General features: G+C 61.6%; 50 protein-coding genes and 3 pseudogenes. 22 read left to right on the forward strand and 31 right to left on the reverse strand.

The features are described from left to right. Nucleotides 1–202 precede the first annotated feature (202 nt). Nucleotides 203–1,015 carry an alpha/beta hydrolase gene (locus HU720_RS09710; protein WP_186519522.1) on the forward strand — a complete coding sequence of 271 codons (813 nt, stop codon included), beginning with the start codon at nt 203–205 and terminating at the stop codon, nt 1,013–1,015. Further along, complete coding sequence (locus HU720_RS09715; protein ID WP_186519524.1) at nt 1,002–2,165, forward strand: PAS domain-containing sensor histidine kinase; 1,164 nt, start codon at nt 1,002–1,004, stop codon at nt 2,163–2,165. Before HU720_RS09710 ends, HU720_RS09715 begins: the two co-directional genes overlap by 14 nt. Nucleotides 2,166–2,196: 31 nt before the next feature. Here HU720_RS09715 and metC read toward each other — a convergent pair whose 3' ends face one another. From metC to HU720_RS09745, 6 genes are all read right to left on the reverse strand, one after another. Next, nucleotides 2,197–4,896, reverse strand: coding sequence for a cystathionine beta-lyase (gene metC / locus HU720_RS09720; RefSeq protein ID WP_186519526.1), 2,700 nt, complete (start codon nt 4,894–4,896; stop codon nt 2,197–2,199). A 154-nt stretch (nt 4,897–5,050) separates the two neighbouring features. Further along, on the reverse strand, nt 5,051–5,641 hold the full coding sequence (locus tag HU720_RS09725; RefSeq protein WP_238337667.1) for a cysteine dioxygenase family protein: 591 nt from the start codon (nt 5,639–5,641) through the stop codon (nt 5,051–5,053). Nucleotides 5,642–5,664: 23 nt separating this feature from the next. Then, complete coding sequence (locus HU720_RS09730; protein ID WP_186519531.1) at nt 5,665–6,483, reverse strand: amino acid ABC transporter ATP-binding protein; 819 nt, start codon at nt 6,481–6,483, stop codon at nt 5,665–5,667. Beyond that, a complete protein-coding gene (locus tag HU720_RS09735; protein WP_186519533.1) occupies nt 6,473–7,153 on the reverse strand; it encodes an amino acid ABC transporter permease in 681 nt (226 codons plus the stop codon). The genes HU720_RS09730 and HU720_RS09735 overlap by 11 nt, the downstream gene beginning before the upstream one ends. Beyond that, entirely contained in the window at nt 7,143–7,877 is a 735-nt protein-coding gene (locus HU720_RS09740; protein ID WP_186519535.1) for an amino acid ABC transporter permease, read from the reverse strand. The genes HU720_RS09735 and HU720_RS09740 overlap by 11 nt, the downstream gene beginning before the upstream one ends. After that, a complete protein-coding gene (locus tag HU720_RS09745) occupies nt 7,877–8,716 on the reverse strand; it encodes a transporter substrate-binding domain-containing protein (RefSeq protein WP_186519537.1) in 840 nt (279 codons plus the stop codon). Before HU720_RS09745 ends, HU720_RS09740 begins: the two co-directional genes overlap by 1 nt. Before the next feature lie 291 nt (nt 8,717–9,007). Between HU720_RS09745 and HU720_RS09750 the strand changes: the two genes are divergently transcribed. The 5 genes from HU720_RS09750 (at nt 9,008) to HU720_RS09770 (ending at nt 13,783) form a co-directional block, all read left to right on the forward strand. Then, entirely contained in the window at nt 9,008–9,865 is an 858-nt protein-coding gene (locus HU720_RS09750) for a LysR substrate-binding domain-containing protein (protein WP_186519539.1), read from the forward strand. 68 nt (nt 9,866–9,933) lie between these two features. After that, complete coding sequence (locus HU720_RS09755; protein ID WP_186519541.1) at nt 9,934–10,857, forward strand: DNA-3-methyladenine glycosylase; 924 nt, start codon at nt 9,934–9,936, stop codon at nt 10,855–10,857. Nucleotides 10,858–10,995: 138 nt separating this feature from the next. Then, the gene (locus HU720_RS09760; protein ID WP_186519543.1) at nt 10,996–11,319 is read left to right on the forward strand and encodes a chorismate mutase; all 324 of its coding nucleotides are present in this window, start codon (nt 10,996–10,998) and stop codon (nt 11,317–11,319) included. Between the two features lie 32 nt (nt 11,320–11,351). Further along, nucleotides 11,352–12,548, forward strand: a complete 1,197-nt coding sequence (gene chrA, locus HU720_RS09765; protein ID WP_186519545.1) for a chromate efflux transporter — start codon at nt 11,352–11,354, stop codon at nt 12,546–12,548. 134 nt (nt 12,549–12,682) lie between these two features. Then, entirely contained in the window at nt 12,683–13,783 is a 1,101-nt protein-coding gene (locus HU720_RS09770) for an SMP-30/gluconolactonase/LRE family protein (RefSeq protein WP_186519547.1), read from the forward strand. Here the strand turns inward: HU720_RS09770 and HU720_RS09775 are convergent. The 3 genes from HU720_RS09775 to HU720_RS09785 all read right to left on the reverse strand — a co-directional run bounded on the left by HU720_RS09775 (nt 13,771) and on the right by HU720_RS09785 (nt 14,890). Beyond that, nucleotides 13,771–14,295, reverse strand: coding sequence for a hypothetical protein (locus HU720_RS09775; RefSeq protein WP_186519549.1), 525 nt, complete (start codon nt 14,293–14,295; stop codon nt 13,771–13,773). The genes HU720_RS09770 and HU720_RS09775 overlap by 13 nt on opposite strands. Nucleotides 14,296–14,476: 181 nt before the next feature. After that, nucleotides 14,477–14,647 carry a hypothetical protein gene (locus HU720_RS09780; RefSeq protein WP_186519551.1) on the reverse strand — a complete coding sequence of 57 codons (171 nt, stop codon included), beginning with the start codon at nt 14,645–14,647 and terminating at the stop codon, nt 14,477–14,479. 9 nt (nt 14,648–14,656) lie between these two features. Next, complete coding sequence (locus HU720_RS09785; RefSeq protein WP_186519553.1) at nt 14,657–14,890, reverse strand: PLD nuclease N-terminal domain-containing protein; 234 nt, start codon at nt 14,888–14,890, stop codon at nt 14,657–14,659. Between the two features lie 164 nt (nt 14,891–15,054). Between HU720_RS09785 and HU720_RS09790 the strand changes: the two genes are divergently transcribed. Next, on the forward strand, nt 15,055–15,558 hold the full coding sequence (locus HU720_RS09790; protein ID WP_186519555.1) for a CinA family protein: 504 nt from the start codon (nt 15,055–15,057) through the stop codon (nt 15,556–15,558). A gap of 54 nt (nt 15,559–15,612) precedes the next feature. Here the strand turns inward: HU720_RS09790 and HU720_RS09795 are convergent, their stop codons facing one another. Next, nucleotides 15,613–15,906 (reverse strand): DUF6555 family protein, encoded by a 294-nt coding sequence (locus HU720_RS09795; RefSeq protein ID WP_186519557.1) that lies wholly within the window; start codon nt 15,904–15,906, stop codon nt 15,613–15,615. A 227-nt stretch (nt 15,907–16,133) separates the two neighbouring features. Here HU720_RS09795 and HU720_RS09800 point away from each other — a divergent pair, with 227 nt between their 5' ends. Then, the gene (locus HU720_RS09800) at nt 16,134–16,598 is read left to right on the forward strand and encodes a hemerythrin domain-containing protein (RefSeq protein ID WP_186519559.1); all 465 of its coding nucleotides are present in this window, start codon (nt 16,134–16,136) and stop codon (nt 16,596–16,598) included. A gap of 35 nt (nt 16,599–16,633) precedes the next feature. Then, complete coding sequence (locus HU720_RS09805; RefSeq protein WP_186519561.1) at nt 16,634–16,777, forward strand: hypothetical protein; 144 nt, start codon at nt 16,634–16,636, stop codon at nt 16,775–16,777. A 278-nt stretch (nt 16,778–17,055) separates the two neighbouring features. Here HU720_RS09805 and HU720_RS09810 read toward each other — a convergent pair whose 3' ends face one another. The 5 genes from HU720_RS09810 to HU720_RS09830 all read right to left on the reverse strand — a co-directional run bounded on the left by HU720_RS09810 (nt 17,056) and on the right by HU720_RS09830 (nt 25,210). Beyond that, a complete protein-coding gene (locus HU720_RS09810; RefSeq protein ID WP_186519563.1) occupies nt 17,056–18,204 on the reverse strand; it encodes a GGDEF domain-containing protein in 1,149 nt (382 codons plus the stop codon). Between the two features lie 213 nt (nt 18,205–18,417). Then, on the reverse strand, nt 18,418–20,967 hold the full coding sequence (locus HU720_RS09815; RefSeq protein ID WP_186519565.1) for an EAL domain-containing protein: 2,550 nt from the start codon (nt 20,965–20,967) through the stop codon (nt 18,418–18,420). Between the two features lie 114 nt (nt 20,968–21,081). Further along, entirely contained in the window at nt 21,082–21,642 is a 561-nt protein-coding gene (locus tag HU720_RS09820) for a DUF4174 domain-containing protein (protein ID WP_186519567.1), read from the reverse strand. A 216-nt stretch (nt 21,643–21,858) separates the two neighbouring features. Then, entirely contained in the window at nt 21,859–24,219 is a 2,361-nt protein-coding gene (locus HU720_RS09825; protein ID WP_186519569.1) for a DNA polymerase II, read from the reverse strand. Between the two features lie 73 nt (nt 24,220–24,292). Continuing rightward, on the reverse strand, nt 24,293–25,210 hold the full coding sequence (locus HU720_RS09830) for a LysR substrate-binding domain-containing protein (RefSeq protein WP_186519571.1): 918 nt from the start codon (nt 25,208–25,210) through the stop codon (nt 24,293–24,295). Nucleotides 25,211–25,382: 172 nt separating this feature from the next. On the opposite strand from HU720_RS09830, the gene HU720_RS09835 reads away from it, so the two are divergent. The 8 genes from HU720_RS09835 (at nt 25,383) to HU720_RS09870 (ending at nt 30,955) form a co-directional block, all read left to right on the forward strand. Continuing rightward, nucleotides 25,383–26,159: a YqcI/YcgG family protein gene (locus tag HU720_RS09835; protein WP_186519573.1), complete on the forward strand. Its 777-nt coding sequence runs from the start codon at nt 25,383–25,385 to the stop codon at nt 26,157–26,159. Nucleotides 26,160–26,161: 2 nt separating this feature from the next. Further along, the gene (locus HU720_RS09840) at nt 26,162–26,791 is read left to right on the forward strand and encodes a LysE family transporter (RefSeq protein ID WP_186519575.1); all 630 of its coding nucleotides are present in this window, start codon (nt 26,162–26,164) and stop codon (nt 26,789–26,791) included. A 32-nt stretch (nt 26,792–26,823) separates the two neighbouring features. Further along, a complete protein-coding gene (locus tag HU720_RS09845) occupies nt 26,824–27,924 on the forward strand; it encodes a hypothetical protein (RefSeq protein ID WP_186519577.1) in 1,101 nt (366 codons plus the stop codon). A gap of 107 nt (nt 27,925–28,031) precedes the next feature. Further along, the gene (locus tag HU720_RS09850; protein ID WP_225917125.1) at nt 28,032–28,754 is read left to right on the forward strand and encodes a sel1 repeat family protein; all 723 of its coding nucleotides are present in this window, start codon (nt 28,032–28,034) and stop codon (nt 28,752–28,754) included. A gap of 72 nt (nt 28,755–28,826) precedes the next feature. Further along, a complete protein-coding gene (locus tag HU720_RS09855; RefSeq protein ID WP_186519579.1) occupies nt 28,827–29,525 on the forward strand; it encodes an AzlC family ABC transporter permease in 699 nt (232 codons plus the stop codon). Beyond that, the gene (locus tag HU720_RS09860) at nt 29,522–29,836 is read left to right on the forward strand and encodes an AzlD domain-containing protein (RefSeq protein WP_186519581.1); all 315 of its coding nucleotides are present in this window, start codon (nt 29,522–29,524) and stop codon (nt 29,834–29,836) included. Before HU720_RS09855 ends, HU720_RS09860 begins: the two co-directional genes overlap by 4 nt. After that, nucleotides 29,833–30,666 carry an AraC family transcriptional regulator gene (locus tag HU720_RS09865; RefSeq protein ID WP_186519583.1) on the forward strand — a complete coding sequence of 278 codons (834 nt, stop codon included), beginning with the start codon at nt 29,833–29,835 and terminating at the stop codon, nt 30,664–30,666. The genes HU720_RS09860 and HU720_RS09865 overlap by 4 nt, the downstream gene beginning before the upstream one ends. Before the next feature lie 64 nt (nt 30,667–30,730). Next, nucleotides 30,731–30,955, forward strand: a complete 225-nt coding sequence (locus HU720_RS09870) for a hypothetical protein (RefSeq protein WP_186519585.1) — start codon at nt 30,731–30,733, stop codon at nt 30,953–30,955. 30 nt (nt 30,956–30,985) lie between these two features. On the opposite strand, the gene HU720_RS09875 is transcribed toward HU720_RS09870, so the two are convergent. Beyond that, a complete protein-coding gene (locus HU720_RS09875; protein ID WP_225917124.1) occupies nt 30,986–31,774 on the reverse strand; it encodes an EAL domain-containing protein in 789 nt (262 codons plus the stop codon). Nucleotides 31,775–31,981: 207 nt separating this feature from the next. On the opposite strand from HU720_RS09875, the gene HU720_RS09880 reads away from it, so the two are divergent. Continuing rightward, nucleotides 31,982–32,959 carry an AraC family transcriptional regulator gene (locus HU720_RS09880; RefSeq protein ID WP_186519587.1) on the forward strand — a complete coding sequence of 326 codons (978 nt, stop codon included), beginning with the start codon at nt 31,982–31,984 and terminating at the stop codon, nt 32,957–32,959. A 285-nt stretch (nt 32,960–33,244) separates the two neighbouring features. On the opposite strand, the gene HU720_RS09885 is transcribed toward HU720_RS09880, so the two are convergent. The 5 genes from HU720_RS09885 to HU720_RS09905 form a co-directional block, all read right to left on the reverse strand. Then, nucleotides 33,245–33,718, reverse strand: a complete 474-nt coding sequence (locus tag HU720_RS09885) for a copper chaperone PCu(A)C (protein ID WP_186519589.1) — start codon at nt 33,716–33,718, stop codon at nt 33,245–33,247. Then, nucleotides 33,719–34,327, reverse strand: a complete 609-nt coding sequence (locus HU720_RS09890; RefSeq protein WP_186519591.1) for an SCO family protein — start codon at nt 34,325–34,327, stop codon at nt 33,719–33,721. It lies immediately after the preceding gene. Nucleotides 34,328–34,603: 276 nt separating this feature from the next. Then, a complete protein-coding gene (gene nfuA, locus HU720_RS09895) occupies nt 34,604–35,188 on the reverse strand; it encodes a Fe-S biogenesis protein NfuA (protein WP_186519593.1) in 585 nt (194 codons plus the stop codon). Between the two features lie 57 nt (nt 35,189–35,245). Continuing rightward, complete coding sequence (locus tag HU720_RS09900) at nt 35,246–36,280, reverse strand: acyltransferase (protein WP_186519595.1); 1,035 nt, start codon at nt 36,278–36,280, stop codon at nt 35,246–35,248. Between the two features lie 108 nt (nt 36,281–36,388). Further along, entirely contained in the window at nt 36,389–38,689 is a 2,301-nt protein-coding gene (locus HU720_RS09905) for a fatty acid cis/trans isomerase (RefSeq protein WP_186519598.1), read from the reverse strand. A 167-nt stretch (nt 38,690–38,856) separates the two neighbouring features. On the opposite strand from HU720_RS09905, the gene metH reads away from it, so the two are divergent. Next, on the forward strand, nt 38,857–42,564 hold the full coding sequence (gene metH, locus HU720_RS09910) for a methionine synthase (protein WP_186519600.1): 3,708 nt from the start codon (nt 38,857–38,859) through the stop codon (nt 42,562–42,564). 343 nt (nt 42,565–42,907) lie between these two features. Here metH and HU720_RS09915 read toward each other — a convergent pair whose 3' ends face one another. Beyond that, nucleotides 42,908–45,193, reverse strand: a complete 2,286-nt coding sequence (locus tag HU720_RS09915) for an acylase (protein WP_186519619.1) — start codon at nt 45,191–45,193, stop codon at nt 42,908–42,910. Between the two features lie 225 nt (nt 45,194–45,418). On the opposite strand from HU720_RS09915, the gene HU720_RS09920 reads away from it, so the two are divergent. Beyond that, entirely contained in the window at nt 45,419–45,781 is a 363-nt protein-coding gene (locus HU720_RS09920) for a fe2+ zn2+ uptake regulation protein (RefSeq protein ID WP_186519602.1), read from the forward strand. Nucleotides 45,782–45,817: 36 nt separating this feature from the next. On the opposite strand, the gene HU720_RS09925 is transcribed toward HU720_RS09920, so the two are convergent. The 4 genes and pseudogenes from HU720_RS09925 to HU720_RS09940 all read right to left on the reverse strand — a co-directional run bounded on the left by HU720_RS09925 (nt 45,818) and on the right by HU720_RS09940 (nt 48,698). After that, the gene (locus HU720_RS09925; RefSeq protein ID WP_186519604.1) at nt 45,818–46,006 is read right to left on the reverse strand and encodes a hypothetical protein; all 189 of its coding nucleotides are present in this window, start codon (nt 46,004–46,006) and stop codon (nt 45,818–45,820) included. Between the two features lie 189 nt (nt 46,007–46,195). Continuing rightward, nucleotides 46,196–47,048 (reverse strand): annotated as a pseudogene (locus HU720_RS09930) (IS5 family transposase). A 428-nt stretch (nt 47,049–47,476) separates the two neighbouring features. Further along, a complete protein-coding gene (locus HU720_RS09935; protein WP_186519606.1) occupies nt 47,477–47,929 on the reverse strand; it encodes a hypothetical protein in 453 nt (150 codons plus the stop codon). A gap of 298 nt (nt 47,930–48,227) precedes the next feature. Further along, nucleotides 48,228–48,698 carry a hypothetical protein gene (locus HU720_RS09940; RefSeq protein ID WP_186519608.1) on the reverse strand — a complete coding sequence of 157 codons (471 nt, stop codon included), beginning with the start codon at nt 48,696–48,698 and terminating at the stop codon, nt 48,228–48,230. 338 nt (nt 48,699–49,036) lie between these two features. On the opposite strand from HU720_RS09940, the pseudogene HU720_RS24290 reads away from it, so the two are divergent. Next, a pseudogene (locus HU720_RS24290) lies at nt 49,037–49,246 on the forward strand (transposase); the annotation flags it as partial. Here the strand turns inward: HU720_RS24290 and HU720_RS09950 are convergent. The 5 genes and pseudogenes from HU720_RS09950 to HU720_RS24295 all read right to left on the reverse strand — a co-directional run. Then, a pseudogene (locus tag HU720_RS09950) lies at nt 49,245–50,081 on the reverse strand (transposase); the annotation flags it as partial. The pseudogenes HU720_RS24290 and HU720_RS09950 overlap by 2 nt on opposite strands. A gap of 38 nt (nt 50,082–50,119) precedes the next feature. Next, a complete protein-coding gene (gene tnpB / locus HU720_RS09955) occupies nt 50,120–50,458 on the reverse strand; it encodes an IS66 family insertion sequence element accessory protein TnpB (protein WP_238337668.1) in 339 nt (112 codons plus the stop codon). A gap of 337 nt (nt 50,459–50,795) precedes the next feature. Next, the gene (locus tag HU720_RS09960; RefSeq protein WP_238337669.1) at nt 50,796–51,266 is read right to left on the reverse strand and encodes a hypothetical protein; all 471 of its coding nucleotides are present in this window, start codon (nt 51,264–51,266) and stop codon (nt 50,796–50,798) included. Between the two features lie 804 nt (nt 51,267–52,070). Next, on the reverse strand, nt 52,071–52,625 hold the full coding sequence (locus tag HU720_RS09970) for a hypothetical protein (protein ID WP_186519612.1): 555 nt from the start codon (nt 52,623–52,625) through the stop codon (nt 52,071–52,073). A gap of 2 nt (nt 52,626–52,627) precedes the next feature. Next, a partial coding sequence (locus tag HU720_RS24295) for a hypothetical protein (protein ID WP_238337670.1) occupies nt 52,628–53,455 on the reverse strand: 828 nt, incomplete at its 5' end.

The following is a 53,455-nucleotide window of genomic DNA, read 5'->3' on the forward strand; positions in this document are numbered from 1 at the left end:
GCGGCACAAGGCCGCTCCTACACTGACCGCGTAGACGGCATCGATATGGGGATGGGCGAGCTCTGTGGGAGCTGGCGCCAGCCTGCGATGAGGCCGGTGCGGGGTGGCACATAACCGATGCAAGCCCACTCCCACAAACACCGCAGCAGCGCCCCCACACGGCATTTCACATTGCTCACATTGCTCCACCCTTGGAACCGGCATGAATCTACAGCAGCGAAACAACGTGCAGGTATCGGGTACCGGCAGTGCAACCTTGATCTTTTCCCACGGTTTTGGCTGCGACCAGTCGATGTGGAGCTACCTGCTGCCGCATTTTCGCCAGCATTTTCGCGTTGTCGCCTATGACCTGGTCGGCTCCGGCCGCTCCGAACTCAGCGCCTACGACCGCATCAAGTACGCAGCGCTGGACGGCTACGCGCGGGACCTCAACGAACTCATCGACGCCTTTGCCGTGGGCCCGGTGATCGTGGTGGGGCACTCGGTCAGCGCCATGATCGGCGCCCTCGCCGACCGCCAGCAGCCTGGGCGCATCGCCGCCCATGTGATGGTCGGGCCCTCGCCGTGCTACATCGACTCCGACGGCTACGTCGGCGGTTTCACCCAGGCCGACATCCACTCGCTGCTGGAGACCTTGGACAGCAACTACCTTGGCTGGTCCAGCACCATGGCCCCGGTGATCATGGGCGCCCCTGGGCAGCCGGCGCTCAGCGACGAGCTGGCTAACAGCTTTTGCCGGACCGACCCGGAAATCGCCCGCCAGTTTGCCCGCGTGACCTTCCTATCGGACAACCGCCAGGATATCGCCGGCCTTGAAACTCCGGTGCTGATCTTGCAATCGACCGAAGACATGATCGCCCCGGTTGCCGTCGGCCACTACCTGCACGGGGTGTTGCCAAACAGCCAACTGTGCATGATCGACAATATTGGCCATTGCCCGCACATGAGCGCACCGACCGCGTGTTCAGAGGCCATGGACGGGTTCCTGGCGCAATGGGCGCATGCCCATGGATAGCCACCTGCCAAGTGCCGACGCCCTGTTCGAACGGGCCCCCTGCGGCCTGGTGGTGACCACAGAAGATGGCACCATGCTGCGCAGCAACGACACCTTCAACAATTGGCTCGGCGTTGAGCGCGCAACGCTGCTGGGGCGCAGGTTCCAGGAATTGCTGACCATGGGCGGGCGCATTTTCCATCAGACCCACTGGGCGCCGCTGATGAAGATGCAGGGCTCGGTGGCTGAGGTGAAGCTCGACCTGATGCACCGTGACGGCCAGATCATCACCATGCTGCTCAACGGCGTGCGCCGCGACGATGAGCACGGGGTGTATTACGAACTGGCGCTGTTCGGCACCCAGGAACGCGACCGCTACGAGCGCGAACTGCTCAACGCGCGCCGCCGCGCCGAAGAGCTGCTTTCGCAGAAGACCCTGGCCGAAGGCGCGCTGCAGCAGGCCCAGCAAGAGCTGGCCGCCGCCTACCAGAGCGCCGAGCGCCGCGCCGTGTTTGCCGAGCAGATGGTGGCCATTGCCAGCCATGACCTGAAGAACCCACTGACCGCCATCCGCATGGCCACACAGCTTTTGGAGCGTTCGGAACACCGCGAGCGGGACCGACGCCTGCTGGAGAGCATTGCCAGTTCCTCGCAACGTGCCCAGAGGATGATCGCCGACCTGCTCGACTTCGCTTCGGCCCGAATCGGCCAAGGCATCAGCATTCGCCGCGAACGGGTCGACTTGCAAGCAACCGTCGAGCAGGGCCTGGGCGAGCTGCGCGTGGCCTTTGCCCATGCCTCGATCCGCCATCTGGCTCGCGGGCAAGGCCAGGTCAATCTGGACCCGGACCGCTTGCAGCAGATGGTCGGCAACCTGGTGGCCAACGGCGTGAGCTACGGCGACCTGAACTACCCGATCACCCTGACCACCGACCTGCGTGCTGACGCGGCGCTGATCACCGTGCACAACCACGGCCTAAGCATCCCCCAGGACCTGCTGCCAAGCCTGTTCGAACCCATGACCCGCGCCAGCGACCGCGCTGACACTGTGCGTTCGGTTGGGCTGGGGCTGTTTATCGTCAGGGAGCTCAGCGAGGCCCACGGCGGTGAGGTCAGCGTGCGTTCCTGTGCGGTGTATGGCACGACCTTCAGCATCCGGCTGCCGTTGTAGAGCGGCTCAAACAGCGCGATGCCAAGGCGCCTCAGCGCGCCCGCGCCAACGCCTGCTGCAGGTCCCTTCGCAACGACCCCACCTCCTCCAACCCCACATGCAGGCGCAGCAACGGGCCGTGCAGCGGCGCAGCGAACTGCAGATCACCTGGCTCTGCGAGCATTACCAGGCTTTCGAAGCCGCCCCACGAGGCGCCAATGCCGAACAAGCGCAAACCATCAGCGAAGGCTTCAGCGCAGCCGGGGCGGTTGCTTGCCAGCTCGAAACTCAGCAGCCCGTTGCTGCCCTTGAAGTCGCGTTGCCACAGCACGTGCCCCGGGTGACCAGGCAAGGCCGGGTGATAAACCCGCGCGACCTGCTCATGGCCCTGCAACCAACTGGCGATTTCCAGTGCCTGGCGCTCATGCACCGCCATGCGGCTGGCCAGGCTGCGCGCACCGCGCAGCACCAGCCAGGCATCATCCGGGCTGACCGTGCAACCACACGTGTCGCTGCTGCGCGATAAGGCAGCAAATGCGTCTGCGGTAGTACACACACTCCCCATCATCACATCGCTATGACCCGCCAGATACTTGGTCAGCGCCATCACCGAAATATCTGCGCCCAAGGCCAGCGGCTGGTACAGGTAGCCCGAACCCCAGGTGTTGTCTACGGCAAGCAGAATGCCGCGGGGTTTGCACAAGGCCGCCATGGCTGGCAAGTCATTGAGCTCGTACAGCAACGAACTGGGGCTCTCGCTGTAAACCATGCGGGTGTTGGCGCGCAATGCGGCCTCCAGGCCTTGGCCGTCTGCTGCGAAATACTCCACCTGCACGCCGAACGGCTGCAGCAGCTCGCGGGCCAGGCGTCGCACCGGGCCATACACGCCATCGCTGATCAGCAAGTGGTCGCCGGGGCGCAGGTAGGCGAGGAACGTCTGGGTGATTGCCTGAAGCCCGGTTGCAAACAGCTTGGTGCGGTGGCCGCCCTCAAGCTCACTGACCAGGTCCTCCAATGCAAAGGCGGTGGGGTTGCCTCGGGCGCCGTAACTGAGCACCCGCTCCTGGTCACGCCGGCCACGTGCCGCACGCAGGTCGGCGACGCTGTCGAACAACACCGTGCTCATGCGGCTGACTGGAACGTTTACCGGGTGCGCCCCCTGCCCCGGTTCGCCACGCCCGCCATGCACCAGGCGGGTAGCGACAGGGTCGCCTTCGGTCAAAGGGCTGAAGCTGGCCGTCTCGGCGGCGTTCATCTGCGCGATCAACCCGGTTTCCCACGCCAGATAGCGGCGAGCGGCGTCCTTGTTACCGGCATGGCGGTCGTGCACGAAAAACAGGAAGTCGATGCGGGCGGCGTCCGGGAGTGAGTCATCGCCTTCGACGGACGGCCAGTCGGCCAGCAGCGACCGAGGGAACAGCCGCGCTGACTGGCGCTGGGCGTCAGGCAGCTCGCTAATGGCCAGCTCAGCCACGCGCGGGTCATCGGCGATCAGTACCAGGCGTCGTGTTTCTGCAATGACCTGCGCCGCCAAATGGGGGCGGATGGCCCACTGCGCGCCCTGCAAGTGGCTTTTGCGGAACGCCGTGCTCGGGCGCAGATCCAGCAGCAACGCACCGTCCAATTCGCCGGCGCTGGCCTCGGCCAACGTTACCGCAAGCGCCGGTGCCACCGGTAACGCCAGCCCGCTGGCCAGCCCCTCTTGCAGCACATACGCCTCGTGGCCCATCTGCCGCAACCAACTGGCCACTACCGGTGCTCGCACGCCATCGTCATCAAAAAGCACCACCTGCGCCTTGCGCACACCCAGGTACAGGTCAGTGCCCTGGATCAACTGCCCGCCAGGGCAATGCTGGGCGCCCGGCAGGCTGCCGGCTGCGAATTCCTCAGGGGTACGCACATCGCACAGAAACAGCGTACGCTGCGCGTGCTGCTGCCACTGGCGCACTTGCGCAGCCGTCACCCATTGCACACCGGCTTTGCGCGCCAAAGCATCGGCCCGCGCCTGCTGTCGCGCCAGCGCCGCACCGCTGTGCGCGGGGTAAGCGCGAGCGCTGCCGTGTTCCAGCGGCAGGTCCACCAAATACCAGCCCTGGGTGCCGTTTTCCAGGGCATACACGGGGTTGTCGATACCCAGGTTGAGCAACGTCTGCGCACCAATGATGCTGCGTGTTCGCCCGGCGCAGTTGATCACCACTGGCGTGTGCGGGTCGCTGACCAGGTCCTCCAGCCGATAAGCGAGTTCACCGTTTGGGCAGCACGTGGCACCTGGGATGTTCATCTTGGCGAACTCCTCCAGCGGCCGGCCGTCAAGCAGCACCAGCGGCTTGCCTTGGCGCTGCCATTCGGCCAGTTCCTGCGCACTGATGCGCGGCGTATGGCAGGCATGCTCGATCAGCTCGCCAAAGGCCTTCGATGGCAGGTGCACCCCTGCAAACAGTTCGAACCCCGCCGCCTGCCAGCCCTCGCTGCCCCCCTCGAGCCTGTGCACGGCGCTGTAGCCCAGCGCCTGCAGACGCTCGGCGCCGCGCCGGGCAAGCTCGCCGCCGTCAGCGTCGTAGATCACCACCCGCACCGCAGGGTTCGGCGCCAGGCGCGGTGCTTCGATTTCCAGCCGGCTGTACGGCAGGTTGACGGCATAGAACAGGTGAGCTTCGCCGTACTGGCCATGCTCGCGCAGGTCGAACAGGGCGATTTCCTGGCCGTCGAATAGCCAGGTGTGCAGCAGCGCGGGGGTGATGCTGGGGGTCATGGGACGCAGTCCGTGGTCGTTGGGGGGTGGGGTTCAAGTTGGGAGACTGTTGTGGCTGGGCCGGCCTCTTCGCGGGGCAAGCCCGCTCCTACAGGGACAGCGCAAGGCGCAGACTTCACGCCATCCTGTGGGAACGGGCTAGCCCCGCGATGCTTCACAGCCCGTATGCAGCAATCGAAGGCGCCATCTGCGACTTGTTGTAGTTCACCACGCTGCCGTCGTCCTTGACCCCGTAGCGGTTTTCCAGCGACTCCAGCGGCCGCCCGTACAGGTGAAAGTGCAAGGTCGGGCTGTCGCCTTCCACGCGGATGCCATGCAGGTCTTCACCGAGAAACGCCACCGGCGTACCCGGCTGCACCACCACCTCGCGCTCCAGCACAAGGTTTGCCCGGGCCGGGTCCCGGCCATCGTCTTCGCGGCGGTACACGCGGTTCAGTTCCTGGCCCTCCACGGCCACGATAATCGCCCAGGTTTCATGGTTATGCGGCAGGGTCGCCTTGCCGGGCAGCAGCGAGTTGACATACAGCGTTGGCGACTCGCCGTCGTCGTTCAACCGGTAGCGGAACTGCGTTTCGCCGGTCGCGGCATCCGGCGCCGGGAAGCGTTCGAAGTTGAACAGCTCGCGGTGCTCGGCAAGCCCCTCGAGCAGGCTGACAATCTGCTGCAAGGCCGCGCGGTCGACGCCACGCTCATGGATGGCGCGCACCTGCGCCAGAAACGGCTGAATCACGGATTCACGGGACATAGCTGGGGTTCTCTGGTTATGGGTCATACGCTGAGGCTGTAGCGCCCCAGGTTGCGGTACACATCGGGCGCCGGGCGGCTTGGGCGTTGGCCGCCCTGCCCCAGCGCATGCTGCAGGAAGGTGCGGGTGCGCTCGTGGACCGGGTCGCCAAATATCTGTGCAGCGCTGCCGTGCTCGACGATGCGGCCATGCTCGGTGAAATACACCTGGTCGCTGATCTCCTCGGCAAAGCGCATCTCATGGGTGACCAGCACGCAGGTCATGCCCTCTTCGGTGAGCTCGCGGATCACCGCCAGCACCTCGCCAACCATCTCCGGGTCCAGCGCCGAGGTGACCTCGTCGAACAGGATCAGCTCTGGCCGCATCGCCAACGCCCGGGCAATTGCCACGCGCTGCTGCTGCCCGCCCGACAGCTCACCGGGAAAGGCCGCCGCCTTGTGGCCCAGCCGCACTTTGTCGAGCAACGCCAAGGCCTGCTCACGGGCCTCGTTGCGGTTGCGGCCAAGCACCTTGGTCGGGGCGATCAGCAGGTTTTCGAGCACGCTCAGGTGCGGGAACAGGTTGTACTGCTGGAACACAAAGCCAACCTGCTTGCGCAATGCGATCAGCTCGGCCTCACCGCGCAATTGATCGACCTGGGTCTGGCCAATGCGGATGCTGCCAAGCTGGGGCCGCAACAAGCCGGTCAGGCAACGCAGAATGGTCGACTTGCCCGAGCCCGACGGGCCGATGATCGATACCGCCTGGCCTTTATGCACGTCAAGGTCGATGCCGCGCAGCACTGGGTTGTCAGCAAATGCCAGGTGCACGTCACGCAGCTGGATCAAAGGTTCAGAAGGCATAGCGGCGCTCCAGGCGTTGGGTCAGGCGGGCGATCGGGTAGCAATAGGCAAAGAACAACGCCAGCACGCTGAAGTACACCAGCACCGTGAAACCGCTGCGGTTGACGGTGTTGGCGGCAATCTGTGCGCTGTCGATCAGGTCGTGTACACCCACCAGCGAGGCCAGCGCCGTGCCCATGGTCACCACCGCGTACAGGTTCATCCAAGGCGGCAGCATGCGCCGCAGGCATTGCGGCAAAATGATCGAGCGCAAGATCTGCCCACGGCTGAAGGCCAGCGAACGCGCAGCCTCCCACTGTGTGGCCGGGATCGAGGCCACCGCACCGCGAAAAATCTCTGCCACGTTGGCGCTGGCTGGCAATGCCAGGCCCACGGTGACCTTGAGCCAATCAGGGAAGGCCACCCAGGTGCTGCCGACCTGGATATCGAACGGGAATACGTAAGACGTGAAATAGATCAGCACCAGCCAAGGCGCATTGCGAAACACTTGCACCCACAGCCGTGCCAGCGCCCGCACTGGCGCCAATGGCGAGAGCAACAGCAGGCCCACCAGCAGCCCCAGCAGCGTGCCCAGGCCGATGGCGCCGACGCTCATCTGGATATTCTGCAGCAGGCCCATGCCCAGCGTCGGTGCCCAGTGCCACAAGGTGGCAAGGTGTTCAGTTGCCATAGCCAGGCATCCTCAGGCGCGCTTCCACAGCGCGGCCGGCACAGTTGACGGCAAAACTCAGCAGCCCGTAGAAGGCCAGAATGAGGATCATCAGCTCGATGACGTTATCGCCCTGGGTCCAGATCATGATCGAGGCGTAGGTGATGTCGTTGACGGCGATGGCCGAGGCCACGGCGGTCATTTTCACCAGGTCGATCAGGTTGTTGACCAGCGCCGGCAAGGCAAAACGCACCGCCAGCGGCAACTGCACCTGGAACAACTGCTGGCGGCGGCTGAAGGCCAGTGAGCTGGCGGCTTCCAGGGTTACCGCAGGCACTGCCTCGATACCTGCACGCAGCGCTTCGGCATGGAACGCGCCCTTGTGCAGCGAAATCACCAGCACCACCCAGGCGAAAGGTGTCATCGGGTTGGCGTTGCCCAGGCTCTGGTTGATCAGCATGTTAAGCATCAGAAACGCGCAGTACAGCTGCACCAAAGTTGGCGTATTGCGCGTGACTTCGATAAACGCCCGCGCCGGCCACTGCAACCAGCGCCGCGCCGAGGTCACGGCCGCCGCCAGCAGCACGCCCACCAGCAGGCTGCCGACAATGCTCCACAGGCACAGCCACAGCGTGGTCAGCGCGCCGTCCTGCAGCTTGCCGCTGGCATGGCTTTCGAGCAGAAAGCTGTAGTTCAGTCCGAGCCGGGCCAACTGCCCGACCAGAACGTGCAAAAGCTCGCTCATCAGGCGCCTTCGCCCTGCAGTTTGGCGCGCAGTTCAACCAGCGCAGGCGATGCTGGGGTGATGTGGTTGGCCTGCTCACGCTCGATCAGCCAGCCGCTGCGGTGCCATTGCTTGACGAACGGGTCCAGGCGTTGCTGGGTGTCGGTTTCGCCCAGACGGGTCCAGATAACTGATGGCGCCGGGTTCAGCTCAGGGGCCAGGGCGCGGTAACCGCTCCACTCGCCGCCCTTTGCCAGCAGCGGGTTGATCAGTGTGGCATCGTGCACGGCAGCTACGCAGTTGTTGCCGCGCAGGGCCAACAGCGATTCGGCCGAGGTCTTGAAGGCTTTCAGGTCAGCGCCCAGGTCGAGCAACGCCTGGGTGTAGCTGCTGCCCTGGGAGGTGCACACCGGCTGGCCTTTGAGGTCGGCCCAGGTTTTTACCGGGCTGCCCTTGGCCAGCGCGGCGGTGCCGCCGACGCGGTAGAACGGCGTCGGCACGTGGCCTAGCAGCTTGTCGCGCTCTGGCGTCCATTCCATGTTGGCGATCAGCAGGTCGACCTTGCCCTGCTGCAAAAACTGCACGCGGTTGGCAGGCTGCACGGCAACCAGGTCTACTGGCACGCCGAGCTGGCGGGCCAGATCGCGCGCCAAGTCAACACTGAAGCCCACCGGCTCACGGGTGGCCGGGTCGATAGCGCCGAACGGCCCGCCCGACAGCACCACGCCCACCGACAATTTGTGACGCTGCTGGATCTTGTCCAGGGTGGCATCGGCCTGGGCCAGGCCGCTGGCGGCCAAGGTGGAGCTGGCGAGCAGCGTGGCGAACAACCCGCGACGGGCGACGGTGGACAGCGACATGGTGGGGTTCCTCATCCCGGCAGCCGGAACATCCGGCCAATGAGGGCGCATGCTAGGAAGTTGCCGGGGCAAGGGGAAATTCAAATAACGACTATCGTTATAACTGTCAGGTTATAGCCATTAAAAAATCCGGTTATAAGCCGGTAAATAAAGGCTTCCACTATTGATCCATTCCACAAGCGCCGACAAACACATAACAAATCTTTATGCTTTAGCGCTACCCCGTGATGTAAAACGTGGGAGCGGGCTTGCCCCGCGATAGCGAGCCAAAATAACCACAGGCCCCACCCAATGACCGAACCCGCCCTGGACCTTGAACTGCTACGCACCTTTGTCGCCATCGCCGACCACCCAAGCTTTGCCGAAGCCGGCCGCCACCTGGCGCGCACCCAGGCCTCGGTGAGCCAGCACATGCAGCGCCTGGAACAACAGGTGGGCGTAACGCTGTTGCGCAAGCAAGGCCGCCACAAGTCGCTGACCGATGCTGGCCGGCAACTGCTGCGCCATGCCCGGCAAATGCTCGCGCTCAACGACGAAGCCCTGGCTGGCCTGCGCCAGGACGGGCCAAGCGGCGTATTGCGGATCGGCTCACCGCACGATATCGCCGACACCATCCTGCCGCCTTTGCTCAGCCATATCGCCCGCTCGGCGCCCAGGTTGCGCCTGGAAATCGACGTCGGTCGCAGCCCCTTTCTGATGGACGACCTGCAACGCGGCAAGATCGACATGGTGATATCGACCCGCACCGCGCCTGGGCTTGAGGGTTTTGCCTTGCGCACCTCGCCGGTGTGGTGGGTTTGCGCAGCGCAGTACCAGCACCTCCCCGGCGAGCCTCTGCCACTGGTGCTGGTGGACGAGCCCAGCCTGTATCGCAAGCTTGCGCTGGAGGCGCTGGAACAGGCCGGCATCGCCTGGCGCCAGGCCTATCGGGCATCCAACCTGATTGGCGTCAAGGCGGCGGTTCGCGCAGGCTTGGGCGTCACGGCACGCAGCCAGGAAATGGTCGGGCCGGACATGCGCGTGCTGGGGCAAAGCGATGGGCTGCCGCCGCTGCCGGACGTTACCTATTACCTTTGGGTACGGGCCAACACGGTCAACCCGCTGGTCCGCCAGGCCTACGCGATGCTGCGCAGCAATGCCAGCGCTTAGCTGCGGTTGCAATCGCCGTTGAACCGCTGCATGGTCAACGCCACGCTCGCCACTGACCCGAGGCACTGATGAAGATCATCGCCGGCCAGCCCACCGACGAACTGGAGCTACCCTTCACCCCGCCACTGGACTGGGCGCGCATGCTGCGCTTTTTCACCGGCCGCGCCACCGGCGGCGTGGAGACCGTGCAGGGCGAGGTCTACTACCGCACCCTCAGGCTTGCCAGCGGCGATGGCCTGCTCAGCGTGCACCGAGACCCTGCCCGCGACTGCCTGATCGTACGCGTCGACGGCGAAGCCAGCCGCGCCTTGGCCGAGCTGCAGCCACGCCTGGCGCGGCTGTTCGACCTGCACACCCAGCCGCAGGCGGTGCGCCAGGGCCTGGCCCAGGACCCTTGGCTGGCCGGGCTGGTGGACGCAGCGCCCGGCTTGCGCGTGCCAGGTGCCTGGTCAGGCTTTGAGCTGGTGGTGCGCACCATCATCGGCCAACAGGTCAGCGTCAAGGCCGCGACCACCATCACCGGCCGCCTGGTCGAACGCACCGGCATACCGGCCAACGCCCCCGCCCACCTGGGCATCCCCTGGCACTTCCCCACCCCGCAGGCGGTCGCTGAAGCCAATCTGGACCGTATCGGCATGCCGACGCGGCGTGTCGCTGCACTGCAGAATTTTGCCAGTGTGGTTGCCCAGGGCGAATTACTGATCGACAGCGAGCAACCCGACACGCAAACCCTGCGCCGCCAACTGCTCGGCCTGCCCGGCATCGGCCCGTGGACCGTGGAATATGTGGCGATGCGCGCCTGGCGCGACACAGACGCATGGCCAGGCACCGACCTGGTGCTGATGCAGGCCATCAGCAGACGCCTGCCCGCGCTTGCAAGCAAGGCCAGCCAGGCCCGGCATGCCGAAAGCTGGCGGCCTTGGCGGGCTTATGTGGCGATGCACCTGTGGAACGAAATTGCAGATCAGCTGGGTGCTGCGCGTGGGGGATGAAGCGCGCAATTGCGCGCTACAGTGGCAGCAAAACAGACATGGCTCGATCCCTCGGACCTGAGATGTGGAACGTGCGCAGAATACGTCACACTGTGGCACTCTCCCAAGCGCACAGACACTCGAAACGGAGCCCTGCACATGGAAGTACGTTGCACCTCGCTGGACGAAGTCCGGCAACACATCGATGAAATCGACCGTTCGATCGTCGCCCTACTCGCAAGACGCGGCAATCTGGTCAACCAGGCTGCGGCCTTCAAGCAGACCACCGATGACGTGCGGGCGCCGGCTCGGGTTGAGCAGGTGATCGGCAAAGTTCGCGCAATGGCCGTGGAATCCGGGGCCAGTTCAGACGTGGTTGAAAAAGTGTATCGGGCGATGATCGCTGCGTTCATCGCGCAGGAATTGCAGATCCACGCAGGCAAAGACGCACCCGCTCGTCTCCCCGGATCCGCGCAGCTTTAAGACTACTAACGGCATGACTTCTGAGATGCCCCATGACCGATGCGCAACGCAGCCCTTGGGCGGTATTTGTGATTTTCCTGCGCCTGGGGCTGACCTGCTTCGGCGGTCCCGTTGCACACCTGGGCTATTTTCGCGACGAGTTCGTGGTCAGGCGCAAGTGGCTGAGTGAGCGCAGCTACGCCGACCTGGTTGCCCTTTGCCAGTTCTTGCCGGGCCCGGCCAGCAGTCAGGTGGGCATGGCGATCGGTCAGTCCAGGGCCGGCTACGCCGGTGCGCTGGCTGCCTGGCTGGGCTTTACCCTGCCCTCGGCGTTGGCGCTGATCCTGTTCGCGCTGGGGCTGACAAACTTTCGCAACGCCATGCCCACGGGCGTGCTGCACGGCCTCAAGGTGGTAACCGTCGCGGTCGTCGCCCAGGCGGTCTGGGGCATGGCGCGAACGCTGTGCCCCGACGGGCCGCGGATCACCTTGATGGTGCTGGCGGCCTGCCTGGTATTACTGGTTCCTTGCGCTATGGGTCAACTGGGAGCCATGGCCAGCGCTGCGCTTATCGGTCTGTGGCTGTTCAAACCGCAGCCAGGCGATGCCCCTGAGCCACTGTCTTTCACCATCAGCCGACGTGCAGGCATCGTCTGGCTGGCACTGTTCGCAGGCCTGCTGGTCGGCCTACCGCTGCTGGCGCAAGCATTCCCCAGCCAGCTCGTAGCGCTGGTCGACGCGTTCTACCGCGCCGGCTCCCTGGTATTTGGTGGCGGGCATGTCGTGCTGGCGCTGTTGCAAACTGAAATAGTGGCTTCAGGCTGGGTCGACAGCGATCCATTCCTGGCAGGTTATGGCGCAGCGCAGGCGGTCCCTGGGCCGCTGTTCACTTTTTCAGCTTTTCTCGGAGCCTCGATGAACCAGGCACCGAGCGGCTGGTTGGGTGGCGTCATTAGCCTGCTGGCTATTTTTGCGCCCTCGTTTTTGCTGGTGATGGGGGCTTTGCCGTTCTGGGAGCTGCTGCGCCGCAGCGCGCGCGCGCAAGCGGCGCTAGTCGGGGTCAACGCGGCGGTGGTTGGGCTGTTGCTGGCGGCTCTTTACCGGCCGGTGTGGACCACTGCGATTCACACACCGCAAGACATTGCCTTGGCGCTACTGGCCTTGGTTGCCTTGATGTTCTGGAGGCTGCCACCCTGGCTGGTGGTGCTGTGCGGCGGCCTGCTGGGCGGGCTGTTGATGAGCGGTAGCTAAAGCCCGATCCAGCACCTAGTTGTACGACGTCATTTGACGCGACTTGCAAAAATCCTGATGATTGCTCGCGCACCCGGCTGGCTAGCCGCGCGCCTCAGCCGGAGCGTCCCTATAAGAACAATCAGGATTTCCCAATGCCCTCTCGCCCGTCACCGTCCCCAGACCGCCGTCACTTCCTGAAGCAATCGTTGACCCTGGCAGCCGTTGCTGCTGGCGCTGCCAGCCTGCCGCGTATCGCCCTTGCAGGCGAGCCCATCAGCCAGCGCTACCCCGATCCGATGATCGAGGTGATAGACGACAGCTTCACCCAGTACCGCATCTTCAACGCCGGCGTCGAGCGCCTGGCCACCGGCATGTACTGGGCCGAGGGCCCATTGTGGGTGGGCGACGGACGTTACCTGCTGTTCAGTGACGTACCCAACAACCGCATCATGCGTTGGGACGAAATCAGCGAAAGCCTGGGCGTCTACCGGCACAACTCCAACTATTCCAATGGCCTGGCCCGCGACCTGCAGGGCCGCCTGATCGTCTGCGAAGGCTCCACCACCAGCAGCGAAGGGCGCCGCGTCACCCGCACCGAGCACGATGGTAGCATTACGGTGCTGGCCGACCATTTCGAAGGCAAACGCTTCAACTCGCCCAACGACGTGGTAGTCAAGAGCGATGGTTCGGTGTGGTTTACCGACCCGCCGTTCCAGATGGGCAACAACTATGAGGGCCACAAGCTCAAGCCAGAGCTGCCGGACGCTGTGTACCGGATTGACGGCCAGAGCCTCAAGGTAACGCAGGTCATCAAGGACTTCTCCGGGCCGAACGGCCTGTGTTTCTCGCCTGACGAAAAAACCTTGTATGTGATCGAGGCACGCGCCAAGCCCAATCGGCTGGTGTGGGCTTATACGGTCAATGCCGACGGCACGCTGGGCGAGCGCCGCAAGCACATCGAGGGCACAGGTTTCGGCGCGCTGGACGGCATGAAGTGCGATGAAGACGGCAACCTGTGGTGCGGCTGGGGCAGCCCGGGCGTTAAAGAAGCCAACCCGGAGCTGCTCGATGGGGTACGGGTATTCAACCCGCAAGGGGTCGCTATCGGCCATATCCACTTGCCGGAGCGCTGCGCGAACCTGTGCTTCGGCGGTGCTGCTGGCAACCGCCTGTTCATGGCCAGTTCCCGCTCGATCTATGCGCTGTACGTCAATACGCGCGGCGCAAGGCTGCCGAGCACTCAGGCCAGCTGAATGAACACTGCATAGCCGCCCAACAGCACCCAGAAACCAAGGAAGATCCACGGCGTGCGCAGCGAGAACATCAGCGACTTGCGGTGCCCGTCGCGGGAGGTTTCGGCTTCGCTGAACAACGGCGATTCATCATACGCAAGCCCCATCAGCGGCTCGCTGAGCAGCAGGTTGCTTTGCTTGACCTGCCAGTGATCGATGATGCGGTAGGCCGCGCGGATGCCTGGCCAGGCGTTGAGCGAGCTGAGCACGCCGAGCGCTGCCAGGAACGCTGGAACCATCAGGGTGAACATCTCGCCCCAGCTTTCGTTGAGGTTGCCCATGGCCGACACAAAGGCGATGACCAGGAAGGACTGCGCGGCAAGGTAGGCGTCAGTGCGGTTGGCCAGGATGCTGGTTTCGTATTGGATCTCGCGCCGATAGAAGTCCAGCCGCTCCTTGGGCGAGCCAAACATCCGGGCATTGTGTTCGTTGACCTCCTCTTCGGGGGTGGTCGGGGTGATGATCCGCGGCACGCGCAGCCTCCAATAACAGGGTGACCTGAAGTAGAAGCATGGGCAGGGGCAAAGATTCAGTGCAATCGGCTGACTGGTTAACCGCCCCACCCTCTCGTTATCGTGCGGAACACGGCTTACGTGGCGAGCGGGCTCGCCACGAACAGCACGTTTGCCACAACGGGCACAGAGCAGGCCAACCCTACTTCTGCCAAGCCCGGTCCGGATCCTTCGGCTTGCGCTCGCCGTGCCCCCGCGCAGCTTTCTGCGCGGTGGAATCATGGCCCGTACCGGTAGAGCCGTCCGGGCGCCGGGCGTCGTTGTCTCGCTCCTGCTCACCTTGTGTGTCTGTTTTTTGGCCAAGCTTGCTCATGGTGCCCTCCTAACCTTTGCTGTGTTCTGGCGACGTGGGCCCGGTGCCGCGCTTGATGCCGCGTGGCCCTGCGATGCCCCAGATACCCAGGCCGACCACAGGCAACGCAACCAGCACCAACGCCCACATGATCTTGGTAGCGTCGGACTTGTCACTGCGAAACACGCTGACAATTGCCCACAAGTCGACCAACAAAATGATCACCACCAGGGCGATCCAGAAATACGTCACGGGTTCATTCATGATCGGTGCTCCTGTTTGGGGTTTTGCCTCGGTCATTAGAGGAAGCCACCGGCCTGCACAAAGTTCAGGGCAACTGCCCATAGGTCGCCTACCGCCGCTCCATCTGCACTGAACCATTGCCCCGAATCCCACGTCCATCGCAAAACAACTCGCGAGAACGCACCATGGCGCCGGCCCCCGTACTGCAAACGCTCGACTACCTGAAGGCCAACAATCTGATGCTGACCACCGCCGAATCCTGCACCGCCGGCAGCATGGTCGCGCTGCTGGCGCAAGTACCTGGCACCGGTGAGGTGCTTGAGAGTGGCTATGTGGTCTACGCCCCCAGCGCCAAACAGCGTTTGCTCGGGGTCAGCCCGGTCACCATCGAGCGATACGGCCTGACCAGCGAGGCGGTGGCGTGTGAAATGGCGCTCGGCGCGCTCAAGGACAGCCAGGCAACGGTTGCCATTGCGACGACAGGCGTCGCCGGGCCTGCGCCCGAAGGTGGCGTGGCGCCGGGCACCCTGTGTTTTGCCTGGGCATTCGCCGGGGAGCCACTGGCGGTGTTTACTCGCACTCAGCGTTTTTTTGGCACACGCGAAGAAGTCATGCACCAAGGTGCACTGTACGGGCTAGGCAAGCTTGCCCATTACCACCAGCGGTGGCTGCGCGGTGAACGGGCGTGATGCAGCGGTAGTCACAAGGCCAGGGGATTGCGCATCCCCCGGCAAGGGTTTGACTCAGGCGTCATCCATGGTGGTCGAGAATTTCTTCACATCCACCGGTGGCGCCACGAACTCCGGGCCCTGCCCTGATGGGCGCCAACGCACATTGGCTAAACCATAGCGCTCGGCCATGGGCCGGCTGACCTTTTTGATCTTGTGCTGACCGAACCTGGGAATGATCCCCACCCCGGCGTCACAACTTGCCCAATGCCAGGCTTCGGCATTGTCCATGCGCTCCAGCCGGATGATGAAAGTCCGGAATTCCCCATGTAGCTCGTACTCGATCACATACAGTTGCTGTCCCGCCATCGGACTCTCCTCCATCGATTCACGGTCAATGGAGCAAGCGTGTGCAGAAAAAATTCACTTAATTTGACCAATTGGTCATACGGCCTTTTGCCACCGCCGGTTTTCCCTGTGCCACCGCGTGGTGGGTACCAGACGCCTGCCGGTGATCATCCTCTTTGAACCTTGCGGTTTGCGCCCAACTCCACCCTAGGCAACCGTGATTTCAACCCAGCCCGCAGAGGTGCTTCATGAATGCTATCGAATTGCTGATCAACGACCACAAGTTGGTGAAGAAACTGCTCGAAGAACTGTCGGCCACTACCGAGCGCGCGGTAAAGAAACGCGCCGAGTTGCTGCAGCGTATCGAGCAGGAAGTACGCATTCACACGCAACTTGAAGAAGACATCCTGTACCCAGCGATCAAACAGGCCGGTGGCAAGGAAGAAGCCAAGATGTACTACGAAGCCAAGGAAGAACACCGCACCGTCGATTCGCTGGTGATGCCGGACCTGCTGGAAACCGACACGGGCACCGTGGAATTTGCCGGCCGCGTCAAGGTAATGAAGGAGCTGCTCGAACACCATATCGAGGAAGAGGAAAGCGAGTTGTTTCCAACGGCCCGCAAGCTGTTGGGCAAAGACGCGCTGGAGGAAATGGGCCAAGCCATGGAGGCGCAGAAAAAACTGCTCAAGGGCGAGCAACGCGCCGCCTGAGCCAACCCTGAATGCCGCCCACCGAGGAGCCGATCATGGCCGACCCCAAGCACCCCGACCCGTATGTTGATGACGTCCCGCAAGACCCTGGTGAGCCTGTGCCCAAACCTGCGCCTGAAACAGAAGCACCGGAGTGGCCCGAGGGCCAGGTGCCGCCTGAAGAGCAGTCGGATGGTTGATCGCTAGGGTCTCAAGGCTGGTGCACGCCTGTTCGGGCCACATCGCAGGCTGTCGCCAGCTCCCGCAAGTCCAAAAGCGACGCGGTCTTGCTGGAGATTCTATGGTGTTGTACACGCCTATTCTCGCCAGAAATATCTCCTTGTGGCGAGCGGGCTTGTCCCGCGTTGGGCTGCGCAGCAGCCCCTTGGGTTTTCAGGGCTGCTACACAGCCCAACGCGGGACAAGCCCGCTCGCCACAACTCCTGTCATTTCCCACAGGATTCAACGCAGCAGCGCGCTACAGGCTGTCCACCAACTGCAGGCTGTCACGCCCGCTGCGCTTGGAGGCATACAGCAGCACGTCGCCCTGTTCGATCAACGCAGCCAGGCTTGCCGGCGGGCGGTCGAACAGGTTGGCGCCAATACTCAAGGTCACAGGTTCCGGCGTAATACAGGTTTGCGCCGCCAACTGCTGGAATTGGCGGCGCAAGGTGGTTGCCAGCGCCTCGATCTGCACCCGCGAAGCACCGCCAAGCAAGATCACGAACTCATCACCCCCCAGCCGCGCAGCAATCGCCCGCTCCGGCAACAGGCTGCGAATCATCTCGCTCAAGGCAATCAGCAAGCGGTCCCCCGCAGGGTGGCCGTGATAGTCGTTGACCAGTTTGAAATGGTCGATATCGATCAGCAACAATGCCCCCGGGCTTACCGGGGTCACCGTGGCAAGCAGGCTGGGCGCCCGGACTTCAAGGGCGCGGCGGTTGTACAGCGCGGTCAGCGGGTCACGCGCTGCCAAACGCTCGATACGCTCCTCGCGGCGGTAACGCACAGTGCCGGTCATCGACAGCGCGATCAGCATGATCGCCATGGCCCCTTCGACCAGCGATATCTGGATGATCAGCCCGCGGAACGCCATCAAATCAATGAAGGTGCCAGGCACCAACGGTGGCAAGGTCTTGGCCAGGTAGAACGAACCGTGCAGCAGCAACACATAGCGCAACTGCACCGCCCCCACGCTCAGCGACTTGCCGTGCGGGCGCAACAGCACACTGGCATGCAGCGTCAACAGCGCCACCAGCAGCGAGTTCACCACCAGAAAGGTCTTCGACCACTGCGGCCAGTCCGGCAGCAGCAGCAACCCGCCCCATGCGGGTATCGCCAGGTACCAGGCCCTGGACAAGCGCGTCTCGGTAAACCTTGAAACGCCCAGCAGAAACAGCCAATGGGCGCACACCAACATGCCGTTGGCAAACCAGATACCGATGAACAAATAGCCGCTGCCACGCATCAGCGCCAGGCTTGAGCCGATGCTGATAGTGGCAAAACCTGCGCTCCAGCACAGCAGCGAAGGCTCGCGCACACTGCCCCACTCAACGGCCAGGTACAAAGCGGCAGCGGCCGCCAGGGCGATAGTGAGCGTGAGCATGGTGAAAGCGTCGAACGCCATGGAAAGAGCTGCCTGTAACGTTTGGTGCGGTGGGTGATTGTAAGCGCTGGGAGGGATTTTAGCTGCGCCGATGATATCTAAATGATGGCATCCCGTCGGGAGACTCATTCACTCGAGTGCGCGGGCGCGACAGCATACCGGGGAATGTGCGCAAAGCCAGTGCTGGCGCGCTGTGGGTGACAAATAAACCGCGACATGGCGCGCATCACGCGGTCAGGGCAGCATAGCCATCTGCTCTCGCATCAGCAGTACCAGTGCACCCTCCTCCAGTGGGTGGCTCAGCAGGAACCCCTGCACTTCATGGCACTGGTCGTCGCTTAGCAGCGCCAACTGCTCTGCTGTCTCCACACCTTCAGCGGTGACCGTCATGCCCATGGCGTTACCCAGGTTGATGATGGCCTGCACCACACTGCGGTCGCTGGCGCTGCGGCCCAGCGACTGGATGAAGCGCTTGTCGATCTTGATACTGTCGAACGGGTAAGTGCGCAGATAGCCAAGCGAGGAATAACCCGTGCCGAAGTCGTCCATGTTCAGCCGCACACCCAGTTCCTTGAGCGCATTCATGGTATGCAAGGCGCCCTCGACGTCGTTGAGCATGACCCCTTCGGTGATTTCCAGCTCCAGGCGGTGCGCCGGCAGCCCGCTGGCACGCAGGGCATCAGCCACATCACGGACCACATCGCTGCGGCTGAACTGCGCAGGCGACATGTTCACCGACACGGTCACCGCCAGCGGCCAGTGACGGGCGCTGGTGCAGGCATCAAGCAGCACCTGGTTGCCCAGCAGCACGATCAGGTCGGACTCCTCAGCCAAACCGATGAACTGGTCAGGCCGCATCAGGCCATACTGGGGGTGCTGCCAGCGCACCAGAGCCTCGACCGACGCCACCTGCACCCCATCGACGCTATAGCGGGGCTGAAAGTGCAGCACCAGTTCGCCACGGTCGATGCCCTCGCGCAGTTCGCGCTCAAGGGTACGTTTTTCCAGCACTGCCGCGTTGAGCTGCGCCGAGAAATAGCGCCAGGTGTGCTTGCCGGCCTGTTTGGCGCTGAGCAAGGCGACGTCTGCATAGCGAATCAGGTCACTGGCGGGGCCTGGGTAGTCGGACGCAAGGACCACGCCAACGCTGACGCCAATGCGCACTGTATGGCCCTCGACCAGCATGGGTTGCTCCAGCGCCTGTACCAGGCGGGCGCAAAAGCGGTCGACTTCAGGCTGCTTTCCTGGGCGGGCCAGTACCACGATGAACTCATCACCGCCAAGACGCGCGACCAGGTCGCAGTCGCGGGTGATGCGCCCCAGGCGGCCGGCCACTTCGATCAGCACCGCGTCGCCCGCTGGGTGACCGAGGCTGTCGTTGATCGGCTTGAAGTTGTCCAGGTCGAGCATCAGCAAAGCTTTGGCGTTTTCACTGCTTTCAAGGTAACGAAACAGTTTGTTGCGATTGGGCAGGCCGGTCAGGGCGTCGTGCAGCGACAAATGCTGGATCTGCGCATGGGCGGCCACTTCGTCGGTGATGTCACTGCTGGTGCCGCGATAGCCGTGGCAACGCCCGTCGCGCAGGATAGCCCGCGCCGAAAGGCGACAGATACGCTGCTGGCCTAGGTGGTCGTGGTATTGGCAACGCAGGCTACCGGTGGCAGCGGTGGCGGCAAGGCCCTGCAGCCAGTGCTCGATCTTGCCGGTGTCGCAATCGAGCAGCTCGGTAACCGGCTGGCCTAGCCAGGCCGTTACCTGCAGCCCGGTAAGCTCGCTGAACCGGTCGGACAAGTAGCTCAAGCGCAAATCGGCATCGGTTTCCCAGATCCAGTCCGAGGCAGCCTCGGCTACCGCCTTGAAACGCTCCTCGCTGATTTGCAGGGCGCTGCGCGACAATGCCAACTGCTGGTGGCTGCGGTCGATCTCGCCGCTGGTGCGCATGGCCTGGCGGGCGATGAGCGCGACGAACACCAGCATCAGCAGCACGCCGAGCACCAGCGGTGGCAGCACCGTGCGCAGCAACTGCGTCCCCGGCGCCTCGATATGCCAGGTGAGCACATGGCCGCTGCCTTCGAGCGCCAGCATGCCCTGCCCATCCCCAGTCGGCGGGCTGGCACTGGTGGCAAAGCCTGACAACCCCGCACTGCGCCCTAGCGATTCGAGCAAGCTGTCATCGAGCACCCGCACGAACACCAGCACCGCCCGCGAGCCGGGCAGATGATGCGGCTGCGAGGGCGCGCGGATTACCGCTGCGGTGAACAGCGACGGCTGGCCAGCAAACAGCATGTACCCAGAGCTGGCCTGGTCCTGCTGGCCAGCCTTGTGCGCCAGTTCGACAATGCGGCCGCTGTTGGCACTGTAGTGGGCAAGGGGTTGGTCGGTCAGTTGGCCATCGACCATCGCGTAATGGGTGCCCTCGTCCTCGAGCACGAACACGCCTTGATAGCCGTCATCGCTATAAAGGCTGGCGCCGATATTGTCCTCATCGTAGGCCCAGCGGGTATCGACGGTGCCGCTGAGGTGATCGTAGGCCGCTTGCCAGAAGGCATGGGTAAGGAGGAAGGTGCGCTCGTTCTTCTGCAACTGCGCCAAGGCGGATTCTGCATGGAAGCGGCTTTGCGCTGCTTCGCGCTCATCCAGCCCTTGGGCAATGCGTAGAAAGGCCAGCAAGCCGATCAACAAAGCCAGCCCCAGCAGGCCGACAAAGGCCAGGGTCAGCCTGCGTACGACCTGGTTACGACTTTTGCGGGGCGGTTCGTGGCCGCTGTAGGTCGCTGCGTCCATTCAGTCACCATGGAGTCCGAGGGTTCCATTCTGGTGGACAGGTGTGCGGGGGCAGGGTTCAAGCAGATACGGGCAGCACCCGCTCTGGCAAGAACCCAGCCCAATCGGAGTTGCTCAGTCTTCCAGCGGTTTGGGCGGCGCCGCAGGTTTGGTCGGTTTCGCAGGCTTGCTGTCCTTGGCCTTGGTCTTAGGTTCGGCCGGTGCTGCAGCCGCCGGCTCTGGCGTGGTGACTGCCTGCTCGCTGGCGGGCAGTGCGTCAACGGCCTTGAAGATCACCTGCGGGTCGAGCTTCTCGCCACTGTCGTCATCCTTAAGCACATGACGCTCGCCGTCCTTGCCCACCAGAATCACCTTGGTGCCCTTGCTTGCCCCAAGCTTCAGCTCGCGGATCAACGCCATGGTGGTTTGCTGCTCAAGGTTCTTGTCTTCGCGCTTGCCCATCATTTGCGCAACGCTATAAAGCACCAGCCCGCGCTCTTTGAAACCAGCCTCGGTGGCCGGGTCTTTGATCGCTGCCTCCAGGCCGCGCAGGGTCGGGTCGGCGCTGCTGGGCGCAATCACCACCAGCGGCCGTGCCTTGCCCTGCTCTTTGGCCAGGGGCGCATCGCTGTCGGCGGCAAGCAACGGGCCGGCGCAAGCGAACAGAGTGGCGAGTGTCAGTGACCTGACGAGCATGGGCATCTCCTTTTCATTTCTTAATACTACGGGCCTTGGCGAAAGGTCCGACACGCAAGCCCTACATTACCGAAAGCATAGTCCAACGCCATGTTTTAACAGGCCCGGCGATTTCTGTCGGAGGTCGCGCGGAGCACATGACGACGTTCAGGCCCGTTGCTCTGATTCGCCAATGCCCATCTGGTTCCTTGGCCCAGGGCAATTTGCCCACTGTCCTCAGAACAACGGCAACTGCTGATCGACCAAGGCGCTGAAGTCATCGCCCACAAACGGCAGGATGCCATCGGCCACCGGCTGCAACTGCCGGCTCAGGTAATGCTGGTGATCGATCGGCGACTGCAGGTTTTCCAGCGGTTCCGGGCCGCTGGTGGTGATCAGGTAGCTGATCCAGCCGCCGTTCTGGTACTGCCGCGGGCGGCCGAGGCGGGCGTTGTACTCGTCGGCTAGCCGCGCTGCACGTACATGCGGCGGAACGTTGCGCTGGTAGTCGGCGAGCGGGCGGCGCAGGCGCTTGCGGTACACCAGTAGCGCATCGTGTTCGCCGGCCAGCAGGCCGCGTACGGTATCGCACACATAATCGCGGTACGGCTGGTTGCGGAACACCCGGCCGTACAGTTCCTGCTGGAACTGCCGGGCCAGCGGCGACCAGTCGGTGCGCACTGACTCCAGGCCCTTGTAGACCATGTCCTCAGTGCCGTCTTCGCGCTGCACCAGCCCTGCGTAGCGCTTCTTGCTGCCCTCGTCGGTGCCACGAATGGTCGGCATCAGAAAACGCCGGTAATGGGTCTCGAACTGCAGCTCAAGCGCGCACGCAAGGCCCATGGTTTGTTGCAGATGGTGCGCCCACCACTGGTTGACCTCAGCCACCAGTTCCCGGCCAATGCGTGCAGCATCGGCTTCGGCGTGGGCGCCCTTGAGCCAGACGAAGGTGGAGTCGGTATCGCCGTAGATCACGTCGTAGCCACGCGCTTCGATCAGCAGACGGGTCTGGTGCATGATCTGGTGGCCGCGCATGGTGATCGAGGACGCCAGGCGCGGGTCGAAAAACCGGCAGCCGCTTGAACCGAGCACGCCATAGAAGGCATTCATGATGATTTTCAGCGCCTGCGACAGCGGCGCGTTGCCCGCCCGCTTGGCCGCCTCGCGCCCTTGCCATACGCGCTCGACAATGGCCGGCAGGCAATGATCGCTGCGCGAGAAACGGCCACCGCGAAAACCTTCAACCGAATGGGCATCGTCCGGCTGGCGCAGGCCCTGCACCAGGCCCACCGGGTCGATCAGAAAGGTGCGGATGATCGAGGGGTACAGGCTTTTGTAGTCCAGCACCAGCACCGAGTCGTACAGCCCTGGCCGTGAATCCATCACAAAGCCACCAGGGCTGGCTTCGTCCGGGCGGCTGCCCAGGTTGGGGGCGACAAAGCCCAGGCGGTGCATAGGCGGTATATAAAGATGGCAGAACGCCGCCACCGAACCGCCGCTGCGGTCTACCGGCAGGCCCGTGACGCTTGCGCGCTCCAGCAGGAACTCCAGCAGCCGGGTATGGGCGAAGATCCGCGTGACCAGCTCGCAGTCCTTGATGTTGTATCGCGCCAGTGCCGGTTTATCCTCAGCGAACTGGCGGTTGATTTCATCCATGCGCTGGTACGGGGTCGAGATAGCCTTGCCCTCCCCCAGCAACTGCCGCGCCACGCTCTCCAGGCTGAACGAGGGGAAGCTCCAGGTGGCCGAGCGCAGCGCCTCGATACCATCGATCAGCAGCCGCCCTGGCGCCTCAGCAAAAAAGTGCTTGCCGCTGCCGTGCTCGCGCAGGTGCAGCGGCGCGCCGCCACGGCCCAGGTAAAGCGGCACATTGAGGCGCTTGGCATGCTCGTGCAGCAGGCGCAGGTCAAACTGCACCAGGTTCCAGCCGATGATCGCGTCCGGGTCGTGCAGTGCCAGCCAGTGGTTCAGGCCCTCGATCAACCCTGTGCGGCTGGCACAGTAGTGCAGGTCGAAGTCCACTTCGGCGTCATCGCCGTTGGCCGGGCCAAGCATGTACACCGTGCGCTGGCCGCAGCCTTGCAGGCCGATGCTGTACAGCTCGCCGCGCTCGCTGGTTTCGATATCCAGGGACACCAGCCGCAGCGGCGGGCGGTAGTGTGGATCGGGCTTGAGCTGCGCGTCGCACAGCGTGCCCTGCTCGTCGCTGCGGCCACTGAACTGCACGGGCGCGGTGATGAAACGCTCCATCAGGTAGCGTTCCGGCGGGCGTATATCGGCCTCGAAAACCTCGACCCCGGCCGCCCGCAGGCGTTTTTCAATAGCGATCATCTGCCGGTGCTGCTGGCAGTAAAGGCCGAGCACCGGGCGCTGATCGAAATCGCGCAACTGCAGCGGGCGCAGTTCGACGCCCTGCTCGCCCGCCAGCAGTAAGCGGGCGTGCTCGGCCTGCACAGCCGGGATGAAGGCGACCGAGGTCTGCGCAGGCAAGCGCAGACGGCGCGGCCCCTGGTCGGTAGCCAGCCAGAATTCCACGCAGGTGCCTTCGGGGGTGTCGTGCCAATGGCGGGTCAGGACGAAGCCCTGTTGAAGCTGCACTGCGTGAACCTCTGAGAGGGAAAAGTGACCGGTTGCAGTGTACCTAAACCTCAGCAAGGCCCAAAGCGGCGGGTCAATACAGGTAGCTGATGGTTTTTTCCGGCAGCACCGGCACCTGCGCCAGCAGGTAGTCGCGCAGCTTGTGCATCTGCCGTGCCTTGGGGCTGGTCTTGAGCCAGCTCATGTAATAGCCGTCGCCAGTGGCCACCGCCTGGGGGAACGGCGTGACCAGGTTGCCCGCCGCAAGGTCGGCGCTGGCCAGAACCAGGTCCACCACCGAGATGCCCAGGCCCTGCTGAGCGGCGGATATGCCTTGGTCGAGGGTGTCGAAGACCTGGCCTTGGTCGATGCTGATGTGCGGCGCGCCGAGCCGGGCCAGCCACCGCCGCCAGTCGCGGCGGTCGGGCGAGGGGTGGAGAAACTCGCAGCCGTCCAACGCCGACATATCCGCCGCTGGCTGGGCAAGGTAGTTGGGGTGGCACACCGGGATCAGCCATTCATCGAACAGCTTCAAGCTTTCGACGTCCGCCTCGCAGCGGCCATCGCCCAACAGGATTGCGCAGTCGTAGGGCTCGGAATAGAAGTCCACGGCGTCGATGTCCATCCACACACTCGACAACTGCACCGGGTAGTTGTTTTCGACCTTCTTGAAGCCGTCCAGCGCGCGCAGCAGCCAGCGGACGGTGAGCGTCGACGGCGCCTTGATACGCAGGCCGTAGCGGTCCTGGCGCAGCAATGCGCAGGCGTTTTCGATGATCTTGAAGCCCACCTTGAGCTCTTGGGCCAGCAGGCTGCCGTGCTCGGTGAGGCGCAGTTTCGGGCCACGACGCTCGAACAGGTCGCAGCCAAACAGCGCCTCGAGGGTCTTGATGTGATGGCTGACCGCCCCCTGGGTCAGGGCCAGTTCCTGCGCCGCACGGGTAAATGAACCGTAGCGCGATGCGACTTCGAAGGCGCGCAGGGCATGCAGGGCCTGAATCCGTTCCGACATCAAAGTGCCTTCAAAGCATGAGCGAGACTAATAGTAGGTCATAGTTCCAGGCGTTTTACAACGCCGGGGGCACCGCTGAAAATGCCGTTAAACAATAACCACAGAGAGCCTAACCGTATGGATATGCCGGGAAATTCTCTTTTACAGCTGGTTTGAAACCCCAGGGGAAATCATGTTTACGGGTTATGGAAACTGCTATCGCCTGGATGCGCTAGAGCTTGCCGATGAACATGTCCAGAACCGTCACCACTGGACACACAAGACCATAGAACAATTCAAGGAAACCCTCGCCAACCCCGACTTCCCATGCCTGTTCGGGCGCAAGGCGGTAAAGGCGCGTACCTGCCATATCATTTTCGCCCGGGCCGAATGCCTGGCGGACGACATCGCCCGTGGCATGGCCGAGTACATCCGCACCATCGAACCTATCCCGCTCAAGCAACGGGTCGGCAACCCCCTGCTGGTGTTTCTCGAAACCGCCCCCAATACCTCGCTACAGGCGCAGCAAGCCTTGGCCTGGGAGGTGCTGGGCGAGGTGCATGCCCGCGACCCGCAACCCTGGCCTGCCGACATCCCGCAGGACCCCCACCACCACCAGTGGGCCTTCTGCTTTGCCGGCATGCCGCTGTTCATCAACATGAACTTCCCCGGCCACCAGCAGATGAAAAGCCGCAACCTGGGCAAGCACATTGCCTGGGTGGTCAACCCACGGGAAAGCTTCGACGAGGTGGCCAGCGCCGAAACCGCAAGTGGCCAGCGCATCCGCGAGCGCATTCGCGACCGCGTACGGCACTACAACGACGGCGTCATGCCCGACTCGCTAGGCTTCTTCGGCCAGCACGACAACTATGAATGGAAGCAGTACCAACTGCAGGAACCCGGCTCTTTGAACCCGGCCCGGTGCCCCTTCCACGCCCCTGCGGCACCCGACTCACTGATAGAGAACTGAACGTGAATACCGCCCTCACCGCCACCTACGCCCTCACCGTCCTGCTGCTGATCGCAACGCCGGGGCCGGTTGTCGCATTGATCGTCAACACCGCCGCGGCTTCTGGCTCGCGCAAGGCGGTGTTCACCGCCATCGGCACCAACTGGGCCTCACTGGTACTGATTGGCGCTGCGGCCTGGATCATCATGACCAGCGCGGCCATCGACAAGTCCTGGCTCAACGGCATGAGCCTGCTGGGCTGCCTGTTCATCGGCTACATCGCCGTCAGTACCCTGCGTGAAGCACTGCAGGCGCCGGCCCCGACGCAGGTCGAGCAGCCAGCCCAGCAAGCACCGCGCGGGGGCTTGCTGCAGGGGTTCATGGTGGGTATTTCCAACCCCAAGGACATCATCTTCTTTATCTCGTTCTTCCCGCAGTTCATCCAGATCACCGAGTCGTTCGGCAAGAGCATGGTGGTGCTGTCGTTGCTGTGGGTCGCCATCGATTTCGCCGTGCTGAGCCTGTACATCTTCGCCATCGGGCGCATCGCCTCGCAGCGCAGTAGCCGCATCATCAGCCTGGCTTCAGGGGTTGCACTGCTGCTGATCGCACTAGTCGGGCTGGCCTACAACCTGCGCGAACTGGCTGCCTGAAGCCTGAGCAACGACAATAACAAGGAGCGCCGATGAGCCCCCGTAACACCTCCCAGCCCGGCATCAAGGGTGAGGCGCTCCCCTTGCCGCTCGACTACCAGCGGTTTCTGCAACTGGGCAGCCGTCGCGCGCCGCAGACGCTGTACGTGCACGAGCGCGGCTACCGCTCCGCTACCATCAATACCGATGCGCTGGGCATGCGCTATAGCTACCTGGCCGGCAAGCGTTATTCGCTGGCCGAACGAGGCGGCGCGGCGCGGGTCAACCTGCTGGTGGGCGGGTCCAGTGCGATGGGCATCGGCGCGAGTTCCGACGAGCACACCGTGGCCTCGTACCTGTCGGCACTGACCGGCGAAGTGTGGTTGACCCTGGCCGGTTGTGGGCTCAGCGCTACCCAGGAATTGCTGCTGTACCTGACCCACCAGCACCGCCTGGGCCAGGTGGGCCATGTGGTAGTGCTGAGCGGCCTCAACACTGTCGCCCAGGAGACCCTTGGCGAGCTGCTGGCCGCAAGCCCAGACCCGCACAAGGCGCACGCCTATCAGGCGCTGCTCAACCGCTTCAACGAAGGCGTACAGCACAGCGAACAACCGCGCCGCGAATCGCTATGGCAACGCCTGACCCACGCGTTTTCGGCGCCCCAGCCCGAGCCGTGGTCAGCGCTGGATGCCTTGGCGCCTGCCGACAAACGTCTGGCCCGGGCTGCCGACTGCATTGGCCGCACGCTATGCCAGTGGGAGCGGCTGCTAGCCAACAGCCATACCACCTTCACCTTCATTCTGCAGCCATTGCTGCCTTGGTGCCGGGAACAGGTGCCTGCCGGGGAACAGCGCATGCTGCAAGGGCTTGAACAGCAGCCGAGCAATTTCGACCGGCTACTGGGCAGCACCTTTGACCGCCAGTTGCACCCGGCTTTTTTCCGGCGCATCAAAGGCCATGCCGAGCCCGTCCCCTGCTACGACATGAACGGCATGCTCAGCAGCTCACTGGTATTTGGCGAGCATCTGTTCGTCGACCGCCTGCACTTCAACGACCGGGGCAACAATGCGCTGGCCAAGGTGATCACCGCAAAACTTGGCCTGGCCCAGGACAAGCAGGCGCTGCGCAATGTCGCGCCCATCAAGCAGCTTTAACAGGCGGTCGTCAGATAGGTCAGGCATGGGGTTTCGGCAAACCGTGCAGGCTGGCTAGAATAGGCCGTCGTCGCCCCTGACTCGCCAGAGACATACGCGTACCCACCATGACTTGCCTAGCTGTCCACATTCGCTCGCGCATTCTTCCTGCCGCAGCCCTGCCGCTGCTGCTGACAGCCTTCGCCGCGCAGGCACTGGAAGTGAGCATCGACCCTCACGCCGACCTGCTGTACCGCCAGGCCCTGCCGCTGCTGGAGCAGGCCGACGAAGTGGTAGGCATAGACACCCCAAGCCCCATCCGTGCAGTGGCTACCGACCCCGAGCTGAGCCGCCAGGGCCAGGCTATGGCGCGCACCTTGCCCACGGCGGTGGCGTTGCTGGAAAAGTCGGTGGCGCTGGGCCACCCGGTTGCGCAGTACCGCCTGGCGCTGTACTACACCACCTACCTGCCCGCCACGCAGATCGCCGATGCGGCCTGCCCGCTGCTGCAAGCCAGCCTCAAGCAGGGCTTCGCACCGCCCGCCCTGGCGATTGCCCGCTGGTGCCAGCCGTACAACGCCAGCCCCGCTTACCGCGAGGCGCTGGAGGCAGTGCCGGGCATGGCCACGCTGTATGCGCCCTACTACCCGCAACCTGCCGCACGCCTGGCGTGCAACCGTGCAAGCCCGCAAGGGCTGCAAATGCAGTGGGGGCGCCAGCGCGATTATCAGGCCGAGGTGTACCGCCTGCTGGGCGATCTTGACCCACAACACCGCCAGGCACTGTTGCAGAAGGCCGTGGACATCAACGGCTGTGTGGCCGCAGCGCAGCGCCTGACCAGCAGCCGCTGAGCAAGATCGTTCAAGCCAACAACCCCTGCCCTCTGCCATGCTGGCCTGCCTGGTCGATACGTTGCACTGCCCATGCCTAGCCCGCCCATTGCCCGCCAAGCCTTTGTCCACGGCGCCATTGCCAGCTTGCCATTGTCACTGGCGGTAGCCCCATGGGGGCTGCTGGCAGGCTCCATGGCCATCGAGGCCAACCTCAGCCCGCTGCAAGGCCAGGGCCTGTCTGCCATCGTCTTTGCAGGGGCTGCACAACTGGTGGCGATCGGCATGCTCAAAGGTGGCGCCAACCTGTTCTCGATCCTCCTGACCACTTTGCTGCTGACCTCGCAACACCTGCTCTACGGCCTGTCGATGCGCCCAGTGCTGTCGGGGCTGCCCGCGCGCTGGCGGCTGGGGCTGGGCTTTCTGCTCACCGACGAATTCTTTGCCCTCACCAGCCAGCATGACCAGCAACAGTTCAACCGCTTGTATGCCTTGGGCGTCGGCCTGACGTTCTATGTGGCGTGGAACCTGTTTACCCTGGCCGGTATCGTGCTCGGCCAGAACATCCCGCATCTGGACCGCCTTGGCCTGGACTTTTCCATCGTCGCCACCTTCGTGGCGCTGATCGCCCCGCTGGTGCGCAACGTACCCACCGTGGTGTGCGTCGCGGTGTCACTGTTCTGCTCGGTGCTGTTCAGCCATTGGCAGTGGGAAACCGCGCTGGTTGCCGCGGGCCTGCTCGGCATGGCCGCCGGGTTCATCTGCCTTAAATGCTGGGGAGGCCGCGCATGATCTGGCTGTTGATAGTCGCCATGGGCGCGGTGGTATTTCTCAATCGCTACGCCTTTCTCGAGCCGCGCCTGCCCCTGCGGTTGAGCTCCAACGCCCGGCAGTTTCTCGGTTTTGCCGTGCCTGGCATGCTCACGGCGATTTGCGGGCCGATCATCTTCATGCCGGGCCATCAATTGACCCTCAGCCTGCTCAACCCGTATTTGCTGGGCTCGTTGGTAGCCATCGCGCTGGTGCTGTTGACCCGCAGCGTGCTGCTGAGCATGCTGGCAAGCATGTTGATCTTCTTTCTTTTGCGCAGCTGGCTGGCATGACCACGCCCCTGCGTGAACAGGCTCACTTATGGCAGGCAGCCGCGCTCGGCGATGTCGAGCTGTTGCATGCGCGCTACGTGCAGCAACGCTTCGCCCCGCATGTGCATGATGGCTACGTGTTCACCGTGATCGAGGCCGGCGCCCAGCGTTTCTGGCACCGTGGCAGCGAACACTTGGCGCCGGTCGGCAGCATGGTGCTGATCAACCCCGATGAGCTGCATACCGGCGCTACCGCCCACGAGAGCGGCTGGCGCTACCGCGGCTTCTATCCTGAAACCGACCGGGTCAGCAGCGTACTCGATGAACTGCAGATCGGTGGCCGTGGGTTGCCGTTGTTCAAGGACAGCGTTATCCACGACCCCGCACTGGCGGCGGCCTTCAGCCAGCTCAACCAGGGGTGCGAGGCCGGCGCCAGCGCCCTTGAGCAGCAAACTACCTGGCGCCATGCCGTGCTGGCGCTGGTGCAGCGCCATGGCCATTGCCGCGAGCCGGCGGCGCCTGGCAATGAGCCGCTGGCGGTCAGACGCGCTCGCGACTTACTCGAAAGCCAATTGGCCGACCCGCCATCACTGGAAGCGCTGGCAGCGGCGGTAAACCTCTCGCCGTTTCACTTTGCCCGCGTGTTTCGCCAGGCCACCGGTTTACCGCCCCATGCCTGGCTCAAACAGCGCCGGCTGAGCCGCGCCCGCGAGCTGCTACGCAGCGGGCTGTCGGCCCTGGAGGTTGCACTGAGGCTTGGTTTTGCCGACCAGAGCCATTTGAGCCGGCAGTTCAAGCAAGCCTACGGCGTAACCCCAGGCGCCTTTCGCCAGGCCTGTCAGCCGCGCTGAAGCGTGTCTCAGGCAGCCTTGGCCCTGGCTGCTACACTCAGATGGCTGAACGGAGGATGCCATCATGTCCGAGCGAGAAATCACCCACCTGCTGTCGCTGATGAATCAACGCCAGGCCTGCCTGAGCAGCGCTTGCAAGGAAATCGCCGACTGGATCGACCGCCAGGGCGACATGCCCGTTGCCGGCAAGATCCGCGAGAGCCTCAAGGCCCTTGAGGCGGACGAGGCAAGAGTCCGCAGGACCCTGACGTCGCTGACCGTTGACCGGCCGTTACCGCGTTTTCGCTGAGCTGCCTGTGCCTTGTCCAGCGAGCGTCGGCTAGCGCTCCAGCACTACGCGCCATTGCGCTACCGGCGTCAGCACCGACGGCCGGGCAAAGTGGAAACCCTGCAGCCATGTGGCGCCGCTCGCCAGAGCGCGCTCATGGTCCTGCTCATCTTCAACCCCTTCGACTACCACCTGCGCGGCTAACCCTTGGCACAGCCGCAGCAGATGATGGAACACCTGGGCATCGGGCCCCGCTTCTCGGGCCCGGTGCAAATAACCACGGTCGACCTTGAGCACATCCGGGCGCGCCTGGCGCACGAACGCAAGGCTCGCAAAGCCTGCACCAAAATCATCGATGGCCAGCTGGCAGCCCAGCGCCTGTACCTGGGCAATGAATGCCAGCGTGCGCTGCGGGTCCGCAGGCGTTGCGCTTTCGGTGATTTCCAGCACCAGCCGCGCGGCTACCTCTGGGCGCTGGCGCAAGCGTGCCCAGAGCGGGTGCCAGGCCGTGCTGTCATAGGCACTTTGCGCCGACAGGTTGCACCCCAGGCGCAGTTCGGGGTGCTCCTCAAGCGCGCTGATGACGCAGGCCATCACGCTGCGGTCGAGCAGGCCCATGGCGTGCTTGCGTTCAAGCGCCATGATCGGGTTGAAGCCCAGTTCCGGGCCGTCGTGGCGCAACAGGCTTTCGTGGTAGAGCACTCGGGCCGGATCACGCGCGTCAACCACGGGCTGAAAAGCCAGCAGAAAGTGGCCCAGGGCAAGGTCCTGGTAGACAAGGCGGGCACGGTGCAGGTCATCCCGCTCTTGTGCAGGGTCTGCATCCAGTGGATGATTCATCGGTCTGTTCGCTCCATCGCTTGGCCGGCATCCTGCTGGCGATCACCTCCTCATGGAGGCGCGCATGGTCCCACCCGACCGACACGCCGAACAGTGTCCTCCGGCTCCCTTTGGTTGTCCCCTGACCCGGACGACTGACCCTCTGCCCCCGGCCGGCGTCAGACCCGGCACAGCAAGTTACCGCCCTTCGCGCTTCAGGACAGCTTCATGCATACCGTTTCTCGCAGTTACTTCACCACCCTGGCCCAGGCGTTGATCCGTGCTGGCGCCGACATCGACCCACACGACCCGATCCTGGCTGAAAGCGGCCGGCATATTCGCCTGGTCAAGGTCTACGAATGGCTGGAAGAGGTCGTCCGGCGCACAGGCGATGCCGACATCGGCCTGCGCGTGCTTGCCCATGCACACTCGGCAATGCTCGGCCAGCTTGGCTATGCGGTAATGTCCTGCGCGACCTTGGGCGATGCCCTGCAGCGGTTGGTGTGCTTTCATCCGCTGACCACCAACGGCTCGATCCTGCGCCTGGAGCAACACCCAGGTGAAGTGCGTTTGATTGGCTTCGAGGTCGGCCCGCCTGCGCCGCGGGTGTTCATCGATGCGGGCGCCGCGATGACCCTGGGCCTTCTGCAGTGGCTGACGCCGGGGCACACGGTTACGCCGCTGGAAGTGGAACTGGCCTACCCGGAACCTGCCGATACACGCGTGTTACGCAGCCTGTTCGGTGAACGGCTAGTGTTCGGCCGGCCTTACAACAGCCTGCGCTTGCCCGAAGAGGTGTGCCGGCTGGCGCTGCCGACGGCTTCGCCGGAACTGGACCGGTTGCATGGCGAGTACGCAGCCGCGCGGCTTGAAGAGCGGATCGAAGGCTCTACCACCTCGCGGGTGCGCCGCGCGCTCACCGAGCAACTGACCATGGGGCAGCCTACTGCACTCGAGAGCCTGTCCGCGCATCTACGCCTGAGCCGGCGCAGCCTGCAAAACGCCTTGGAGCGCGACGGCGTGAGTTTTACCGCACTGCTGGATGAAGCCCGCCTGACCCAGGCCCATAGCTTGCTGCGCGATTCGGTGCGCAGCGTCAAATACATTGGCGCCAGCTTGGGTTTTCGCGACCCCAGCAGTTTTCACAAGGCCTGCCTGCGCTGGTTCGGCATGCCGCCTGGGGAATACCGCAAGTTGCGCGGGTGAGTCGCCTGGCACCGGCTTCGCCGGTGATCGCGGCACAAGGCCGCGCCTACAGACACCGCGCACCGCCCGCCCACATTCCTGTGGGAGATCCCATGGTTTTGTGCAAGTCCGCACTGGCCTCATCGCAGGCTGTCGCCAGCTCCCACAGGGTCTGGGTCAACCCACATATCGAGACTGGACAAATTGATTGTGGGAGCTGGCGGCAGCCTGCGATGAGGCCGGAACGAGCCTTCACTCAACCAAGCAGCTTATGCGTAGCTCAATGGGGGAAGGCCTGCCCGCCAATTAGTGCTGATGCGCGTGATCGTGCCCGGCACCCGCAGTCAGGGCGCGGACTTCAGCCTCGACCTGCACGGTTTCCTTGGCGCCCTTGGCGTCTTCGATGGTCAGAGTCAGCGGCACATGGTCGCCCTCCTTCACCTGTTGCCCAAGGCCAATAAGCATGACGTGGTAGCCATTCGGGTCGAGGGTCACCGGCTTGCCGGCCGGCAGGTCCACCGACTTGACCTCACGCATGCCCATCACATCGCCCTTCATGGTCATTTCATGCACCTGCACGGTCTTGGCAACCGGCGAAGCGACGCTCACCAGCTTGCTGTCGCTGCTGGCGGTCAGGGTCATGAAGGCGCCGGTGGCCTGCTGCTGCGGCACGCTGGCACGCACCCAAGCGTCGCTGACGGTGGTCTGGGCCAGGGCCGGCAATGCCAGGCCGCACAGGGCCACGGCAGCCAGGGCGCGTTTGATCGGTTGCATCGACATTCAGCAGATCTCCATCAGGGTAAGCAGGTCCTCGGTACATTCCTTGGCGTTCAGGGAATGGCCCAGGCTCAGGCGCAGCGTGCCACGGGTATCGTAGACGTAGCTGGTGGACGAGTGCGAGATGGTATAGGTGTCGCCAGCCGGAACCTTCTCGTAAAACACCTTGAACTCGCGGGCGACCGCGTCGATTTCCTCGGGGGTGCCGGTGAGCGCGGTGAACGACGGGTCAAACGCCTTGACGTAGGCATCGAGCACTTCAGGGGTATCGCGCTCCGGGTCCAGGGTAATGAACACCACTTGGAACAGCTCGCGGTCACGGCCCTTGAGCATGTTGCGGATCTGCACCGCGCGCGCCAATGCAGTCGGGCAGACCGCCGGGCACTGGGTGAAGCCGAAGAAGATCATCGGCATGCTGCCGTAGAAGCTCGACAGGCTGCGTTCATTGCCCTGAGTGTCCTTGAGCTTGAACTTGCGCCCAAGGATCTCATTGCTCATGTTCTTGCCGTACTTGAAGTCAAGGCCACGGGCCGGGTTGCAACCGGCCAGCAGGCCGAGCCCCAGAACGCCCATCCCGGCCACAACGGCGCGCCGGGTCAACAGATCAGTCATGGAACCATCCTTTACAGGGAAGGTGCCGACCCTTGGCGTGGGCCGGCCAGAAAACCGGCGCATTCTGGCATGACACCCCTGCATCATCTACCCAACTGAAGCAGCACCGGCCTGCAGCCCTTTGAATACGGGGCGCGACCTGTTGTCGCAGGCGTTGAATCCGTAACAGTTTGTTGCTATGGATCAATGCGCAGTGCAAAAAGCATCGCGGGGCAAGCCCGCTCCCACGCAGGCCTATGCCTAGGGAGAGAGCTGCCCCGCGATAATTGGAGCGCCTTAGTAGTAGGCGTTTTCTTTCTGGCTGTGGTCGGTCACGTCACGGACACCCTTGAGCTCCGGGATGCGTTCGAGCAAGGTGCGCTCAATGCCGTCCTTCAGGGTTACGTCAGCCTGGCCGCAACCTTGGCAGCCGCCGCCGAACTGCAGCACGGCAATGCCGTCCTCGACTACGTCGACCAGGCTCACGGCGCCGCCGTGGCTGGCAAGACCGGGGTTGATCTCGGTCTGCAGGTAGTAGTTGATACGCTCGTTGACCGGGCTGTCTTCGTTGACCATCGGCACCTTCGCATTGGGTGCCTTGATGGTCAGCTGGCCGCCCATGCGGTCGGTTGCGTAGTCGACCAGCGCGTCCTCCAGAAACGGCACGCTGACCGCATCCAGGTAGGCGGTGAAGCTCTTCAGGCCGACCGGCTGGTCGTCGGGCTTCTCTTCACCGGGCTTGCAGTAGGCGATGCAGGTCTCGGCGTACTGGGTGCCCGGCTGGGTAATGAAAACGCGGATGCCAATGCCAGGCGTGTTCTGCTTGGAAAGCAGATCGGCCAGGTAGTCATGGGCGGCGTCGGTAATGGTTATAGCGCTCATGTAAGTTCCTCACAGACTTGCCGGCAGTGTACGCCAACCTGTGCCCCGAACAAAGTCCTAGCATTTGACTCGGGATAGCGCCAAGGCAGGCGCCCTGCCCTCTGCCGGCGCCATCCAGGCCTTGAGCCGCCAATACAGGCCGCGTTCCAGCCAGTGGTAGCTGAGCCACGACATTAGTCCGATTGACGGCACGCAGATGGCGAACACCAGATACGGGTTCAGGTGCAGGCGCTCGCTGGCGAACAGCCCGGCGTACAGTACCAGCACGTGAATCAGGTACACCGAGTACGAACAATCGCCCAACGACTTGAGCAGGCGGTTGCCCTTGAAGTACGGTTCAAGGGCGATGAACGCCAGCACCACCAGCGCGCTGGGCAGGCCCCAGTGCAACAGGCGCTGCGTGGCGTCGAGGTGGTACAGGGCAAAGCCGGCCAGGCCCAGCAGCCCGAGCGGCAGCCACAACCCCTCGCGGATCAACCCCCGGCGATACAGCACACCCAGGCCAATGCCGAGCAAGAACTCATAGACGATGTCGTTGTTGTAGAAGCGGCTGAGCACGCCAAGCCGGCCAAGCACTTCGCTGACTAGCAGCAGTGCTGCGGTAACCATAAGCAAGTGATGGCGCTGGCGCACCATGAATGCCAGGCCAAACAGCAAGTAGAAAAACATCTCGAAATTCAGCGTCCAGCCAACGTTCAGGGTTGGATACAGGCCATAGCCACCTGGGTTTTCTGCCGGGATGAACAACAGCGACAGCAGCAAGTGCTGCCATTCGAACACTTGGTGCGGCATCCAGCGGCTGGCGATCAGCATCAGCACGGCCATCAGCAAGGTATAGAACCAATAGGCGGGGACGATTCGCAGTGCGCGGTTGAGCAAGAACTCGCCCGGCGCGATGTCCTTGTCACGGGTCGAAAGGTAAATCACCAGCCCGCTGATCACGAAGAAAATATCCACCCCCACCGCGCCACGGTCGGCGAGCAGTTGGCCAATCGGCCCGGTGGCGTGGAAGTCGAAGAAGATTTGCATGAAGTGGTGGCAGACCACCACCCAGGCGGCGAATGCCCGGAGAGCCTGAAGCGAATACAGCATGCCGGTTCCTGCGGTTTTCGGTGCATTTCAGACCCTGGCAGGCTCACCCGCCAAGGCCCCATTCACCGTGTCCGACCGCAGGTGGCCGGCAAAGATCCGCCGGCCCGATCAGAGGTTCTCGTAGCGGTTCATGTCCAGCACCCCGGCCTCGCGCGGGTCAGTTTCCAGGAGGAAGCTGTTCAAATCATGGAAATAGCGCCAGAACTCGGGGTGGCTGCGGCGTATGCCCCAGCGCGTGACGATGCGTTCGAAGCTTGCCTTGTCATCGCGTGCCGCTTCCAGGCTTTCGACAAACTCGGCCACCTCGCCTGCCGGCACGTTGAACATGAAGTTGGGGTAGCTGCTGAGCACGCCGGGGTACAGCGTCAGGGTGTCCAGTCCCGGCTGGTAGCGGTAGGCCTCGCCCAGCAGGAACGCCACATTGCTGTGGGCACGGTTGCGCAACAGGCTATAGACCTGGCGCTGACCGTCCTTGCCCTCGATGCGCAGCATGCTTGCCTCAGGCAACTGCCCGATCACCTTCAGGCCCGCCGCCGGGCGTGACACCAGGCGGCTCAAAGACTGCTCGGCATCGCGGAACTCTTCGCTCATCTGCGGCCGTGAACAGTACGCGCCCTGGCAGCGGTTGATGGGGTCGGGCGCGGCATTCAGGCTGGCGGTGCGCTGCAGCAATTGCAGGCCGAAGTCACGCTTAGGGTCGTGCTTGTCCAGTTTCAGCCCACTCGGGGTATCGGTGTCGATGTCCTCGTAGTCCATCCACATCTTCACCTTGCCGCTGTTCTGGTACCAATCGCTGAGAATATGCCCGCGCTGGCTGGCCGGCATCAGGCGCAGGAAGTTGACCTCTGCGCCGTTGCGGATCAAGTCGAAGTACAAGCGCGTCTGCAACTGGTGGGAAACATTGCCGTACACGTCGAAATTCACCGCCAACTGATAATAGGTGCGTTCAAGCAGCGGGTAGTCGAACAACCAGATGGTCAGCGGCACGTCACCGATCAGGCCCTTGTTCACCGAAGCGCTGTCGAAGTGGCGGAAAATGCTCAACAGCGCATTGTCATTGCCCGCCCACAGGGTCGACCAGCTCGGCGGCGGCAATTCGGCATAGGCGTCGCGGCGCAGGCTTTCATACTGGTTGCGCTTGTCGCGGTAGGCGTGCCAAAGGCTCAACACGCTGCCCACATCGTCGATCTGCCCCGGCATGGCCAACAGTGGCGTTGCCTCGCCGCGGTAGGCGGCATCGGTGATATAGCGGTCGTGGGCCGGCTCCTGGAACAGCGCCCAGAAGTTGTCGCGAATCACATCGGTGGCAATCTGCCCACGGCACACCGGGCCACGAATGAACGTGCGCACGAAGTACTCGGCGTTGTCCAGCATGAACTGGTAACGGGCCACCGCCGGGATGGCCTCGAAGGTTTCAAACGGGTTGGCGCGGTGGCGCGGGCCGTAGCCGGGCAGCGCGCTGGCATGCCAGTCGCCGCTGTAGAACAGCTGCTTGACCCGCTTGAGCTTCTGCGGGCCCATCGGGTAGCTGATGTGGGTCTTGTGCACGATCACACCCTGTACCGGCACCAGGCGGTAGTAGAAGTCGGTGCCGGGCGGGTCGTTGGGGCGGCGGGTGGCGACCAGGTCGACGGGCTGGCCACTGGGCGTACGCGAGCGCACCCACTGGAAGTAGTGGCCCGGCTCGCCGCCGACAAAATAGATATGCGCCAGGAACAGGTGCTCGTACAGCCAGCGCGCCACCAAGGCCTCGGTGGAGCCCGGGCGGTTCAACAGCTCTTCCCATTCGCCAATCTGCTGCATCTCGCCGGCATTGGGCTGGATCGCAACTTTTTCGACCGGTGCGCCGGCTGCCAGCCAGCGCTGCAAAGTGCGGTATTGCTGGTCAGTCAGCCCGGTGACGGCAAGCGGCATGCCCTCTTTGGGATGTGCGCCGGCATAGGCATCGAACTCATGGGGCAACGGGCACATGTTGTTGCGGTTGAGCCCCAGCACGATTTCCTCGGGGAGCTTGGCATTGGGCACCAGGGGCGTCGAATGGCCAAGTTCGAGCATGCGCGCCATCAGCGCGGCCTGGCTGCCCTGCTGGTCGAGCACCGAATAAAATCCGTCCTTGCGCCAGCCAGCCACGTCACGGGCGTCATAGAACAGCCGCGTGGTGGCCACCGCAGCGGTGCGATCGCCCTGGTACACCGGCACCTTGGAGGCGCCACGCTCGGCACCTTCGGCACTGCCCAGGTTGAGCTGACAGGCCGCATCGTTACAGGCGTGGCAGGCCACGCACTTCTCGGTGAAGATCGGCTGGATATCCCGGGTATACGAAATCGTCGGGCTGGAGAGGGGGGCCTGCGCAAGCACCTGTGCACTGAGCAGCAGTGCGCAGGCGCTGGCAAGTAAACGGAGCAGCATGTGCCGAATGTCCTGGTTCTTGAAGCATCACGATATGCCGAATCGGGCGTTGGGTGCGTCAGCCGCGCCAACATGAAGGAAATTCATGCAAAGTGGCAGCAGCCCTAAAATCCATGCAGCTTTGTTATTATCCGCACCTTCTGATATTCGCCCGACCAGGTAGTCCTATGTCCGACCGCAGCGCTCGTTACCAAGCACTCCAGAACGCACTCAAAGAGCGCATCCTGATTCTCGACGGCGGCATGGGCACTATGATCCAGAGTTACCGCCTCGAGGAAGGCGACTATCGTGGCACGCGCTTCGCTGATTGGCCAACCGATGTTAAGGGCAACAACGACCTGCTGCTGCTCAGCCGCCCGGATATCATCGCCGCCATCGAAAAAGCCTACCTGGACGCCGGCGCCGATATTCTTGAAACCAACACCTTCAACGCCACGCAGATTTCCCAGGCCGACTACGGCATGCAAGGGCTGGCGTACGAGCTGAACGTCGAAGGCGCGCGCATTGCCCGCCAGGTGGCGGACGCCAAGACCCTCGAAACCCCGGACCGCCCGCGCTTCGTCGCCGGCGTACTCGGCCCGACCAGCCGCACCTGCTCGATCTCCCCCGACGTCAACGACCCAGGCTATCGCAACGTCACCTTTGATGAGCTGGTGGTCAACTACATCGAGGCCACTCGCGGCCTGATCGAAGGCGGCGCCGACCTGATCCTGATCGAAACCATCTTCGACACCCTCAATGCCAAGGCGGCCATCTTTGCCGTGCAGCAGGTGTTCGAAGAAGACCAGGTCGAACTGCCGATCATGATTTCCGGCACCATCACCGACGCCTCCGGCCGCACCCTGTCGGGGCAGACCACCGAGGCGTTCTGGAACTCGGTGCGCCATGCCAAGCCGATTTCCATCGGCCTGAACTGCGCCCTGGGCGCCAAAGACCTGCGCCCGTACCTCGAAGAGCTCTCAGGCAAAGCCGACACCTTTGTTTCGGCGCACCCCAACGCAGGCCTGCCCAACGCCTTCGGTGAATACGACGAAACCCCGGCAGAAATGGCTGCGGTGGTCGAAGAGTTCGCCGCCAGCGGTTTTCTGAACATTATCGGCGGCTGCTGCGGCACCACGCCTGGGCATATCCAGGCCATCGCCGAAGCCGTTGCCAAATACCCGCCACGGGTCATTCCCGAGATCCCCAAGGCCTGCCGCCTGTCGGGCCTGGAGCCGTTCACCATCGACCGCCAGTCGTTGTTCGTCAACGTCGGTGAGCGTACCAACATCACAGGTTCCGCCCGCTTCGCCCGGCTGATCCGTGAAGAGAACTACACCGAGGCCCTGGAAGTGGCGCTGCAACAGGTCGAGGCCGGCGCCCAGGTGATCGACATCAACATGGACGAAGGGATGCTCGACTCCCAGGCGGCCATGGTGCGCTTCCTCAACATGATCGCCGGCGAGCCCGATATCTCGCGGGTGCCGATCATGATCGACTCCTCCAAGTGGGAGGTCATCGAAGCAGGCCTCAAGTGCATCCAGGGCAAGGGCATCGTCAACTCGATTTCCATGAAGGAAGGCGTCGAGCAGTTCAAGCACCACGCTCGCCTGTGCAAGCGCTATGGCGCAGCCGTTGTGGTCATGGCATTCGATGAAGTCGGCCAGGCCGATACCGCCGCGCGCAAAAAGGAAATCTGCAAGCGCAGCTACGACATCCTGGTCAACGAAGTGGGCTTTCCGCCCGAAGACATCATCTTCGACCCGAACATCTTCGCAGTTGCCACCGGCATCGAAGAGCACAACAACTACGCCGTCGATTTCATCGAGGCCTGCGCCTACATCCGCGACCACCTGCCCTACGCGCTGAGCTCCGGTGGCGTGTCCAACGTGTCGTTCTCGTTCCGTGGCAACAACCCGGTGCGCGAGGCGATCCACTCGGTGTTCCTGTTCCACGCCATCCGCAATGGCTTGACCATGGGTATCGTCAACGCCGGCCAGCTCGAGATTTACGACGAGATCCCGGCCGACCTGCGCAACAAGGTCGAGGACGTGGTGCTCAACCGCACCCCCGAGGGCACCGATGCGCTGCTGGCGATCGCCGAAGACTACCGCGGCGGCGGCGCCGTCAAGGAAGTCGAGAACGAGGCCTGGCGCTCGCTGCCGGTAGGCAAACGCCTGGAGCACGCGCTGGTCAAGGGCATCACCGCGTTCATCGTCGAGGACACCGAAGAGTGCCGCCAGCAATGCGCGCGCCCTATCGAGGTCATCGAAGGGCCGCTGATGAGCGGCATGAACGTGGTCGGCGACCTGTTCGGCGCCGGCAAGATGTTCCTGCCCCAGGTGGTCAAGTCGGCGCGGGTGATGAAACAGGCCGTGGCCCACTTGATCCCGTTCATCGAGCTTGAAAAAGGCGATAAGCCCGAGGCCAAGGGCAAGATCCTCATGGCGACAGTCAAGGGTGACGTGCACGACATTGGCAAGAACATCGTTGGCGTGGTGCTGGGCTGTAACGGCTATGACATCGTCGACCTGGGCGTCATGGTGCCGGCCGAGAAGATCCTGCAGACCGCCCGCGAGCAGAAATGCGACATCATCGGGTTGTCGGGCCTGATTACCCCGTCGCTGGACGAAATGGTGCATGTCGCCCGCGAAATGCAGCGCCAGGGCTTCGAGCTGCCGCTGATGATCGGCGGCGCCACCACCTCCAAGGCCCATACGGCGGTGAAGATCGAGCCCAAGTACAGCAATGACGCGGTGATCTACGTGACCGACGCTTCCCGTGCGGTGGGCGTGGCGACCCAGTTGCTGTCCAAGGAGCTCAAGCCGGCATTTGTCGAGAAGACCCGCGCCGAGTACGTCGAGGTGCGCGAGCGCACCGCCAACCGCAGCGCCCGCACCGAGCGCCTGAGCTACGCCCAGGCCATCGCCGCCAAGCCTGGCTACGACTGGGCCAGCTACCAGGCGGCCAAGCCTTCGTTCACGGGCGTGAAGGTGTTGGACAACATCGACCTGCGCGAGCTTGCCGAGTACATCGACTGGACGCCGTTCTTCATCTCCTGGGACTTGGCCGGCAAGTTCCCGCGCATCCTCACTGACGAGGTGGTGGGTGAAGCGGCAACGGCGCTGTACCAGGACGCCCGCGAAATGCTCGACAAGCTGATCAACGAGAAGCTGATCAGCGCCCGTGCGGTGTTCGGTTTCTGGCCCGCCAACCAGGTCAACCACGACGATATCGAGGTTTACGGCGACAACGGTGAAGCACTGGCAACCCTGCACCACCTGCGCCAGCAGACCATCAAGCCTGACGGCAAGCCGAACTGGTCGCTGGCCGACTTCGTGGCGCCCAAGGACAGCGGCGTGACCGACTATGTGGGCGGGTTCATCACCACCGCCGGCATCGGCGCCGAGGAAGTGGCCAAGGCTTACCAGGACAAAGGCGACGACTACAGCTCGATCATGGTCAAGGCCTTGGCCGACCGCCTTGCCGAGGCCTGCGCCGAGTGGCTGCACGAGCGCGTGCGCAAGGACTACTGGGGCTATGCCCGCGACGAGCACCTGGACAACGAGGCGCTGATCAAGGAGCAGTACCGTGGTATCCGCCCTGCCCCAGGCTACCCGGCGTGCCCGGACCATACCGAAAAAGAAACGCTGTTCCGCCTGCTGGACGGCAGCGCGATTGGCGAAACCGGCCCAAGCGGCGTGTTCCTGACCGAGCACTTCGCGATGTTCCCGGCCGCAGCGGTGAGCGGCTGGTACTTTGCCCACCCGCAAGCGCAGTACTTTGCCGTGGGCAAGGTGGACAAAGACCAGATCGAGCAATACAGCGCACGCAAAGGGCAGGACCTGAGTGTCAGCGAACGTTGGCTGGCGCCTAACCTGGGTTACGACAACTGACGTTCCCACGGCGCTCAGTGCAAGCGGAGCAGCACCTCGCGGTCGCCGTGGGAAGTTCTATGGTTTTGTACAACCCTGTTTTCGCCAGACATATCTCCTTGTGGTGAACGGGCTTGTCCCGCGTTGGGCTGCGCAGCAGCCCTGAAAACCCAAGGGGCTGCTGCGCAGCCCAACGCGGGACAAGCCCGCTCGCCACAACTCTCTATCATTTCCCACCGGATTGGGTCCAACCAGCAATGTGCGGTTGAGCAGGGCCTGCGTGGGAGCTGGCGCCAGCCTGCGATGAGACCAGGGCAGGCTTACCCAAAACCCTGCCCCGGCGCAGCAGACCTCCCTCCAGGGCTTAGTGCCGCGCCACCACCGGCTTGTCCCGCTCGCTGATCACCACCTGGCGATACTGCGGGTCGGCTTTTATCTGCGCTTCGGTAAACGGGATCGGCGCAAGCTTGCCAGCGGCAAAGGCCTTGGTCTGGTCCGCAGCATGGCTTGACCCCGCCTCGCTCGACAGCGAAAACGCCAGCAACCCCTCGGCCTTAGGCCCGTGCTCGGTGAAACTGACCACCTGCAAATAGCTGGTGCCGCTGACCACCAGACGCTTGCCGGGCGCCACCGGTACGCTGAGCATGGCGTTGTAAACACCCAGCTCCTGCGGCCCACCCGCAACCGGCACACCGTTCATGCCCTGCTGCACCTGCCCCCAGCGCATATCATCGGCCAGGCCCGCTTCCTTGACCTGCGCCAACGATGCCAGCGCTGCCTCGCGCAGCACCTTGCGCACCGCCGCCTGCTCGACGGCAAGGCCGCGCGGGGTGTGCTGCGGGTCGGCAGGGTCAAACGCCACACGCCAGGTTTCGGGGTGTTCGGCCAGCACCGCCGCGATGTTCTCGAAGTGCACCAGGCCAATGCCCGCCTCGAGCCCGGCCTTGCCATCCCACGCCTGCAAACTGGCGCACAACGCCTTGAGGTCGGCTTCGACCCCTTGGCACCACTGCAGCAAGTCCTGGCGCAATACACGGGCCAGGTACACCTCGTCATCGAACACCATCTGCTGCAGCTCAGCCACGCCGAGCTTGGCGCTGCCCTGCAGGCGATTCAGGGCAAAGCGTGTACGCATGCGCAGCGGCTCGTCGGCGCGGCTGACCAGTGGCGAGAAGCCCGTCAGCGGCGCTGCCGGGTTGACCTGCCAGGCAGAGTCATTGGCATGCTGCACATAATCGCGGCGCTCAAGGCTTGGCAGCAGGCTGGGCGGGAAGATGCCCGGCTGCGCAGCCTGCGGGTCGACCTTCCACTGGCAAGCGCTACGCGAGCCGTCCAGCACGACCATGGGGCCGCTCGCCTGCGGGTTGCTGCACTGCGCCAACAACGCCTGGTCCACATACGGCACCACCGATTGGTTCAGGTACAGCGCTGCGCCCGATTCATCCACGGCCAAGGTGTTGACCCACGGTATACCTTGCAGTTTGCCCACCGACGCCTTGAGTGCCTGCACACTGTCGGCCCGATTGACCTGATACCACTGCTCCAATACCCGGGTGTTGTCGAGGTTGGCATCGCGCAGGCTGAAGGCCGCCTGCCGGTCCCAGTCCAGCCGCCCAGGCCATTGCACCACCGGGCCGAACCTGGACAGGTACAGCGGCCGCTCAACCTGCTGCAAGGCGCCGTCATCACCCTTGACAGTGATGCTGACCGGGTACTTTTCAAGCGCCAGTGACTCGCCGTCGAGCAGGTAGCGGGTCGGGTCTTTCGGGTCCAGTTGCAGGCGGTACAAGGTGAAGTGTTTCGAGGTGTCGACGGTGTGGGTCCACGCCAGGTGCTGGTTGAAGCCGATATTGACCACCGGCAGGCCCGGCAGCGCCGCGCCCATCACATTCAGCTTGCCAGGGATGGTCAGCTGCATCTGGTAAAAACGCATGCCGCCAATCCACGGGAAATGCGGGTTGGCCAACAATAGCGCGCGGCCACTGGCCGAACGCTCGGCGCCCACCGCCACCGCGTTGCTGCCACGGGTCTGGGCAAACTGCTCCTGGCGCGCCAGCACTTGGCTGTAATCAACCCGCGGTGCCGCTGCCGCAAGCTCAGGCGGCGCCGCTGCGACTACTGCTTCGGCAAACTGGCCAAGGCCGCCTTCGGCAAGCAGGCGGCGGGTCAGCTTGACCAGATCGAGGCTGTCGATCGGCCGCACCCAGTCCCCGGCCCCGCACTCGGCAGGCAAGCCTTGGCTGCGGCGCTCGGCCAGCGCGCGGTTGTAGCCGCTGGCATAGCCTTCGAGGCGGTCACGCATTTCAGGGGATTGCGCCTGCCAAAAACCTTCGACCGCCGCACGGTTGTTGAACCAGGTGAAAAACACGTCGCTGGGCAGGTTTTCGCGCTCATCGGCTGTTTTGCCAGCGGCGCCGAAGTAACGTGAACGCTCGCCATTGACCGTCAGCACCTCGTTGGCCAGCAAGCACAGGTTGTCCTGCGCGTAGGCGTAACCGATGCCGTAGCCAAGGCCGCGCTCGTTTTCGGCCAGGATGTGCGGGGTGCCGAAGCTGGTGCGGCGGATCTGCGCAGTAGCGTCAGCCGCCACCTCGTGGGCCTGGCTGGCCAGGCTCGCAGCGGCCAGCACCGCAGCCAGGCTCAGCTGCATGACAGGACGTGATGAAAAGGTCACAGGCACTCCTCGTGCGAATCGGGGGTCATCCCGATCAAACGATTGGCCTGCCGGAAATTTTACGGTGTTGTCGGGCGCGCGACGCTTTCATTCAGGTGATGTGAGTTTTTTTTCGCCGAGGGCTGCAGATTTGCCGCGCTCATCCGTCTTATCCAGTGAGGCAACCTGTTTTCTGGACGGTCCACGAAAAGGAGCATTCACATGTACAACCCGCAACCCTCGACGCAGACGCCGCCGCCCCAGGCCGGTGCGCCGTTCGGCGAGCATGAGCGAGTCGGCAATGAGCAGATCCGCGAGCTGCTGCGCGTGTTCGGCCTGCGCACCAGCCTGATCCGCCTGAAGGTCATCGACGCCTTGCACGCCGCCGACCGCAATGGCCGCAGCATCGGCGTGCGTGGCGTGCATGCGCAGCTTGAACAACTGGATATTCCGCTGTCGTTCCTCAGCGTGCGCGAAGTGCTCAAACGCCTGTGCGCAGAAGGGGTGATCACCCTGGGTAGCGACAAGTGCTACACCCTCGACCCACAGGCCCGGGCCGTGCTCGACCAGCACGCCGCACGCTGAGCGCCTGGCCGGCCGCAGCCCGCCGGCCCAAGCCCTTCAGGGTTTGACTTTGCGCCGCAGCAGGCCGTTGATCACTACCACCACAACCGCAATGCCGATGGCCAGGTACTGGAACGTCTGCTCGCTGATGGTGCCCTGCTTCTGCAGGTGGCTCAGGCCGAGCATGAGGCCCAGCACTACCAGGATGATCAGGATCGAATATTTCAGGCGCTGCACGTGTGTCATGGGAGTTTCCTTGCGACATCAGGGACATGGGGCTATGGCGAAGCCTGCGGCATGATACCTCGCAAGGGCTGAAGACGCTGATTTTCCTCGGGGCTATTTGTGAGCCTTTAACCAAAGGCCAGGCTAAACCCTCTGCGCATCGAAATGTTACCCGCGGAATGAGGGATGAATCGAGGTGAAGTGGCAGTGTTAGGCTCTGTACGAAAAGAGATGTCGCAAACGCCGCATAGCGCAAGCCAGTGAGACCATCGCGGAGTAGCTTTTCGCGAGCTTGTCGAAGCGAGTCACGATACGTCGGTTATCTTTCAGCCAGCCGAACATTCGCTCGATGATGTTTCGCTACCCGCATTTTGGGCGATCAAGCAGTCGTGGCAAACCAGGCTTCGGCTTGCGCTTCATTTTCCGTAATGGAATCACCTGCTGCATGCGATAGCGATCGCAGTACTGCCGCAAAGCTTCGGCGTCATACCCTTTGTCGGCGAGAAGCCATCGGCACCGTTTCCGGGGGCGACCGCGTTTACCGGGGATGCTGACTTCATCGAGCAAGGGCTGGGCGTAGCTGATATTACTGGCTTGAGCGCCAGAGAGAGGGAAGCGCAACGGCACGCCGTTGGAGTCGCAAAGCATATGCATCTGGGCTGTCAGTCCGCCTCGGCTACGGCCTATCGCATGGTCAATGGCTTCATCAGCCCCCCTTTTTCCCGGCGCCTGCAGAGGCTCGGGTTGCGCGTACTGCCGTCGAGTCAATCATCCAGGTCTGAAGGTCAATCAGGCCATCCTCGTTCAGTCTGATGTGCAGCCGCTTGAGCCTGTGGTCAAAAGTGCCTCGGTTTCGCCAGTCACGAAATCGCTGGTAGACCGTTGACCAAGGACCGAAACGCTCAGGCATGTCACGCCAAGTAGCGCCGGAGCAAAGCACCCACAGCACACCATCCAGCATCAAACGATCACTAAGCCGTGGTCAGCCTTTGCGGTGGCCTTCAGTGAACAGGTCCGCGACCACCGTCCAGGCTTCATCCGAGAGTTCATAACGCTTTGCCACCACAGAATTCCTTTCCGTAGATGGTTGAGAACTCCACAAAAAATCAGCCTTGGGCCGGTGCTGCTTCGGTTTCTCGGTATTTCGTACAGAACCTGGAAATGACATTGCTTGCCACCGCCCAAGCTTTTCGCCCGCCGCTTGTTGCTCCGAAGCGGGGTCATTGCTGATCCTCGCCAAAGGTACACCTGTAGTAAAAGTAAGGGAGTTCCGAACAGACTGCCTAAACACGCACTCAAAGCAAACGAGGTATTTAAAGTCACGATTAACACTCCACAGGCGTGCAGTCACCGCGAATGAATGTGCCAAGCAACCACACTCATTGGACCTTCGACCAATTACCCGGCGAGTCACTCTCAGTGTCGCAACTACCTCCACCTGAGCACCTGCTTCACTCACCCCAATAGCTTCTGGTGGAATAAATTCACTAATCAATTTAAATCTAACTTAAAGAAATTACTACTAATAAGCTCTATGTTTTCGCTAGTGCTCAATGATAGAGCGGCAAGGGCCGACCCAATATCACTGGGCACTTCGGAGATGCGCCGTCCTATTTGAGGTGCGACGATTAGCTGGTAGCGGTCGCCTCTATAGTCATAACTAAAGAAGCCTTTTTTTGCCATGATGGAAAATGACTTTAAGTAGCGATCTCTCTGCGCAGTAGCATTGAACTCTGGAACATTGCGGTCAATTACTTTAAATCCAAAATTTTCGCCTAACGAGTCTACATAGTCATACACCCTCTCATAATTCTCGATAGAGCTTTTGACTAACTCAGGTACAAAACCTTGTCCGGCAGTCGCAAAGTGCCCAAGCAGCCCATCTTCAAAATATGCAAAGAAATCTAAATCATGAGCTTCCAAAAAATCTTCATCCATCTCCATTATTCTGCTCCAAAGATATTTGTACAGTTTTCGCAGCGTGGAACCACTTCTCCTGTTCGAAGACGAATGGCGGAAGTGAATTTTATATCGTCTAGCTTAAGCTTAGGATTGCTCAAAAGCAATTCGTTAGCAGCTCTGAACTCAGCACAACGACCCAACTTATTTCCACATGCTGTCTTCACACCCAAGCCCCCAAGGCTGTCTGCATAAGCTTGCAGCTCGGGGGCAATCGTACTTGGAACTACCCCATTAGATGTGGTGGCTATTTTTCCTGCCAGCGGATCTATAGCGCCGACAACTATAGCCGGCTTGTGCTTTTTTGAATGTTTGAATGTTTGAATGTTTGAATGTTTGAATGTTTGAATGTTTGAATGTTTGAATGTTTGAATGTTTGAATGTATTGTTCAAGCCTTAGAGCAGCTTCTTCAAGAAGTTCAGCAGTTTCGCGGTTCTGTGCACCGGCTATCGTAGCATCGACACCAGCCGCAGCAAGCCTTTTACCTAACAATACCCTTAGTACCGCAGGAGCGCCTTTAAGGGCAAGCGCTGCATCCAGATCCCAAGTGACACCAGTAATCCCACCGCCCAATACAATCGAAAATCTTTGCACCAGATCGTTGAGTTCTGCAGGGCTGCTCGAAACACCAGCAATTTCTCTCAAATAAATAGCAGCAGTTTTCGCCAAATTGTTCCCTCCAAGCTTCAGGAATAAGACTTGGCTCGTCGGCCCAGTCGCTGCCGCCGCTCTGAGACCATTGCGAGTTTGCATTAAATAACCCATGATCGAGGAACTGTTCAGTAGTCGGTTGGAATGCTTAAACATCTGACCCATTGGCGGTTATCGCATTTCTAACACTCCAAGTAAGTACATTGTTTTGAGAGGCTAGACGCTGAATGCTGGCTGTCGCGATCAAAAAATCTTCTTCGAAATTCTGCAATTCAGGGCTTCCCGGAGGTTAACTCGCCAGAAGAGCCTGCAATCGTGCATTCTCTACTGCATTCATTTGAGCACTAGGTTGTGTACGAAATACCGAAAAACCGAAGCAGCACCGGCCCAAGGCTGATTTTTTGTGGAGTTCTCAACCATCTACGGAAAGGAATTCTGTGGTGGCAAAGCGTTATGAACTCTCGGATGAAGCCTGGACGGTGGTCGCGGACCTGTTCACTGAAGGCCACCGCAAAGGCTGACCACGGCTTAGTGATCGTTTGATGCTGGATGGTGTGCTGTGGGTGCTTTGCTCCGGCGCTACTTGGCGTGACATGCCTGAGCGTTTCGGTCCTTGGTCAACGGTCTACCAGCGATTTCGTGACTGGCGAAAAGGATGACTGGCTTATCGGGCGGGCCGCCAGTTTGTACCCACATCCAGGATTGGCTCCTCGGTTCGCGGTCAGGCTCTTTCAATATCTGTACCCGAGTCTCATCGCAATGAATGATGCGGTTATTCAACAAGCTCTCGCGCATCAGGTTCAGCAGCGGCTGAAAGTGCTCGCCGCACTGGATGACCCAACGTGCCAAGGTTTGACGCGAGATATCGATGCCGTGACGTCCGAGCACTTTCTCGAAACGATGAAGTGGCAGACCGTCCACGTATTTGGTGGTCAACAACATCGCCAGCACGCTGGGGCTGGCCATGCTTTTTTCGACCATCTGAGCGGGTTTATCCCCAGTCACCGGCGCTGACTCAAAGTCGCGGCAGCCGTATACCTTGCGGATGTGCTTGATGACCCGGATCTGCATTGGGACGATTTCGAGTTGCTCGCTGACTTCTTCGCCAATGGCGTACTTGCGGCAGCCGCACGCACACGTCAGCTCGTGTTCAGGCAGTTCATGGAAGACCTCGACACGCGGCAGATCGCTGGGCAGTGCCTTGCGTTTGCCGCGGCGCTTGCTCGGAGCAACAACTTCTTCATCCGAAGCTTCGTCAGCAGGCTCTACCAGGCTTTCTGCTTCGCCAAAGAGAGGGAGTTGGGGCGTAGCCGAATCGTTGGTCTACTCTGTCTTACGGCCGAATAACCGCTGGCGGAGCAGCGCTACCTCTTCTTCCAGATGAACGATCTTGCCCTTGTCAGACGCACGTTCATTGATCATTTGCTCAAGCAGCTGCTTGAGCAAAATCGGATCGTCAGGGAGGGTGTCGGGCATGGAAATCATGCCGCGGATTATACCGAATCAGGCGACGTAGCGAGACGTCAGAACTTGATGTGGGCGGTTGCGCCACAGGTCGAAGCGTCGAGTAGCCAATTGAGTTCCTGGACTGTTAGGATAATGGCCTCGTCGGTGGGGTCAGGCGATGTTTTGAAGCGCTCCGAGTCGAGGCGCTTGAGCCAAAGGCAGAAGCCGTTGCGCTCCCAATACAAGATCTTCACGCGGTTGCGAGGCTTGTTGAGAAAGACGAAAAGCACCGGATCGAATACCGCCACTTTTATGTCCAGCTCGACCAGCGCCGCGAGGCCGTCTATGGATTTTCGGAAGTCCACGGGCTTGGGGTAAAGGTAGACTTTTTCGACTTTGACGTCGGGTCGCATCATGGCGTGCGGGCTCCAGAAAGAGATCGGGAGCACAGCATCAGAGATCAGCTAAGCGCGGGGTTAATGGAGCGCTTACGCTTAATTTACGAGCTCCATCATCAAAAACCTGAAATATGCTCTGAAAGTTAACAGCCTGACCCGACCCCACGAATAATGACTCTTTAACCTCGAACTTACCATACTGATTGGAGAACGTGCTTATCACATCCCCTTCAGCTTTAACCGAAACCCCTCACCAATTTTTGTTCCCAGCTTTTTGTTGAGGTTAGCCGACTGTGATGCAAAGAAGTCATCTATCTCTCCAAAACCAGGAACCTTTTGAATAACCTTTGCACCATTAAATTATCTGAAAAAATGTAACCACCGGACCATAGTCCTGATCCGAGTTAGAAACCACCACACTAAATACCTTATCAGCAAATTTTTCTCTCAAAACCAACCGCCACGATAATGCAATAACCTCTGCCAACTGTTCGAACACCCTATCATCGACGTCCTCAGAACACCCTTCAAAAACATCATAAATATGCGTGTGATTAATCATTCGCTCAGTCGCCTGCAGATCTCCACCGAATTGCTCTAGCCAAGATTCAACAACAACACCATCATATTTACTTTCTAAAAAAACCCCATCCCCATCAACAATAAAGTCAGGAAAAAAAAGCTTGCTCGATAGCAATACATCCTCAGGACTGCAATTATTACTTATATAGGAAAGCTCATCAATCTCGTCTTTTTTCGCCCACTCAGACTTCCAAGATTCATAACGAACCAAGCCGATCATGGGATGAATTGTATTAACTTTCATTATGGAATCTCGTCAGGTTTAGCGGGCCTTGGTGCTGATTTTGTCGAGGGTGACCGAACTCTAATCGTCCCGTCCGGCAATTTATTTCTGCCGTACTCAATTACATGCGGCGTTTGCACATTCGCATGCGCGGCTCCAGTAACGTCAACTCTCTTAACAATCATTCCCGCCGAATCATACACACGCCTGGACATCCCCAACAGCGCCTACTCTTTACTCCAGACTCGCAATCAAAATTAATTAAATCCAAAATAGGCTGTAGCGTCTCAGGGTCTGCCGCATTCCCAAAGTAATATTCATTACCTCCATCGTTTAAAATCTCACCAGGCGTCGCCTTCCAACATAGGGCGAAATACTGTTCGCCTAGCAGCCCCTCTAATGCACCTGCATCCTCATATGTTGAAATTCTTATATAAGGCCCATATTTTCAGTGAACGAGAACCTTGACCTTTCTCCGATTCGCGAATCGATCATAGTTCATCTTACGATACTGTTAAACCCATCCAACTCCTGTTGAGTAGGAGCCCGCTTAGCGCCTCTACTATCAAGGATAGTTGCCCATCGACAGTTTCAAGACCGCACGATAATTCCAGTAATTGCAAGAACTCGCTACATTGATACTCACTATCTTCGCATCCACAAACGGAATAGAACTTGTAGTATTGGCAAGCTCTCGCAAAGCATGGCATCAAGCTGTACTGCAAGCTCGCCCATTCGAGAACCGTGAGCTAGACGAGGACGCGATCAGCAATTAAGAATTGCTGATCGCAAAACCAGCAACTTCGCCTGCGACTTTCGGACCAACTATTTATAATAGGCAGAAATTAGAGCTTTTGCGATTTCACTTTCTGGGAGAGATCCGGACGCCAGCTCCGCCAACTCATCGATCGAAATAAAATTAGAATTTAAATATTCATAAAAAATATCTTGAATTTCTGATTTTTTCACAGCAATAACACCAAACTCCTCATATGCACTTTCAAAGGCAACCCAACTGCATGCGCCATCGCATATAACAATTGGATAACCAACCATCCCGTCAAAAAAGCTGTCAAACCTTCTACTCAACCAAGGGACATCCCTCTCTAAGTCGACCCCATCTATGGAAAAGCAGGAGTTCTCCAACGGCCCACCCCCTGAAAATTTTACAAATACATCTGACTTAAAACTGGAGACGCTATTCAATATCAAGCCCGCAAAAATCTCAACATAACAGAGCAATGGCCTCTCAAAAAACCAATACAAAAACCCATCACCAACAAAAACATTCATCGGCAAGTCTCTGTCAAGGCTAATTACACCTGAAAGCCTATCAAGCAACAACGTCAGGTCTCTATCTCTAACTTCCGAAATAGTCATGGCTATTCCCCTAAAAACCTGATTTTCATAGTTGGTTTTTTCCGCCCATCTATCGTCAACGATGCGGAAGGTTGCTTTGTGGACGTCGAAACGGGGTAGAATCGATAAGTCTTCTGCCCATTAGTTAACACAGTAACTGAACCATCCTGAGAAATTGTTTTCTTATAACCATTCGACTCAAGTATCTGTATGGCGCTACCCTGAGTAATATTGGCCTCAATCTGCCCTGCACTGTTCCGGGTAGCCTTCGGCAAAAACTCAATTGCAGTGGCTTTTGGACTGACCACCGCAACATCAACGCCAGCCGCAGCAAGCCTTTTTGCTAACAAAGCCCTTAGTATAGCGGGGGCACCTGTAAGAGCAAGCGCGGCATCCAGATCCCATGTGACATTACCAACCCCCCCGCCCAGTACAATCGACACCCTTTGCACCAGATCGTCGAGCTCTGCAGGGCTGCTCGAAACACCAGCGATTTCTCTTAAATAAATAGCAGCATTTTTTTCACCAAATTGCTCTCTCCAACTATCAGGAATAACACTTTGATCATCGGCCCAATTGTTACCACCGCTCTGAGACCACTGCGAGTCTGTGTTAAACAACCCATGATCGAGGAACTGCTCAGTAGTCGATTGGAATGCATAAACCTCTGACCCATTGGCGGTTATCGCCTTTTTGTCACTCCAAGTAAGGACTTTGTTTTGAGAGGCTAGACGCTGAATACTGGCTGTCGCGGTCAACAAATCTTCTTCAAAATGCTGCAATTCAGGGCTTCCCGGAGGATAACTCGCCAGAAGAGCCTGTAATCGTGCATTCTCTACTGCATCCATTTG

Origin of the sequence: Pseudomonas sp. SWRI51 (genome assembly GCF_014268825.1) — a bacterium.
Taxonomy (GTDB): domain Bacteria; phylum Pseudomonadota; class Gammaproteobacteria; order Pseudomonadales; family Pseudomonadaceae; genus Aquipseudomonas; species Aquipseudomonas farsensis.

What these genes read in the sequence shown, in the direction of transcription:
- HU720_RS09890 (WP_186519591.1), bottom strand. Translation starts at nt 34,327, where the DNA reads ATGACTGATCTGTTGACCCGGCGCGCCGTTGTGGCCGGGATGGGCGTT.
- HU720_RS09735 (WP_186519533.1), bottom strand. Translation starts at nt 7,153, where the DNA reads ATGGCAACTGAACACCTTGCCACCTTGTGGCACTGGGCACCGACGCTG.
- HU720_RS09710 (WP_186519522.1), top strand. Translation starts at nt 203, where the DNA reads ATGAATCTACAGCAGCGAAACAACGTGCAGGTATCGGGTACCGGCAGT.
- HU720_RS09865 (WP_186519583.1), top strand. Translation starts at nt 29,833, where the DNA reads ATGACCACGCCCCTGCGTGAACAGGCTCACTTATGGCAGGCAGCCGCG.
- HU720_RS09820 (WP_186519567.1), bottom strand. Translation starts at nt 21,642, where the DNA reads ATGCTCGTCAGGTCACTGACACTCGCCACTCTGTTCGCTTGCGCCGGC.
- tnpB (WP_238337668.1), bottom strand. Translation starts at nt 50,458, where the DNA reads ATGATGCGACCCGACGTCAAAGTCGAAAAAGTCTACCTTTACCCCAAG.
- HU720_RS09845 (WP_186519577.1), top strand. Translation starts at nt 26,824, where the DNA reads ATGAGCCCCCGTAACACCTCCCAGCCCGGCATCAAGGGTGAGGCGCTC.
- metH (WP_186519600.1), top strand. Translation starts at nt 38,857, where the DNA reads ATGTCCGACCGCAGCGCTCGTTACCAAGCACTCCAGAACGCACTCAAA.
- HU720_RS09790 (WP_186519555.1), top strand. Translation starts at nt 15,055, where the DNA reads ATGGCGCCGGCCCCCGTACTGCAAACGCTCGACTACCTGAAGGCCAAC.
- HU720_RS09870 (WP_186519585.1), top strand. Translation starts at nt 30,731, where the DNA reads ATGTCCGAGCGAGAAATCACCCACCTGCTGTCGCTGATGAATCAACGC.
- HU720_RS09810 (WP_186519563.1), bottom strand. Translation starts at nt 18,204, where the DNA reads ATGGCGTTCGACGCTTTCACCATGCTCACGCTCACTATCGCCCTGGCG.
- chrA (WP_186519545.1), top strand. Translation starts at nt 11,352, where the DNA reads ATGACCGATGCGCAACGCAGCCCTTGGGCGGTATTTGTGATTTTCCTG.
- nfuA (WP_186519593.1), bottom strand. Translation starts at nt 35,188, where the DNA reads ATGAGCGCTATAACCATTACCGACGCCGCCCATGACTACCTGGCCGAT.
- HU720_RS09815 (WP_186519565.1), bottom strand. Translation starts at nt 20,967, where the DNA reads ATGGACGCAGCGACCTACAGCGGCCACGAACCGCCCCGCAAAAGTCGT.
- HU720_RS09915 (WP_186519619.1), bottom strand. Translation starts at nt 45,193, where the DNA reads ATGCAGCTGAGCCTGGCTGCGGTGCTGGCCGCTGCGAGCCTGGCCAGC.
- HU720_RS09925 (WP_186519604.1), bottom strand. Translation starts at nt 46,006, where the DNA reads ATGACACACGTGCAGCGCCTGAAATATTCGATCCTGATCATCCTGGTA.
- HU720_RS09940 (WP_186519608.1), bottom strand. Translation starts at nt 48,698, where the DNA reads ATGCAAACTCGCAATGGTCTCAGAGCGGCGGCAGCGACTGGGCCGACG.
- HU720_RS09905 (WP_186519598.1), bottom strand. Translation starts at nt 38,689, where the DNA reads ATGCTGCTCCGTTTACTTGCCAGCGCCTGCGCACTGCTGCTCAGTGCA.
- HU720_RS09875 (WP_225917124.1), bottom strand. Translation starts at nt 31,774, where the DNA reads ATGAATCATCCACTGGATGCAGACCCTGCACAAGAGCGGGATGACCTG.
- HU720_RS09855 (WP_186519579.1), top strand. Translation starts at nt 28,827, where the DNA reads ATGCCTAGCCCGCCCATTGCCCGCCAAGCCTTTGTCCACGGCGCCATT.
- HU720_RS09780 (WP_186519551.1), bottom strand. Translation starts at nt 14,647, where the DNA reads ATGAGCAAGCTTGGCCAAAAAACAGACACACAAGGTGAGCAGGAGCGA.
- HU720_RS09885 (WP_186519589.1), bottom strand. Translation starts at nt 33,718, where the DNA reads ATGTCGATGCAACCGATCAAACGCGCCCTGGCTGCCGTGGCCCTGTGC.
- HU720_RS09715 (WP_186519524.1), top strand. Translation starts at nt 1,002, where the DNA reads ATGCCCATGGATAGCCACCTGCCAAGTGCCGACGCCCTGTTCGAACGG.
- HU720_RS09830 (WP_186519571.1), bottom strand. Translation starts at nt 25,210, where the DNA reads ATGTCGGAACGGATTCAGGCCCTGCATGCCCTGCGCGCCTTCGAAGTC.
- HU720_RS09850 (WP_225917125.1), top strand. Translation starts at nt 28,032, where the DNA reads ATGACTTGCCTAGCTGTCCACATTCGCTCGCGCATTCTTCCTGCCGCA.
- metC (WP_186519526.1), bottom strand. Translation starts at nt 4,896, where the DNA reads ATGACCCCCAGCATCACCCCCGCGCTGCTGCACACCTGGCTATTCGAC.
- HU720_RS09760 (WP_186519543.1), top strand. Translation starts at nt 10,996, where the DNA reads ATGGAAGTACGTTGCACCTCGCTGGACGAAGTCCGGCAACACATCGAT.
- HU720_RS09785 (WP_186519553.1), bottom strand. Translation starts at nt 14,890, where the DNA reads ATGAATGAACCCGTGACGTATTTCTGGATCGCCCTGGTGGTGATCATT.
- HU720_RS09880 (WP_186519587.1), top strand. Translation starts at nt 31,982, where the DNA reads ATGCATACCGTTTCTCGCAGTTACTTCACCACCCTGGCCCAGGCGTTG.
- HU720_RS09795 (WP_186519557.1), bottom strand. Translation starts at nt 15,906, where the DNA reads ATGGCGGGACAGCAACTGTATGTGATCGAGTACGAGCTACATGGGGAA.
- HU720_RS09725 (WP_238337667.1), bottom strand. Translation starts at nt 5,641, where the DNA reads ATGTCCCGTGAATCCGTGATTCAGCCGTTTCTGGCGCAGGTGCGCGCC.
- HU720_RS09860 (WP_186519581.1), top strand. Translation starts at nt 29,522, where the DNA reads ATGATCTGGCTGTTGATAGTCGCCATGGGCGCGGTGGTATTTCTCAAT.
- HU720_RS09745 (WP_186519537.1), bottom strand. Translation starts at nt 8,716, where the DNA reads ATGTCGCTGTCCACCGTCGCCCGTCGCGGGTTGTTCGCCACGCTGCTC.
- HU720_RS09920 (WP_186519602.1), top strand. Translation starts at nt 45,419, where the DNA reads ATGTACAACCCGCAACCCTCGACGCAGACGCCGCCGCCCCAGGCCGGT.
- HU720_RS09805 (WP_186519561.1), top strand. Translation starts at nt 16,634, where the DNA reads ATGGCCGACCCCAAGCACCCCGACCCGTATGTTGATGACGTCCCGCAA.
- HU720_RS09755 (WP_186519541.1), top strand. Translation starts at nt 9,934, where the DNA reads ATGAAGATCATCGCCGGCCAGCCCACCGACGAACTGGAGCTACCCTTC.
- HU720_RS09900 (WP_186519595.1), bottom strand. Translation starts at nt 36,280, where the DNA reads ATGCTGTATTCGCTTCAGGCTCTCCGGGCATTCGCCGCCTGGGTGGTG.
- HU720_RS09835 (WP_186519573.1), top strand. Translation starts at nt 25,383, where the DNA reads ATGTTTACGGGTTATGGAAACTGCTATCGCCTGGATGCGCTAGAGCTT.
- HU720_RS09935 (WP_186519606.1), bottom strand. Translation starts at nt 47,929, where the DNA reads ATGGAGATGGATGAAGATTTTTTGGAAGCTCATGATTTAGATTTCTTT.
- HU720_RS09800 (WP_186519559.1), top strand. Translation starts at nt 16,134, where the DNA reads ATGAATGCTATCGAATTGCTGATCAACGACCACAAGTTGGTGAAGAAA.
- HU720_RS09750 (WP_186519539.1), top strand. Translation starts at nt 9,008, where the DNA reads ATGACCGAACCCGCCCTGGACCTTGAACTGCTACGCACCTTTGTCGCC.
- HU720_RS09730 (WP_186519531.1), bottom strand. Translation starts at nt 6,483, where the DNA reads ATGCCTTCTGAACCTTTGATCCAGCTGCGTGACGTGCACCTGGCATTT.
- HU720_RS09740 (WP_186519535.1), bottom strand. Translation starts at nt 7,877, where the DNA reads ATGAGCGAGCTTTTGCACGTTCTGGTCGGGCAGTTGGCCCGGCTCGGA.
- HU720_RS09770 (WP_186519547.1), top strand. Translation starts at nt 12,683, where the DNA reads ATGCCCTCTCGCCCGTCACCGTCCCCAGACCGCCGTCACTTCCTGAAG.
- HU720_RS09960 (WP_238337669.1), bottom strand. Translation starts at nt 51,266, where the DNA reads ATGAAAGTTAATACAATTCATCCCATGATCGGCTTGGTTCGTTATGAA.
- HU720_RS09970 (WP_186519612.1), bottom strand. Translation starts at nt 52,625, where the DNA reads ATGACTATTTCGGAAGTTAGAGATAGAGACCTGACGTTGTTGCTTGAT.